Source organism: Dryocola clanedunensis subsp. sulfonylureivorans (assembly GCF_016756775.1).
In the GTDB taxonomy this organism is placed as follows: domain Bacteria; phylum Pseudomonadota; class Gammaproteobacteria; order Enterobacterales; family Enterobacteriaceae; genus Dryocola; species Dryocola clanedunensis.
Genome location: NZ_JAERMU010000002.1, coordinates 1 through 57,671, shown reverse-complemented (window position 1 = coordinate 57,671; position 57,671 = coordinate 1). Strand labels below are relative to the sequence as shown.

The following is a 57,671-nucleotide window of genomic DNA, read 5'->3' as shown; positions in this document are numbered from 1 at the left end:
CTGAAAAATATCGATCTGACCAGGGCGCTACAAAACTGGCTCGGGTGGTCACAGCGTCAACGTCTGGATACTGTGCTGCCAACTCATTACACTGTGCCGACCGGAAGCCAGATTGCCATTCGTTACGATGAAGATAATCCGCCCGCGCTGGCGGTACGAATGCAGGAAATGTTTGGCGAAGCGCAAACCCCCGTGATAGCTGAGGGGCGAGTGCCGTTGGTGCTTGAGCTGCTCTCTCCCGCGCAGCGTCCGCTGCAGGTCACGCGTGATTTGACCGCGTTCTGGAACGGCGCGTACCGGGAGGTGCAAAAAGAGATGAAAGGGCGCTATCCAAAGCATGTATGGCCGGATTCTCCGGGCGATGCGATGCCGACAAGGCGTACCAAAAAGTACCAGTGACTTTGAGAGATTTCTTCTTCCGCAAGTCGTGGAAGAAAGGAGAATCAGGCCGTGCGCCTTATATATGGTGGAGAAAGCAATGGCGGGGAATGACCGCGAACCTATCGGACGCAAAGGAAAACCTTCTCGTCCCGCGAAAGAAAAAGTGAGCCGTCGTCGACTCAGGGAAGATGAGTATGATGAGGACTACGACGATGATTATGAAGACGAGGAAGCTATGCCACCACGTAAAGGAAAGGGAGGCGGTAAAGGCCGTCCGCCACGGAAGAAGCATCGTTGGCTATGGTTCTTACTGAAACTGTTTGTCGTCTTTGTGGTGCTGTTTGTGATCTACGGGGTCTATCTCGACCAGAAGATCCGCACCCGCATCGATGGCAAAGTCTGGCAGCTCCCGGCGGCGGTATATGGCCGCATGGTGAACCTTGAGCCGGACATGCCGTACAGCAAGAAAGAGATGGTTAATCTGCTGGAGGCCACGCAGTACCGCCAGGTCACGCGTATGACGCGCCCGGGCGAGTTTACCGTGCAGGCCAACAGTATCGAAATGATCCGCCGACCGTTTGATTTCCCGGACAGTAAAGAAGGGCAGATCCGCGCGCGTCTGGTGTTTGACGGCGATCGTCTTGAGAAGATCCAGAACATGGATAACAACCGTAGCTTCGGTTTCTTCCGCCTGGATCCGCGCCTGATTACTATGCTCTCTTCGCCAAACGGCGAGCAGCGTCTGTTCGTGCCGCGCACGGGCTTCCCGGATTTGCTGGTCGATACGCTGATTGCAACGGAAGACCGTCACTTCTACGAGCACGATGGGATCAGCCTTTACTCTATCGGCCGCGCCATGCTGGCGAACCTGACGGCAGGCCGCACGGTACAGGGGGCGAGTACCCTGACGCAGCAGCTGGTGAAGAACCTGTTCCTCTCCAGCAAAAGAACCTACTGGCGCAAAGCGAACGAAGCGTACATGGCGCTGATCATGGATGCCCGCTACGGCAAGGATCGCATTCTTGAGCTGTATCTGAACGAAGTTTACCTCGGTCAGAGCGGCGATAACGAAATCCGCGGCTTCCCGCTGGCGAGCCTGTACTACTTTGGCCGTCCGGTAGAAGAGCTGAGCCTTGACCAGCAGGCGCTGCTGGTCGGCATGGTGAAAGGGGCATCGATCTACAACCCGTGGCGTAACCCGAAGCTGGCGCTTGAGCGTCGTAACCTGGTGCTGCGCCTGCTGCAAGAGCAGAAGGTTATCGATCAGGAGCTGTACGACATGCTCAGCGCTCGTCCTCTGGGCGTGCAGCCGCGCGGCGGGGTGATTTCACCGCAGCCTGCGTTTATGCAGATGGTGCGTAACGAGCTGCAGGCGAAGCTGGGCGATAAAGTGAAAGATCTCTCCGGCGTGAAGATCTTCACCACCTTCGATTCGGTCTCTCAGGATGCGGCGGAAAAAGCGGTGAGCGAAGGCGTACCGGTTCTGCGTGCCTCCCGTAAGCTGAAGGATCTGGAAGCGGCGATGGTTATCGTTGACCGCTATACCGGCGAAGTGCGTGCGATGGTCGGCGGGGCGGAAACGCAGTTCGCGGGCTTTAACCGCGCGATGCAGGCTCGTCGTTCTATCGGCTCGCTGGCGAAACCGGCGACCTATCTGACGGCGTTAAGCAACCCGGATACCTATCGTCTGAATACCTGGATTGCGGATGCGCCAATCTCCCTGCGCCAGCCAAACGGCCAGGTCTGGTCACCGCAGAATGACGATAAGCGCTTCAGCGGCCAGGTCATGCTGGTGGATGCCTTAGCCCGCTCGATGAACGTCCCAACGGTTAACCTGGGCCTGGCGATTGGCCTGCCAGCCATTACGGAAACCTGGACGAAACTCGGCGTGCCAAGAGACCAGCTGAACCCTGTCCCGGCAATGATCCTGGGGGCGCTGAACCTGACGCCCATTCAGGTTGCCCAGGCGTTCCAGACCATCGCCAGCGGCGGTAATCGTGCAACGCTTTCTGCACTGCGTTCTGTTATTGCCGAAGATGGCACGGTGCTCTATCAGAGCTTCCCGCAGGCGGAACAGGCCGTTCCTCCTCAGGCAGCGTATATGACGCTCTACACCATGCAGCAGGTAATGGCTCGTGGTACCGGGCGCGCGCTGGGCAGCAAGTATCCTAACCTGCATCTGGCCGGTAAAACGGGGACCACCAACAACAACGTGGATACCTGGTTTGCGGGCGTTGATGGTAAAGAAGTGACCATCACCTGGGTAGGACGCGACAACAACCAGCCAACGAAACTGTATGGCGCAAGCGGTGCAATGGCGCTTTACCAGCGCTATCTGGCAGCGCAAACGCCGATTCCGCTGACGTTAACGCCGCCGGAAGATATCGTCAGCATGGGTGTTGATGACGGGGGTAACTTCCAGTGCAGCGGCGGTCAGACCCGAATGCTGCCGGTCTGGACGACCAACCCGGACGCGCTTTGCCAGCAGAGTCTGCAAATGCAGCAGCAACAGCTGCAACAGCAGCAGATGAACAACCCGTTCGGGCAATCTTCTGGGCAGCCACAGCAGCAACAGCAACAGCAGCCTCAAAAGAAAGAAGAGAGTGACGGCGTTGCCGGCTGGATTAAGGACATGTTCGGCAGTAAATAACGCAGTCTGAAGTGACCTCAAAGCCCCTGCGATTCGCGGGGGCTTTTCTGTTTGTTATCCCCGCATAATTTCTCTGGTTAATAATTATTCCCTCAGTTACACAAGGGGTGTGATCCGCTTGCTATGGGCTTTCCGTTTCGTCTATTATTCTGCGGGCATAATAATAATTATCGTTTAGGTTATCATTCTTCACTTCATCAGAGATTATACAATGGCGCGTTCAATCAGCGGACAACCAGTTAATACCTCAATTTGTAAACTCGCACTGTTTGTCGCGGCTAGCCTGGGCGGCGTCAGCGTATCCAGCTTTGCGGCGGACGAGACGGCCAAAAAAGAAGACACCATCACGGTAATCGCTGCACCTGTCGCGCAGGAAGATCCGCTGGGTCCGGCTGCGACCGTGGCCGCTAAGCGCACCGTGACCGCCACCAAAACCGACACGCCAATTGAAAAGACGCCGCAGTCTATTTCTGTTGTGACGCGTGAAGAGATGGAAACCAAACAGCCACAGACGGTTAAAGACGCGTTGAGCTATACGCCAGGCGTGTTCTCTACTCGCGGTAGCTCCTCTGCCTACGACGTCGTCTCTATTCGTGGCTTTACGACCTCTTCGACTGTGAACACCAACCAGTATCTGGATGGGATGAAATTACAGGGCGATAACTATTCCGAAGCCTCCATGGATCCGTACTTCCTGGAGCGCGTCGAGCTGCTGCGCGGCCCCGTCTCTGTCCTTTATGGCAAGAGCAACCCTGGTGGCGTGGTCAGTATGGTCAGCAAGCGTCCTACGCTCGAACCGCTGAAAGAAATTCAGTTCAAAATGGGGACCGATAACCTGTGGCAGACGGGCTTTGATTTCAGCGATGCGCTGGATGACGACGGCGTCTACTCCTTCCGCCTGACCGGCCTTGCCCGCAGCGAGAACGAACAGCAGGATGGGGTGAAGTCCAACCGTTACGCTATCGCACCTTCTTTCAGCTGGCGTCCTGATGACAAAACGGATTTCACCTTCCTGAGCAACTTCCAGAGCGACCCGCATGCGGGTTACTACGGCTGGCTGCCGCGTGAAGGCACCGTGACGCACTATCAGGATGCAAACGGTAACAGCCACAAGTTGCCAACCGACTTCAACGAAGGCGAAGAAGATAACAAGCTGGCGCGCCGTCAGCAGATGGTGGGTTACAGCTTCGCCCACGAGTTTAACGACACCTGGACCGTACGCCAGAACCTGCGCTATACGCAGATTCATACGCTTTATGATTCCGTCTACGGCAACGGCTACATCGCGCCGGGCCAAATCAGCCGCGCTTATGTTCGCTCTGATGAAGACCTGAATAACTTCACGGTAGACACCCAGGCGCAGGCTAAGTTTGCCACTGGTGCGGTGGATCACACCCTGCTGACCGGCGTTGATTACATGCGTATGCGTAACGACATTGATGCGGATTACGGCACGGCCAGCCCGATTGATATGCAAAACCCGCAGTACGGGAACGCGAACGTTGCCATTACCTTCCCGTATGAAGTCCTCAACCGCCAGGAACAAACCGGTCTGTATGTTCAGGACCAGGCGGAGTGGAACAAATTCGTTCTGACGCTGGGCGGCCGTTATGACTTCGCGAAAACCTCAACGTTAACGCGCGCCAGCAATACCACCGCTGAAATCAACGACGAGCAGTTCACCTGGCGCGGCGGCCTGAACTACGTGTTCGACAACGGCATCGCGCCGTACATCAGCTACAGCGAATCTTTCGAGCCGGTGTCAGGCGCGACTAAACAGGGCCAGCCGTTTGATCCTTCAATGGGCAAACAGTACGAAGCAGGCGTGAAATATGTACCGAAAGACTTGCCTGTCGTGGTTACCGCAGCGGTGTACCAGCTGACGAAAGATAACAACCTGATGGCCGATCCAAGCGATAACGCTTTCAGCGTGCAGGGCGGTAAAATTCGTTCCCGTGGCTTCGAGCTGGAAGCGAAGGCGGCCGTTAACGCGAATATCAACGTGACCGCGGCATACAGCTTCACCGATGCTAAATACACCGACGATACCCTGTACGAAGGCAAACGACCTGCGGAAGTGCCGCGCAATATGGCCTCCCTGTGGGCTGACTATACCTTCCACGAAACGGCGCTTAGCGGCCTGACCTTCGGCGCCGGTGCTCGTTACGTCGGCTCAACCTCCAGCTTCTATACCACTGGCCCGCAAACCAACGAAGCCTTTAACGTAGGGAGCTATACCGTAGCGGATGCCATGGTCAAATACGATCTGGCACGCGTCGGTCTGCCAGGCTCGTCAGTTGGCGTTAACGTCAACAACCTGTTCGATCGTGAGTACGTCTCAAGCTGCTACCGCGATTACGCCTGCTACTGGGGCGCAGAGCGTCAGGTGGTTGCGACCGCAACATTCCGCTTCTAAATTGCACTCAGGATGCGGCGGTTCGCCGCATCCATCAACAAGTTGGGTTCCTATGCAGGACAAACACCCCCATCCCGATACGACGTTTAGCCTGACTGACGTGACTTTTCGTGTACCAGGCCGCACGCTGCTTCACCCGCTCACCTTTACCTTCCCGGAAGGAAAAGTGACGGGGCTGATTGGCCATAACGGTTCCGGTAAATCCACGCTGCTGAAAATGCTCGGGCGACACCAGAATCCGTCGGAAGGCGAGATCCGTCTGAATGCCCAGCCGCTGGACAGCTGGAGCAGCAAGGCGTTTGCTCGTCAGGTGGCCTACCTGCCGCAGCAGCTTCCTGCCGCAGAAGGCATGACGGTGCGCGAGCTGGTGGCGATTGGGCGTTATCCCTGGCACGGGGCGCTGGGCCGTTTCGGTTCTGCGGATCGTGAGCTTGTTGAAGAGGCCATTGCATTAGTGGGGCTAAAACCGTTTGCCCACCGCCTGGTGGACAGCCTGTCGGGCGGTGAGCGTCAGCGCGCATGGATTGCGATGCTGGTCGCCCAGGACAGCCGCTGCCTGCTGCTGGATGAACCGACCTCCGCGTTGGACATCGCCCATCAGGTTGATGTGCTGGCGCTGATTCATCGTCTTAGCCAGGAGCGCGGGCTGACGGTGATTGCCGTCCTGCACGATATCAACATGGCTGCCCGCTACTGCGACCATCTGGTGGCGCTGCGCGGTGGCGAAATGATTGCCCAGGGAAATCCGGCGCAGATAATGCAAAGCGAAACGCTGGAGCAAATCTACGGCATCCCGATGGGGATCCTGCCGCACCCGGCAGGGGCTGCACCGGTGAGCTTCGTTTACTGATGCCTGAACTTCTCAATCCCCCTGTCAGCCGTCGTCAGCTGCTGACTGCGCTGGCGCTTTCGCCGCTCCTGCTGAAGGCTGGTTTTGCCCAGGCGGCCCCGGTTGATGCCAGCCGCGTTGTTGCTCTCGAATGGTTGCCCACTGAACTCCTGCTGGCGCTAGGCGTCACGCCGATGGCGATAGCGGACAAGCTCAACTACCACGCCTGGGTTGGCGAGCCGAAATTGCCCGAGGGGGTCATTGATGTCGGGCTGCGTACGGAACCGAATCTCGAGCTGCTTACCCAGCTGAAACCTTCACTCATCATCTATTCCGCAGGCTACGGTCCGTCGCCCGATAAAATGGCCCGCATCGCGCCGGGAATGGGGTTTAACTTCAATGACGGAACGGGCAAGCCCCTGAGCGTGGCCCGCAAATCGCTGACTGAGCTCGGTGTGAAGCTGGGCAGGCCGCAGGCCGCAGCTGAACATCTGGCGAAGTTCGACCGTTTTATTGCCGATATGAAGCCGCGCTTTGCCGCACGGGGCGATACGCCGGTACTGCTGATGACGCTGCTCGACCCTCGACATGCGCTGGTGGTCGGCGAAAACAGCCTGTTCCAGGAAGTGATGGATCTGCTGGAGGTGAAAAACGCCTGGCACGGAGAAACCAATTTCTGGGGCACGGCGGTGGTCGGCATTGAGCGGCTTGCCGCCGTCAAAGATGCGGATGTCATCTGCTTCGATCACAACAACGATGCCGAAATGGCAAAAGTGATGGCGACGCAACTGTGGCAGGCGATGCCGTTCGTGCGACAGGATCGCTTCCAGCGGGTCCCTGCCGTATGGCTCTATGGCGCGACGATCTCCGCCATGAACTTCACGACAATGCTGGCAAAAGCCGTAGGGAGCGCAGCATGAGACGTCATCATGTTCTGTTTCCTTCCGCGCTGCTGGCTTTGCTTTTTGTCGCCGCCTTCTGGCTGACGCTGCATAACCTGGATACCCAGCTGCCTTCGACACAGTGGTCAAAAGCCTGGTGGCAGCCGAATATCGACGATATCAACCAGATGCTATTCCACTACAGTTCTCTGCCTCGTCTGGCGATTTCGCTGCTGGTAGGAGCCGGACTGGGGCTGGTGGGCGTATTGTTCCAGCAGGTGTTGCGTAACCCTCTTGCCGAACCGACGACCCTGGGCGTGGCGAGCGGGGCGCAGCTCGGTGTTACCGTAGCAACCCTCTGGGCTTTGCCGGGCGGATTCGAAACGCAGCAATTTGCGGCGCTGATTGGCGCAGGCGTCGTGGGTCTGCTGGTCTTTGGCGTGGCGTGGGGCAAACGTCTCTCTCCGGTCACGCTGATCCTCGCAGGGCTGGTGGTCAGCCTTTACTGCGGCGCGGTGAACCAGCTGCTGGCCATCTTCCACCACGATCAGCTGCAAAATATGTTCCTGTGGAGCACCGGGGCGCTGAACCAGACGGACTGGAGCATCGTTAACGGTCTGTGGCCGCGCCTGGTGGGCGGAATGCTGCTGACGCTCCTGCTGCTGCGTCCGCTTACGCTGATGGGGCTGGATGACGGCGTTGCCCGTAATCTGGGCCTGGCGCTCTCCCTGGTACGGCTTGCTACCTTAATTCTCGCCATCGCCCTGAGCGCGCTGCTAGTTAACGCTGTGGGCATCATTGGTTTTATCGGCCTGTTTGCACCTCTGCTGGCGAAGATGCTCGGCGCAAGGCGTCTGGTGGCCCGGCTTTTCCTGGCCCCGCTGATTGGCGCGCTGATCCTCTGGCTTTCGGATCAGGCTGTTATCTGGCTGACCGGCGCGTGGCGTGAAATCTCTACCGGCACGGTTACCGCCCTGATTGGCGCTCCACTGTTGCTGTGGCTGCTGCCGCGCCTGCGTACCGTCGGCACGCCTGCTTTGAATGCGGGGGATAACGTCCCGGCTGAACGCCAGCATGTTGGCTGGTGGGTTCTGGTTGCGGGCGGCCTGCTGGCGCTGGTTATCGTCACCGCACTGACCCTGGGGCGTGATGCCCACGGCTGGAACTGGGTGAACGGCGAAATGTTCCACGACCTGCTGCCGTGGCGCTGGCCGCGTATGCTGGCGGCGCTGACCGCCGGGATGATGCTGGCGGTAGCGGGCTGCGTAATACAGCGCCTGACGGGGAACGCGATGGCCAGCCCCGAAGTGCTGGGGATAAGCTCCGGCGCGGCGTTTGGCGTGGTCGTGATGCTGTTTATCGTACCGGGCAATGCGTTCGGCTGGCTGTTCCCGGCGGGTAGCCTGGGCGCGGCAATTACCCTGCTGGTGATTATGATTGCGGCGGGAAGAGGGGGCTTTTCACCGCAGCGTATGCTGCTGGCGGGGATGGCGCTCAGCACCGCGTTTACCATGCTGCTGATGCTGCTGATGGCAAGCGGCGACCCGCGCATGGCGGGGATCCTCACCTGGATTTCAGGTTCGACCTATAATGTCACGGGCGATCAGGCAGTGAAGACGCTGATCCTGATGGCCGTGCTGCTTGCGCTTACGCCGCTGTGCCGCCGCTGGCTGATGATTCTGCCGCTGGGTGGAGCAACCGCGCGTGCGGTGGGAATGGCGCTAACCCCGTCACGTTTCGTCCTGCTGCTGTTGGCGGCGACGCTGACCGCTGCCGCGACGCTGACCGTTGGGCCGTTGAGTTTTGTTGGCCTGATGGCTCCGCACATCGCCAGAATGCTGGGCTTCAGACGCGCAATGCCGCAGCTGATGTTGGCGGCGTTGATTGGAGGCATGCTGATGGTGGCGGCGGACTGGTGCGGAAGGATGGTGCTGTTCCCGGATCAAATCCCTGCCGGGCTGCTGGCGACCTTTATCGGCGCGCCTTACTTTGTTTACCTGCTGCGTAAGCAGAGCCGCTGATTCGGTGGATGACGCTTCGCTTATCCCCCCTACAGATAGGAGGGATAAGATTACGGGTTACAGCTTCGCAAACACCCGACGCGCAGCGTCGATGGTCTTCTGAATATCTTCCTTCGAGTGCGCAACCGACATAAAGCCCGCTTCAAACGCGGACGGTGCCAGGTACACGCCTTCTTCCAGCATCAGATGGAAGAACTTCTTAAAGCGCTCCACGTCGCAGCCCATCACGCCCTGATAGTTGGTCACGGTTGGCGCATCGGTAAAGAACAGGCCGAACATGCCGCCTACGTTGTTGACGACCAGTGGGATGTTCTCGGCCTTTGCTGCCTTCAGCAGGCCGCTTGAGAGCATCTCAGTCAGCTCGGTCAGCGTCTGGTGGATGCCCGGGCGGGAAACCTCGGTCAGACAGGCGAAACCTGCCGCCATGGCGATTGGGTTACCGGAAAGTGTACCCGCCTGGTAAACCGGCCCGGTTGGCGCCAGCGCCTCCATCACATCGCGACGGCCGCCGAAGGCACCCACCGGCATTCCGCCGCCGATGATTTTACCCAGGCAGGTCAGGTCGGGCTCAACGCCGTAGTAAGACTGCGCGCCAGCGAGCGCAACGCGGAAACCTGTCATGACTTCATCGATGATCAGCAGCGCACCGAACTCGTCGCACAGGGCGCGCAGGCCCGGCAGGAAGTCTGCGTTTGGTGGAATGCAGTTCATATTGCCGGCAACCGGCTCAACGATAATACAGGCCACATCCTGCGGGTACAGCTCAAACGCTTCGCGCACGGAGGCGAGGTCGTTATAGGTGCAGGTGAGGGTGTGTTTGGCGAAATCAGCCGGTACGCCCGGTGAATTCGGCTGGCCCAGGGTCAGCGCGCCGGAGCCGGCTTTCACCAGCAGGTGGTCGGCGTGACCGTGATAGCAGCCTTCGAATTTGATGATTTTATCGCGGCCGGTAAAGCCACGCGCCAGGCGAATGGCGCTCATGGTGGCTTCGGTTCCGGAGTTCACCATGCGCACCATGTCCATGGTCGGCACCAGTTCACACACCAGCTCCGCCATTTTCACTTCCATCTCGGTTGGCGCGCCGAAGCTCAGACCGCGTTCAACCGCTTCGATTACCGCGTGACGAATGGCCGGGTGATTGTGGCCCAGCACCATCGGCCCCCAGGAGCCCACGTAGTCAATATAGGCTTTGCCGTCAGCGTCATACAGGTAAGCCCCGTCGGCACGTTCAACAAACAGCGGAACACCGCCGACTCCGGTGAAAGCACGTACCGGCGAGTTCACCCCGCCAGGGATGACTTTGCGGGCGGCATCGTACAGGTTTTCTGACTTACTCATGAATCGGCTCCTGATTCGTGGAAATAGGGACAACGCGCTATTCTAAGGGAAACCTTCGTGGATATGAAAGTTTTGCCCGAGCGCCTTGAGCGAGTAGAATGCGCCTTCAATTTGTAATACTTCTAAATGATGATTCCAATGAACCCTTCCCATCCCTCTTTTGAAGCACAGGAAGTCGTGCGCTTGCGTAGAGGCGACATGGTACGTCGCCTGATTCGCCGGGACAAAACCCCGGTGGCAATTCTTTTTATGGCAGCGATCGTTGGAACCCTGGCAGGTCTGGTTGGCGTGGCGTTTGAAAAATCGGTGACCTGGGTACAGCAAAACCGCCTGGCGATGCTCGCACACGTGGCGGATTACTCTCTAATAGTCTGGCCGCTGGCGTTTATCAGCTCGGTGCTGCTGGCGATGCTCGGCTACTACCTCGTCAGACGTTTCGCTCCTGAAGCGGGCGGCTCCGGTATTCCTGAAATTGAAGGAGCGCTGGAGGAGCTGCGTCCAGTGCGCTGGTGGCGCGTGATTCCGGTGAAGTTTATCGGCGGCATGGGGACGCTCGGTGCGGGGATGGTTCTGGGCCGCGAAGGGCCGACGGTGCAGCTGGGCGGCAATATTGGGCGCATGGTACTTGACATCTTTCGGCTGCGTGGCGCGGAAGCCCGTCACTCTTTACTGGCAACGGGTGCGGCAGCGGGCCTGTCGGCGGCTTTTAATGCGCCGCTGGCGGGAATTCTGTTTATCATCGAAGAGATGCGCCCGCAGTTTCGCTACAACCTGATCTCCATTAAGGCCGTCTTTATCGGCGTGATAATGTCGAGCGTGGTGTTCCGTATCTTCAACGGTGAAAGTGCCGTGATTGAAGTGGGAAAATTATCGAACGCGCCCGTGAATACGCTCTGGCTGTACCTGATTCTGGGCATGGTTTTTGGCGTGGTCGGGGTGCTGTTTAACAAGATGATCTTTCGTACCCAGGACATGTTTCACCGTTTTCACGGCGGCGACATTAAAAAATGGGTGCTGATTGGCGGTCTGTTGGGCGGTGTTTGTGGCGTGCTGGGCCTTATTCAGCCGGCGGCGGCAGGCGGTGGTTTTAATCTCATCCCCATCGCGGCTGCCGGAAACTATACCGTGGGCATGCTGCTGTTTATTTTTATTGCCCGTGTGGTCACCACTCTGCTGTGCTTCTCTTCCGGTGCACCCGGCGGCATTTTTGCCCCAATGCTGGCGCTGGGCACTTTGCTTGGTACGGCGTTTGGGCTGGCCTGCGTGGACTGGTTCCCGGCTTATCATCTTGAAGTCGGCACTTTTGCCATTGCCGGCATGGGGGCGCTGTTTGCCGCCTCGGTGCGCGCCCCGCTGACCGGGATCGTGCTCGTGCTGGAAATGACGGACAATTATCAGCTCATTTTGCCAATGATCATTACCTGTCTTGGCGCGACACTGTTAGCCCAGTTCCTCGGCGGCAAACCGCTGTACTCTTCGATCCTTGAGCGAACGCTCGCGAAACAGGAAGCCGAACAGCAGGCAAAACAAGAGGCTGAGCCGCAGATAAAGGCCCAGCCATCCCCGAGCGGGGAGAATACTTGAACGATTTACCAGGGTATTAGATAATGGCCCTAAAGATCGGGTTAATCTTTGCCCGATTTCTTATTTCGTTGGGAGCAAAAAATGAGTGATGACGTAGCGCTGCCCCTGCAGTTTACTGAAGCCGCAGCCAGTAAAGTTAAAAGCCTGATCGCAGATGAAGATAACCCGAATCTGAAACTGCGCGTCTACATCACCGGTGGTGGGTGCAGCGGCTTCCAGTATGGTTTTACCTTTGACGACCAGATCAACGAAGGCGACATGACTATCGAGAAGCAGGGCGTTGCGCTGGTGGTTGACCCGATGAGTCTGCAATATCTGGTCGGTGGCGCGGTGGATTACACCGAAGGTCTGGAAGGTTCACGTTTTATCGTGAGCAACCCAAACGCCAAAAGCACCTGCGGGTGTGGTTCCTCTTTCAGCGTCTAATCGCTGCGGGAAAAGAAAAAACCGGGTTGATGAGCCCGGTTTTTTTATGCCTACGATTTGTCTTCCAGCGCAAAGGTTGGCAGTTTCAGGTGCCAGCGGATCGCCGCCAGGCGAATGAGCAGCGTGACCGTCATACCAATCATACTTGCCTGTTCCAGCGGCACCTTGAAGGTATAAAAGGCCGTGGCGTGCACAATACCGCCGACGATACAGGCGGTGGCGTAAATCTCGGTACGCAGAATCATGGGGATTTCACGAGCCAGCACGTCGCGGATAATCCCGCCGCCAACGCCCGTCAGCACGCCCATACAGATGGCAATCAGCGGGCTGGCGCCGGCCAGAAACGCTTTGTTTACGCCGATGCCGACAAATACTGCAAGACCGACGGCATCAAGTACCGGCAGGATCCACTTCGGCAGCCGGCGCGGCTGGCGTATCAGCAGGATGGTCAGCAAGCAGGTGACCATAGCCACGACAAGATCCGTTGGATCCTTGACCCAGAATACCGGGCCATTGGCCAGTGCCATATCGCGGATCGTCCCACCGCCCACGGCTGTGACTACACCCAGTACCAGCACGCCGAAGGGATCCATTCGCAGCTTTCCCGCCAGCAACACGCCGGAGATGGCAAACACCGCGGTGCCGATAATATCCAGCCAGTAGACCAGCATTGATTACCCTCGAATCATGACGTTAAATTTTTGCCAGCTCCGCACAGAGCTGTCTGGCGGCGAGGATAATACGCGGGCCTGAGCGGCTAAACCAGTCATCATTGATAGCAATAACCGGAATTTTTAGCTGGCTTTGCCAGAACCGTTCTACCGCTGGGATCTGGCTGCCGTTACCGGCGATGATAATAGCCTGAGGTTTGCGGACCAGAACCTGTTCGCGGCTTACCTGGGGCCACGGGACCCGGCTGTCAGCAAAGATATTCTGACCGCCACAAACTTCAACGATCTCGTTTTGAATCGAACCAGTGCCGGTGGTGAAAAGGGGATGTTGCCCAAACTGGAGAAACACTTTTTTCTTCGGGGCTTGCGCATACTGCGATTTTAGCTGGGTGAAGGCTGCGGCCAGTTTGTCGGCTGATTCTGTTGCCTTCGTTGGAGCGGGGCTGTATTGACCAAGCTCACGAAGCGCGGCGATAACGCCATCGACAGTTGTCGGATCCAACCAGACGATTTTTATCCCAAGCGCCGCCAGCTGATTAACCTGCCGCTCTGCGTTTCCGGCACGCCACGCCAGCACCACATCGGGTTTCAGCGCCACGATACGCTCCAGGTTCATCCCCTGCCAGTTCGCCACTTGTTCCAGCTTTTTCGCCTCGGGCGGATAGTCCGACCAGGCGCTGACCGCGACGGGAGTGATGCCTGCGGCAAAGGCCAGTTCGGTGTTACCAGGCGAAAGAGAGATGACCCGCGGCGCGGCAAACAGCAGCGCCGGGAGGCAGAACACAAGGGCGCAGAGGCTGCGCCAGAATGTCCAGTTAAGCACTAGCCAGCTTCTGTACAAGGTTTTCAACCATCAGCGTGGATTGCTTAGCGGCAACCGCGAGGAACTCGTCAAAACTCAGGTGAGACTGCTGGTCGGCAACATCGGAAATGGCGCGGACAACCACAAACGGCGTGCCGAAGTTGTGGCAAACGTGGGCAACTGCGGTCGCCTCCATTTCTACCGCCACGGCCTGCGGGAAATTGTGACGAATTTTCGCCAGCGCAACGGAACCGTTGATGAACGCATCGCCGCTGACAACCAGACCGCGCACCGCGTTCAGGTTCAGCTCGCTGATGCAGGCTTCCGCCGCGGCAATCAGTTTCGCATCGGCAGCAAAGCCAGCCGGGCAGCCGGGAAGTTGGCCATACTCGTAGCCGAAGGCGGTGACGTCGGCATCGTGGTAGCGAACTTCGTCAGAGACAACGATATCCCCCACCTTCAGCGTTGGAGCCAGACCACCAGCGGAACCGGTGTTGATCACGACGTCAGGTTTAAAATGCTCCAGCAGTAAGGTTGCGCCAAGAGCAGCCGCGACTTTACCGATGCCGGATTTCAATAACGCCACTTCCACGCCGTTCAGGGTGCCGGTGTAGATTTCACACCCGGCAAGCTTCAGCGTCTGACGGTTTTCGATTTTGTCACGCAGCAGCGTAACTTCTTCTTCCATTGCACCAATAATGCCTGCTTTCATAGAGATACTCGCTAATGTGATAGTTCAGGGGCATAGTCTATCATGGCAGGCAGGCAGGAATTAATCCGCTATTTACGCAGGAGTGGGAGAGGACATGAGTGAAATCGATTTCCGCAGGAAAATTAACTGGCACCGTCGCTTCCGCTCGCCTGAAGGCGTGAAGAACGAACACGAGATTTTACGTATTTTTGAAAGCGACCGCGGTCGTATCGTCAATTCCCCGGCCATTCGCCGCCTGCAACAGAAAACCCAGGTCTTCCCGCTGGAGCGCAATGCTGCGGTGCGCACTCGCCTGACGCATTCGCTTGAGGTCCAGCAGGTAGGACGATACATCGCCAAAGAGGTTCTCAGCCGCCTTAAAGAGCAGCAAAGCCTCGAAAAATATGGGCTGAGCGAGCTGACCGGGCCATTTGAAAGTATTGTCGAAATGGCCTGCCTGATGCATGACATCGGCAATCCACCGTTCGGCCATTTTGGCGAGTCGGCTATCAATGACTGGTTTCGCCAGCGCCTGTTTCCTGCCGACGCGGGCAGCCAGCCGCGCAGTGATGACCGCTGCCACGTTGACGCGTTACGTCTGCGGGAAGGAGAGGACAAGCTGAACGAGCTGCGTCGCAACGTGCGCCAGGATCTCTGTCAGTTTGAAGGTAATGCGCAGGGAATTCGACTGGTACACAGCCTGCTGCGTATGAATCTGACCTGGGCGCAGGTTGGCTGCATTCTGAAATATACCCGCCCGGCCTGGTTTATCGGCAAGCCGCCGGAAAGCCATGCCTACCTGATGAAGAAGCCCGGTTTTTATCTTTCGGAAGAGAATTATATCAAGCGCCTGCGTGCTGAACTTCAGCTGGGCGAATTCAGTCGCTTCCCGCTGACCTGGATTATGGAGGCGGCGGACGACATCTCTTACTGCGTGGCCGATCTTGAGGATGCGGTTGAGAAAAATATCTTCAGCGTTGAGCAGCTTTACCAGCACCTCTGCGATGCCTGGGGCGAGCACCAGCCGGACGATCTCTTCGAGAAGGTGGTGAATGAGGCGTGGCGTAAATCCGGCACCAATCAAATGCGTCGTAACACCGAAGATCAGTTCTTTATGTACCTTCGGGTCAATACTTTGAATCAGCTGGTGCCTTATGCTGCTCAGCGCTTTATCGACAATTTGCCGCAGATTTTCAGCGGCGAGTTCAACCATGCGCTGCTTGAGGATGACAGCCCCTTTGCCCGCTTGCTTGAACTCTATAAGCAGGTCGCGGTGCAGCATGTTTTCAACCATCCGGAAGTGGAACAGCTTGAACTACAGGGTTATCGGGTCATCAGCGGACTGCTTGAAATTTACAGTCCGTTGCTCAATATCACCGCTGAGGATTTTGCGGAGCTGGTGGAAAAAGAGAGCCTGCGTCGGTTGCCAATCGAAACGCGCCTGTACCATAAACTGTCAACGAAACATCGGCTTGCTTACATCGAAGCCGTAAGCAACTTAGCCTCCTCCAGCCCTGAATTTTCCGCGTGGGAGTTTTATTATCGCTGCCGTTTGATTCAGGACTATATCAGCGGGATGACTGATTTATACGCCTGGGATGAATACCGCCGATTAATGGCGGTGGAGTAACAAGTCGCTAAGTTTTGTAAAGACGATCAATATTTTTTTACTTTTTCCAGCGGGTTATCTGCGGAACTAAGCGTTAACAATGCCACTCTATATTGGCCTACACAGTAATTATGCGTGACTTATAAATTGAGATTGAAAAATATGAAAAAAACCACTTTAGCAATGAGTGCGCTGGCTTTAAGTCTGGGTCTGGCGCTGGCACCCGTATCTGCCTTCGCCGCCGAGACTGCTTCTGCGGCCCCGGCCGCCCAACCGCTGCCAAGTCTGGCTCCGATGCTGGAAAAGGTGATGCCTTCAGTGGTGAGCATTAACGTCGAAGGTAGTACGACGGTCAACACACCGCGTATGGGACGTAACTTCCAGCAGTTCTTCGGCGACAACTCGCCGTTCTGTCAGGAAGGTTCTCCGTTCCAGAGCTCTCCATTCTGTCAGGGCGGTGGACCAGGTGCTGGTGATGACGGCGGCGCGCAAAAACAGAAATTCGCAGCCCTGGGTTCCGGCGTCATTATTGATGCCGCTAAAGGCTACGTTGTGACCAACAACCACGTGGTGGACAACGCCACCAAAATTCAGGTCTCCCTGAGCGATGGCCGTAAATTTGACGCTAAGGTTGTGGGGAAAGATCCGCGTTCTGATATCGCACTGGTACAGCTTCAGGATCCAAAAAACCTGACGGCCATTAAAATGGCAGACTCTGACGCTCTGCGCGTAGGTGACTACACGGTGGCCATCGGTAACCCATATGGTCTGGGCGAGACGGTGACTTCCGGTATCGTTTCTGCGCTGGGTCGTAGCGGCCTGAACATCGAAAATTACGAAAACTTCATCCAGACGGATGCGGCGATCAACCGTGGTAACTCCGGTGGTGCGCTGGTTAATCTGAACGGCGAGCTGATCGGGATTAACACCGCAATCCTGGCGCCGGACGGTGGCAACATCGGTATCGGCTTTGCGATCCCAAGCAACATGGTGAAAAACCTGACCGCGCAGATCGTTGAGTTTGGCCAGGTGCGTCGTGGCGAGCTGGGCATTATGGGTACCGAACTGAACTCCGAACTGGCGAAAGCGATGAAGGTGGATGCTCAGCGCGGCGCGTTTGTCAGCCAGGTTATGGCGAACTCTTCCGCAGCGAAAGCTGGCGTGAAAGCCGGTGACGTCGTGGTCTCCATGAACGGTAAGCCAATCAGCAGCTTTGCGGCACTGCGCGCCGAAGTGGGTTCTATGCCTGTTGGCAGCAAAATTACCCTCGGCCTGCTGCGCGACGGCAAGCCTGTTTCTGTAAACCTGCAGCTGCAGCAGAGCAGCCAGACTCAGGTTGACTCTTCAACCATCTTTACCGGCATCGAAGGGGCTGAAATGAGCAACCGCAGCGGTAAAGGTGAGAAGGGCGTGGTTGTGAACTCCGTGAAGGGCAACACCCCGGCCGCGCGTATCGGGCTGAAAAAGGGCGACGTCATCATTGGTGTTAACCAGCAGGTGGTAAACAACATCGCTGAGCTGCGCAAAATTCTCGACACTAAACCATCGGTAATGGCGCTGAACATCCAGCGTGGTGATTCCACCATTTACCTGCTGATGCAGTAATCTGTTTCGGACTGAGTTAGTCCATGTAGCCAGGGGCCGCAATCGCGGCCCCTATTTTTTTGTGAGCTTTTCCACAACTCCACATACTCACCGGCTGCTTTGGGCGTTTGCACAATGCCCGGCGCTTTCATCTCGCCTATGCTGAGCCATTAGCACCACCAGGAGAGTGAAAAATGGCTGGCTGGCATCTTGATACCAAAATGGCGCAGGATATTGTGACGCGCACCATGGCCATCATCGATACCAATATCAACGTGATGGATGCCCGCGGACGGATCATTGGTAGCGGTGACAAAGAGCGTATTGGTGAACTGCACGAAGGCGCGCTGCTGGTGCTTTCGCAGGGGCGCGTGGTGGATATTGATGACGCTGTAGCCCGCCACCTGCATGGCGTCCGGCAGGGGATTAATCTGCCGCTGCGTATTGACGGCGAAATCGTCGGCGTTATCGGGCTGACGGGAGAGCCGGAGTCGCTGCGTAAGTATGGTGAGCTGGTTTGTATGACGGCGGAAATGATGCTGGAGCAGTCCCGCCTGATGCACCTGCTGGCCCAGGACAGCCGTCTGCGTGAAGAGCTGGTGATGAACCTGATTCAGGCGGAGGAGCACACCCCGGCGCTGACGGAATGGGCGCAGCGGCTGGGTATCGATCTTAACCAGCCTCGCGTTGTGGCCGTTGTTGAAGTGGACAGCGGTCAGCTCGGCGTGGACAGCGCAATGGAAGAGCTACAGCAGCTGCAAAACGCCCTGACGACGCCGGAACGCAATAACCTGATCGCTATCGTCTCGCTGACTGAGATGGTTGTCCTCAAGCCGGCACTCAACCAGTTTGGCCGTTGGGATGCAGAGGACCATCGTAAACGCGTAGAGCAGTTAATCAGCCGCATGAAAGAGAACGGCCAGCTCCGTTTCCGCGTTGCCCTCGGTAACTATTTTACCGGCCCCGGCAGCATTGCCCGTTCGTACCGAACCGCCCGCACCACCATGATGGTCGGCAAACAGCGTATGCCGGAAAACCGCAGCTTTTTCTATCAGGATTTGATGCTGCCGGTGCTGCTGGACAGCCTGCGAGGCGGCTGGCAGGCCAATGAACTGGCGCGCCCCCTGACTCGTCTTAAAGCAATGGATAACAACGGATTATTGCGCCGGACGCTCAGCGCCTGGTTCCGGCACAACGTTCAGCCTCTGGCGACCTCGAAAGCGCTATTTATTCACCGCAACACGCTGGAGTATCGGCTTAATCGTATTTCAGAGCTAACGGGGCTGGATCTGGGAAGCTTCGACGATCGTCTGCTGCTTTATGTGGCGTTACAGTTAGATGAGCAAAGATAAAAAGGGAGATGACGCTACCGCTTATCTCCCCTGGAGTTCAGGGTTTTGTCGAGTTGATAAGCGAAGCGTCATCGGGCACGGCGTCTTTATTTATTGCGGGTTAGCTTTTCCAGATCGGATTCAATTTCGCTGATCTTATTGGTTACGACCGATTCCAGATGACGCAGATCGTCGAGGATCTTACGCTTCAGATCCACCTCGGTGCGATCGCGTTTGCAGAGCTGATCTAACTCATCAATCACGTAGCGCAGGTTGGGGCTGATCTCCTGCACTTCTTTGTAACCCTGTCCTACGCCATCGGCGACGACGGTTTTGCGCTGGCGCGGGTATTTAAACTTCACGCTTTTGGCAAAGAACTCGCCCTTATCCTTCTGGAAATAGATTTTCAGGATATCGTTGTTGGCTTCCTGCCGGAGGCTGTAACGATCGATTTCATCAGGATTGGTAATACCCAGACTTTTCAGGTTATCGTACATAGCGTTACCTTTTCGATATCATTAACCTATAGATAATCAACGGAAAATTCCTTTCCCGCCACTCCCGGATGCAAAAAAGGCGGGTTACCCCGCCTTTTGAACATTTTTATTTAGTCGATGGTGCGCAGCAGCTCGTTGATACCCACTTTTCCGCGGGTTTTGGCGTCCACTTTTTTCACGATAACGGCGCAGTACAGGCTGTATTTGCCATCTTTCGACGGCAGGTTGCCGGAAACCACCACGGAGCCCGCTGGTACGCGGCCGTAATGGACTTCGCCTGTTTCGCGGTCGTAAATACGGGTGCTCTGACCGATGTAGACGCCCATAGAGATAACGGAACCTTCTTCTACGATAACGCCTTCCACAACTTCTGAACGCGCGCCGATGAAGCAGTTATCTTCAATAATAGTCGGGTTCGCCTGTAATGGCTCCAGAACGCCACCGATGCCCACGCCGCCGGACAGGTGAACGTTTTTACCGATCTGCGCGCAGGAGCCGACGGTGGCCCAGGTATCAACCATGGAGCCTTCGTCCACGTAGGCACCGATGTTCACGTAAGAAGGCATCAGTACGGTGTTACGGGCGATGAATGCACCCTGACGAACCGCCGCAGGTGGCACAACGCGGAAGCCTTCTTTCTGGAAGCGGGCTTCATCATAGTTGGAGAATTTCATCGGCACCTTGTCGAAATAGCGGCTTTCTGCGCCTTCCATGACCTGATTGTCATTAATGCGGAAAGAGAGCAGAACAGCCTTTTTCAGCCACTGATGGGTCACCCACTGGCCGTCGATTTTTTCCGCAACGCGAAGCGCGCCGCTGTCGAGCAGAGAGATAACCTGGTTTACCGCTTCACGTGTGACGGTGTCTACGTTTGCCGGAGTGATTTCGGCGCGACGCTCGAAAGCGGTTTCAATGACGTTTTGTAGCTGCTGCATAAATAAATTTCCTGATTGTGACAAAAATAACAGATTGTTATTTATCGTTTGGATTAAGGGCCGCTGTCAACCGTTGTTGCACCTCTTGTTGCAGCTCATTATTAAGGGCACGCCGGTCTGCGGTGGCAATTATAAATAAATCTTCTACTCGCTCGCCAATTGTTGTAATTCTCGCCCCGTGTAGCGAAATATCCAGATCGGAGAACACCTCACCCACCCGCGCCAACAGACCTGGCTGATCTAACGCAATCAGCTCAAGGAAGGTTCTTCTGTCGGTGTGCGTCGGCAGGAAGTTCACTTCGGTATCGACCGTAAAGTGGCGAAGTTTGGCCGACTGGCGGCGCGGCTGCGGCGGCTGCCAGCTGGTCTGGGTGATGGCCTGCTGAAGGCTGTGACGAATCAGTTCGTGCCGGTCGCCGGAGAGCGGGCTGCCGTCAGGCTCCAGCACGATAAAGGTATCCATTGCCATGCCGTCGCGCGTGGTAAAGATCTGCGCATCGTGAACGCTCAGATTTCGCCTGTCCAGCTCCGCGCAAACCGCGGCAAACAGATACGGGCGGTCCGGACTCCAGATGAAAATTTCCGTGCCGCCGCGTGTCGCCTGCGGGCTCAACAGAATCATCGGCTCGTTAAGGTCGTGTTTCAGCAAGTGCCGGGCGTGCCAGGCCAGCTGATTTGGCGTGTGGCGTACGAAGTAGTTTGCCCGACAGCGTCGCCAGATATGGTGTAGCGCTTCCTCGTTGATGTTGTCCATGCGCAGCAGGGCCAGCGCCTGAAGCTGGTGGTGGCGTACACGCTCACGCATATCCGGGCTGTTCTGCATTCCCCGACGAAGCTGCTTTTCGGTGGCGAAATAGAGCTCACGCAGCAGGCTCTGCTTCCAGCTGTTCCACAGGGTCTCGTTAGTCGCGCAGATGTCCGCCACGGTCAGGCAGACCAGATAGCGCAGGCGGTTCTCGGTTTGCACTTCTTCGGCAAACTGCTTGATGACCTCCGGATCCTGAATATCACGGCGCTGAGCGGTCACCGACATCAGCAGATGCTGGCGCACCAGCCAGGCCACAAGCTGTGTTTCTCTTGAGTTCAGGCCGTGCAACTCGGCAAATTTCAGTACGTCCTCCGCGCCCAGTACGGAGTGGTCACCGCCACGCCCTTTGGCAATGTCGTGGAAGAGGGCGGCAATCAGCAGCAGCTCCGGGTGAGCCAGACGTGGCCAGAGGTCAACGCAAAGCGGGTGCTTCTGGCGCGTCTCTTCTTTATCGAAACTTTCCAGCTTTTGCAGCACGCGGATGGTGTGTTCATCCACCGTGTAAGCATGGAACAGGTCAAACTGCATTTGCCCGACGATATGCGACCACTGCGGCATATAAGCCCACAGCACGCTGTGACGGTGCATGGGGAGCAGCGCACGGCTGACCGCGCCCGGATGGCGCAGAATGACCAGGAAAAGCTCACGTGCTTCTGGAATGTAGCAGAGCGGCTGTAGCAGGTGGCGTCGCGCGTGGCGCAGATGACGCAGGGTAGTGGAGTAGATGCCGGTAATGTCGCGGTTGCGAACCATCGTGTAGAACATGCGCAGAATCGCCTGCGGCTCGCGCATAAACAGCGTTTCGTCGCGCAGGTCGATTAGCGTGCCGCGCAGCTGGAAATCGTCGTCCAGCGGCCGGGGCTTTTCACTCGCATCCAGAGCGAGGATCGCCTCGTCGAATAGCTGGAGCAGCATCTGATTCAGTTCGCCCACGCGCCGGGTGACGCGATAGAAGTCCTTCATCATGTTCTCAACCGGCTCGTTACCCTCGCCGCTGTAGTTGAGACGCTGGGCGACGCTGAGCTGCCGGTCGAACAGCAGGCGGTTATCGTAGCGATTGACTTCCAGATGGAGGGCAAAGCGGATGCGCCACAGAATGTGCTGACATTCGTCCAGCTCGTTGCGTTCGGCCTCGGTTAAAAAGCCGAAGCCGACCATTTCGCTTAGTGACGTCGCACCGAAATGGCGGCGGGCGACCCATTGCAGCGTGTGCATGTCGCGCAGGCCGCCGGGGCTGCTTTTAATATCGGGCTCAAGGTTGTAGCTGGTGCCGTGGTAGCGCAGGTGACGTTCGTTTTGCTCATCTATTTTTGCCGCAAAGAACTTAGCCGAAGGCCAGAAGCCGTCGCTGAAGATGTGCTTTTGCAGCTCAAGAAACAGGGCGACGTCACCTATCAGCAGCCGCGATTCGATGAGGTTGGTGGCAACGGTTAAATCTGACAGCCCTTCAAGCAGACACTCTTCCAGAGTGCGCACGCTATGGCCAACTTCGAGCTTCACATCCCACAGCAGGGTGAGCAGCTCGCCGATTTTCTGAGACTGAGCGTCGGTTAAACGTTTGCGGCTCAGAATCAATAAATCGATATCCGAGAGAGGATGCAGCTCGCCGCGGCCGTAGCCGCCAACGGCGACAAGCGCTGCGTCCGGCAGCTCACCAAAGCCGTAAGAGAGCCACAGGCGCTGCAGGAGCTGATCGATAAATTCCGTACGGGCGTCAATCAGCCGCTCGGCGGAGATACCGTCGTCAAACGCCATACCCAGCCAGCGCTGAAAAGTTTCCATATGCGCTTTGATTTGCACACAGGTCAGCTCTGAGTCTGACCAGCTATTGGGGTAGTCCGGCTGCCCGGAAATCTCAGGTTCCGTTGTGTTGGCAAACTGCTCGGGTAAAGTTGGACTCATGCTTAGCCACCCATAAAAAAAGCCGGCGCAGGGCCGGCTTCGATTGCTGTCTTAGAGACAAATCATTCGTTATGCGAAATGACGTTCGGGATGGTGTCATCCTTGCGTAACGTAAGAATTTCGCAGCCGTTATCAGTCACCACAATAGTATGCTCGTATTGAGCAGACAAGCTGCGATCTTTGGTTTTCACCGTCCAGCCGTCTTTCATGGTGCGAATACGGTAATCGCCCGCGTTAACCATAGGTTCGATGGTGAACGTCATGCCCGCCTGTAGCACCACGCCGCCGTCATCCGCATCGTAATGCAGAACCTGTGGCTCTTCATGGAAGACGCGTCCAATGCCGTGACCGCAGTATTCGCGCACCACGGAGAAACCTTCCGCTTCTACAAATTTCTGGATTGCTGCGCCCAGGGTGCGCAGGCGGATGCCCGGCTTGACCATCTTCAGTGCCAGATACAGGCTTTCCTGGGTAATGCGGCACAGACGCTCGCCCAAAATAGTGGGTTTGCCGACGATGAACATCTTGGACGTATCGCCGTGGTACTCGTCTTTGATAACGGTGACGTCGATATTCACGATGTCGCCATCGCGCAATACTTTCGCGTCGTCAGGAATGCCGTGGCAAACCACTTCGTTAATAGAAATGCAGACGGATTTCGGGAAGCCGTGGTAGTTCAGACAGGCAGAGACAGCCTGCTGCTTATTAATAATGTAATCGCTACAGATGCGGTCGAGCTCGCCGGTCGTTACGCCAGGTTTAACGTGCTCTTCGATCATTTCCAGCACTTCAGCAGCCAGCGCGCCCGCAACGCGCATTTTTTCGATTTCTTCAGGTGTTTTAATAGAGATAGCCATAAATTCGGTCCGCAGGTGTCGATTTTTTCGACAATAATTGAGCAGGTGTACATCAATGTTATCAGGGCGTACAGACACTGCCAAATTGAGAATAGGAGGTCGCTGCATTAGCGAACAACTATTGGAGTCCGTCCAGGTTTTATGGTATAAAGCGCGCCGGACTTGTACTCCGATTTTCGGTGTACGGCCAACACTCTCACTTTGTGTAAATAACACACACGTATCGACACATATTCCGGGGTGCCCTTAGGGGTCGGTAATATGGGATACGTGGAGGCTTAACCCCAATTTACTTATAGAGGTTTTAATCATGGCAACTGTTTCCATGCGCGACATGCTCAAGGCTGGTGTTCACTTTGGTCACCAGACCCGTTACTGGAACCCGAAAATGAAGCCTTTCATCTTCGGCGCACGTAACAAAGTTCACATCATCAACCTTGAGAAAACTGTTCCAATGTTCAACGAAGCCCTGGCTGAGCTGAGCAAGATTTCTTCTCGTAAAGGCAAAATCCTTTTCGTTGGTACTAAGCGCGCTGCAAGCGAACCAGTAAAAGAAGCTGCTCTGAGCTGCGATCAGTTCTTCGTGAACCATCGCTGGTTGGGCGGTATGCTGACTAACTGGAAAACTGTTCGTCAGTCCATCAAACGTCTGAAAGATCTGGAAACTCAGTCTCAGGACGGTACCTTCGAAAAACTGACCAAGAAAGAAGCGCTGATGCGTACCCGTGAGCTGGAAAAGTTAGAAAACAGCCTGGGCGGTATCAAAGACATGGGCGGCCTGCCGGACGCGCTGTTCGTTATCGATGCCGATCACGAACACATTGCTATCAAAGAAGCGAACAACCTGGGTATCCCAGTATTCTCTATCGTTGATACCAACTCCGATCCAGATGGCGTTGATTTCGTAATCCCAGGTAACGACGACGCAATCCGCGCTGTTACCCTGTACCTGGGTGCTGTTGCAGCTACCGTGCGTGAAGGCCGTTCTCAGGATCTGGCTGCTCAGGCAGAAGAAAGCTTCGTAGAAGCTGAATAATAAGGTCGCTCTGCTGAGCCCTTATTAACCAGGTATTGCATAGTTTGGTTAGGGGGCCTGTCTCAGGCCCCCTTTTTATTTTGAGCCAGGGTTCGCCCACACGTGAACCAGGGCTTATCTCTCTTAACGAGATAACCGAGGATTAAAGAATGGCTGAAATTACCGCTGCTCTGGTAAAAGAACTGCGTGAGCGTACTGGCGCAGGCATGATGGATTGCAAAAAAGCCCTGACTGAAGCTAACGGCGACATCGAGCTGGCAATCGAAAACATGCGTAAATCTGGCGCGATCAAAGCGGCTAAGAAAGCAGGCAACGTAGCTGCTGACGGCGTGATCAAAACCAAAATCGAAGGCAACTACGGTGTGATTCTGGAAGTTAACTGCCAGACTGACTTCGTGGCTAAAGATGCTGGTTTCCAGGCGTTCGCTGACAAAGTGCTGGATGCTGCTCTGGCTGGCAAAATCACTGACGTTGAAGTTCTGAAAGCGCAGTTCGAAGAAGAGCGCGTTGCACTGGTTGCTAAAATCGGTGAGAACATCAACATCCGTCGTGTTGCTTCCCTTGAAGGCGATGTGCTGGGTTCTTACCTGCACGGCGCACGCATCGGTGTTCTGATCGCAGCTACTGGCGCAGACGAAGAGCTGGTTAAGCAGATTGCTATGCACGTTGCAGCAAGCAAGCCTGAATTCGTTAAGCCAGAAGACGTGTCTGCTGAAGTTGTTGAGAAAGAGTACCAGGTTCAGCTCGACATCGCGATGCAGTCCGGCAAGCCAAAAGAAATCGCAGAGAAGATGGTTGAAGGCCGCATGAAGAAATTCACCGGCGAAGTTTCTCTGACTGGCCAGCCTTTCGTTATTGACCCAAGCAAAACTGTTGGTCAGTTCCTGAAAGAGCACAATGCTGACGTGACTAACTTCATCCGCTTTGAAGTGGGCGAAGGCATCCAGAAAGTTGAGACTGACTTCGCAGCAGAAGTTGCTGCAATGTCCAAGCAGTCTTAATTAAAAAAGGAGCCGCCAGTTGGCGGTTCCTTTTTATCCAGCCTTAAATATCAGTCTGATCTGATACAGTTCTTGCTGATATGCGACACAATGTCGCCAGATTTATCCATCCCCATTCGTTGACTGTTCTCAGGAAAGAAACATGGCTACCAATGCAAAACCCGTCTATAAACGCATCCTACTTAAACTGAGTGGCGAGGCCCTGCAGGGCACCGAAGGTTTCGGTATCGATGCGAGCATACTGGACCGTATGGCTCAGGAAATTAAAGAGCTGGTTGAACTGGGTATTCAGGTCGGGGTGGTAATCGGTGGTGGCAACTTATTCCGCGGCGCGGGCCTGGCGAAAGCCGGCATGAACCGTGTTGTGGGCGACCACATGGGCATGCTGGCGACCGTAATGAACGGTCTTGCGATGCGTGACGCGCTTCATCGCGCCTATGTGAACGCCCGCCTGATGTCCGCTATTCCATTGAATGGCGTATGTGATAACTACAGCTGGGCCGAAGCCATCAGCCTGCTGCGTAACAACCGTGTAGTTATCCTGGCTGCGGGTACGGGTAACCCGTTCTTCACCACCGACTCCGCCGCTTGCCTGCGTGGTATCGAAATTGAAGCGGATGTGGTGCTGAAAGCCACGAAAGTCGATGGCGTGTTTACTGCCGACCCGGTTAAAGATCCAACCGCGACTCTTTATGAGCAGCTGACCTATACGGAAGTGCTGGATAAAGAGCTGAAAGTGATGGACCTGGCTGCCTTTACGCTTGCGCGTGACCACAAATTACCGATTCGTGTTTTCAACATGAACAAACCAGGCGCACTGCGCCGCGTGGTAATGGGTGAAAAAGAAGGCACTCTGATCACTGAATAATTTCAGTGCTGGCCTATTCAGGGTAAGATTCATTTTTCTACCTGTCTTAACAGACCCGGCAGCCCCAATAGGGCGCCATGAATAAACAGGGCTATACTTAGCACGCAGCAAAACAATGCGAGCGCCGTGTGGTCTGCCCAAATACCTGCTTTCAAGGATTCGTAACGTGATAAGCGATATCAGAAAAGACGCTGAAGTACGTATGGAAAAATGCGTAGAAGCTTTCAAAAACCAGATCGGTAAAATCCGTACTGGCCGTGCCTCCCCCTCCCTGCTGGACGGGATTGTTGTTGAGTATTACGGTACCCCAACCCCGCTGCGCCAGCTGGCAAGCGTGACGGTTGAAGATTCCCGTACTCTGAAAATCAACGTTTTCGACCGCTCTTTGAGCCCGGCCGTTGAGAAAGCCATTATGGCTTCCGACCTCGGTCTGAACCCAAGCTCTGCGGGCACCGATATCCGTGTGCCGCTGCCAGCGCTGACGGAAGAGCGTCGTAAAGACCTGATCAAAATTGTGCGTGGCGAAGCCGAAGGCGCACGCGTTGCTGTCCGTAACGTTCGTCGTGACGCAAATGACAAAGTGAAAGCTCTGCTGAAAGAGAAAGAGATCAGTGAAGATGACGATCGTCGTTCTCAGGATGACGTTCAGAAGCTGACTGATGCAGCCATCAAGAAAGTCGATGCGACACTGGCTGAGAAAGAAGCCGAGCTGATGCAGTTCTAATCTGTCTTATGACGGATCCAACGCCGTATACAGACCGTGATTAACGTCACGGGTTTTGTTTACGGCGTTTTGCTTTCAGCGTAAAGGCGTAGACTTATCTGCCCGACCCTTCCCACTACAATTCAGAGTCCCTCATGAAGCAGCTGACCATTCTCGGTTCCACCGGTTCTATCGGCACCAGTACCCTAAGCGTTGTTCGTCATAATCCTCAACAGTTCTCCGTAAAGGCTCTGGTGGCCGGGAAGAACGTTGCGCGCATGGCGGAACAGTGCCTTGAGTTTCGACCGGCCTGGGCGGTGATGGACGATGAGGCTTCGGCTCGCGAGCTGAAAGGTATTTTGCAACAACAAGGCTGCAAGACCGAAGTATTGTCAGGGCAGCAGGCTGCCTGCGACATGGCCGCGCTGGATGACGTCGATCAGGTGATGGCGGCGATTGTCGGTGCAGCAGGGCTGCTTCCTACGCTTGCGGCTATCGCTGCGGGCAAACAGGTCTTGTTGGCGAATAAAGAGTCGCTAGTCACCTGCGGTCGTCTCTTCATGGAAGCAGTGCAGCGTAGCGGTGCGCAGTTATTACCGATCGACAGTGAACATAACGCAATTTTTCAGAGTTTACCGGAAACAATCCAGCAGAACCTGGGATACGCTGAACTCGAAGATAATGGCGTATCGTCGATTATCCTCACCGGGTCTGGTGGCCCATTTCGTGAAACGCCGATTGGCGAGCTGGCGGCAATGTCGCCGGATCAGGCTTGCAGCCATCCGAACTGGTCGATGGGCCGTAAAATTTCCGTCGACTCCGCCACCATGATGAACAAAGGTCTTGAGTACATTGAAGCTCGTTGGTTATTCAACGCCAGCGCGAAACAGATGGAAGTGCTGATCCACCCGCAGTCCGTTATCCACTCGATGGTGCGCTATCGCGATGGCAGCGTGCTGGCACAGCTTGGCGCACCGGATATGCGAACGCCTATCGCCCATGCGATGGCATTTCCGGAACGGGTTGTCTCAGGCGTAGCGCCGCTGGATTTCTGTAAAATTGGCACCTTTACCTTTATGGAGCCAGATTATCACCGCTACCCTTGCCTGAAACTGGCCATCGAGGCCTTTGAGCAAGGACAGGCAGCAACAACGGTATTAAATGCAGCGAATGAAATTGTGGTGGATGCCTTCCTGCATCATCGTCTGTGTTTTACGGATATTGCTGCGCTTAACCGAGCGGTGCTGGAGCAGGTCGATCTGACCGAGCCAAAAAGTGTCGACGAGGTACAGGCGGTGGACGCAACGGCACGAGACGTGGCCAGAAAACTGGTGACGCGTGTCGCTAACCGATGATTATTCAATCGGCTGGCTTGCCGTTATTTGTTAGCGTTGTGCTTCAGTGATATAGTCTGCGCCACCTTTCCATCGCTTAAGGCGGACGGAAAGGTGGTAAGCCGTGTCAAAGCACGGCTTTTTTGTGCGAAGACTGAAGTCATTCTCAAGTACCGCTAAATTCTTTTCAGGGAATTATTACGCGTTATGCTGTCTGTAAACCAACAATTAAGCGAAACCGAATCCGCGCATGGCGCACGCCATGTTGCCATTATTATGGATGGCAATGGTCGTTGGGCTAAACGACAGGGGAAAATGAGAGTCTTTGGTCATAAAGCGGGAGCGAAATCCGTCCGCCGTGCCGTCAGTTTTGCGGCAAATAACGGCATTGAGGCGCTCACGCTTTATGCCTTCAGCAGTGAAAACTGGAATCGTCCGGCGCAGGAAGTGACTGCTCTGATGGAGTTGTTTGTATGGGCTTTAGACAGTGAAGTCAAAAGCTTACATCGCCACAACGTTCGTCTTCGGGTGATTGGTGATACCAGCCGATTTAACGCTCGTTTGCAAGAGCGGATTAACAAAGCTGAGACGATGACCAGTGCGAATACAGGTTTAACGCTCAATATCGCTGCGAATTATGGCGGCCGTTGGGATATTATTCAGGGCGTTCGGCAACTTGCCGAACAGGTGCGCGATGGCGCTCTGCGTCCGGACGAGATTGATGAAGAGATGCTGAGCAAGCAAATCTGCATGAATGAACTGGCCCCTGTAGATTTAGTAATTAGGACGGGTGGGGAGCATCGCATTAGTAACTTTCTGATTTGGCAGATTGCCTATGCAGAGCTTTACTTTACAGATGTTCTTTGGCCTGATTTCGATGAACAAGACTTTGAAGGTGCGCTAAATGCTTTTGCGAATCGAGAGCGTCGTTTTGGTGGCACAGCACCTGGTGGCGAATAAGCCTGTTGGGGGTCACTTTTGCTGAAGTATCGCCTGATTTCCGCGTTTATTTTGATACCAGTCGTGATTGCCGCGCTGTTCTTGCTGCCGCCGGTCGGTTTTGCCATCACTACCCTGGTGGTATGTATGTTGGCCGCCTGGGAGTGGGGACAACTGGCTGGGTTTAAAGCGCGCTCGCAGCGAGTCTGGCTGGCAGTGCTTTGCGGACTGTTGCTGGCGACGATGCTTATCGCTCTGCCGGAGTATCGTCGCTCGGTGCATATCCCAATAATTGAATACTCATTATGGGCATCTCTGGTATGGTGGATTGCGGCGCTGGTATTAGTGCTGTTTTACCCGGCTTCAGCGGCAATGTGGCGACATTCAAAGACGCTGCGGCTGCTCTTTGGTCTGCTGACTATCGTGCCGTTCTTCTGGGGTATGATTGTACTGCGTAACTGGCACTATGATAGCAACCACTACACGGGTGCGTTATGGTTGCTGTACGTCATGATCCTCGTCTGGGGAGCAGATTCCGGTGCTTACCTGTTTGGTAAAATGTTCGGCAAGCACAAACTTGCGCCGAAGGTTTCTCCCGGTAAGACCTGGCAAGGGTTTATTGGTGGTCTGTTTACCTCGGCCATCATCTCCGTGATGTTTGGTCTGTGGGCGAATCTGGAAGTGACTCCAGCCATTCTACTGGTGTGTTCGGTTGTTGCTGCCCTGGCCTCCGTGCTGGGTGATTTAACTGAAAGTATGTTTAAGCGTGAAGCAGGGATTAAAGATAGCGGTCACATGATTCCCGGACATGGTGGTATTCTGGATCGCATCGACAGTCTGACAGCGGCAGTGCCGGTGTTTGCCTGTCTGCTTTTGTTAGTTTTCAGGACGATTTAACGGAAGGTTTTATGCTGAGCATACTCTGGAATCTGGCAGCATTTATCGTTGCACTGGGTGTTTTGATTACCGTGCACGAGTTTGGCCATTTCTGGGTTGCCCGTCGCTGTGGTGTGCGCGTAGAGCGCTTTTCCATTGGATTTGGTAAAGCACTCTGGCGCCGTTCCGATCGCCACGGCACTGAATTTGTCATCGCCCTCATCCCCCTGGGCGGCTATGTCAAAATGCTTGATGAGCGCGTAGAGCCGGTGAGTCCGGAGCTGCGACATTACGCCTTCAACAATAAAACTGTCTCGCAGCGAGCGGCGATTATTGCCGCCGGTCCGATTGCCAACTTCATCTTTGCCGTGTTTGCATACTGGCTGGTGTTTATCATCGGTGTTCCCGGTGTACGTCCGGTTATTGGCGAAATAACACCCAATTCGATAGCGGCGATAGCACAAATTGCACCAGGCACGGAACTTAAAGCGATTGATGGTATCGAAACGCCTGATTGGGATGCAGTTCGTCTTGCGCTGGTAGCGAAGATTGGCGATGAAAGTTCTCGCGTCACTTTGGCACCTTTCGGGACGAATATGACCAGTGAGAAAACGCTCGATTTACGTCACTGGCAGTTTGAGCCTGACAAAGAAGATCCCATTGTTTCGATAGGTATCAGACCGAAGGGTCCACAGGTCGAAACGGTGCTGGAAGCAGTACAACCTGAATCAGCAGCCAGTAAGGCGGGTTTGCAAGCCGGGGACAGGATCGTTAAAGTCAACGGTGCGCTTATCAATCAGTGGACACAGTTTGTCACTCTGGTTCGTGATAACCCGGCCAGTCCGCTGGCTGTTGAAGTTGAAAGACAGGGACGGTCCTTGTCTTTAACGCTGATACCGGATACAAAACCGGGTAAAGCAAAGGCCGAAGGGTTTGCGGGTGTGGTACCTAAGGTTATCCCGCTGCCAGATGAGTATAAGACAGTGCGCCAGTATGGGCCGTTTGTTGCAGTAGCAGAAGCCACGGATAAAACGTGGCACCTGATGAAGCTGACGGTCAACATGCTGGGGAAATTAATAACCGGTGACGTAAAACTGAATAACCTCAGTGGGCCAATCTCCATAGCTCAAGGGGCAGGTATGTCGGCGGAATTCGGGTTGATTTACTACCTGATGTTCCTGGCGTTGATTAGCGTCAATCTGGGCATCATCAATCTGTTTCCGCTCCCCGTTCTGGACGGCGGGCATCTGCTCTTTTTGGCGATTGAAAAACTGAAGGGCGGACCGGTTTCCGAGCGAGTTCAAGACTTTAGTTACCGCATCGGCTCGATCTTGCTGGTGCTGTTGATGGGGCTTGCACTTTTCAATGATTTCTCTCGGATTTAGAGAGAATTAGGTTAGGAAGAACGCATAACAACGATGGCGATGAAAAAGTTGCTCATAGCGTCGCTGCTGTTTAGCAGCGCCACCGTATACGGTGCAGACGGGTTCGTAGTGAAGGACATTCATTTCGAAGGCCTGCAGCGAGTCGCCGTCGGTGCGGCCCTCCTCAGCATGCCGGTTCGCGTAGGCGACACTGTCTCTGACGAGGATATCAGTAATACTATCCGCTCACTGTTTGCTACCGGGAACTTCGAAGATGTTCGCGTGTTGCGTGACGGTCAAACGCTGGTCGTTCAGGTAAAAGAACGACCAACCATTGCGAGTATTACCTTCTCTGGAAACAAGTCCGTGAAGGACGACATGCTTAAGCAGAACCTTGAGGCTTCTGGCGTGCGTGTCGGTGAATCACTGGACAGAACCACCCTTGCCGATATCGAGAAAGGGCTGGAAGATTTTTACTACAGCGTTGGTAAGTACAGTGCCAGCGTTAAAGCCGTGGTCACGCCGCTGCCGCGTAACCGTGTCGATCTGAAACTGGTATTCCAGGAAGGCGTTTCCGCGAAAATCCAGCAGATCAACATCGTTGGCAACCATGCGTTTTCCACCGACGAACTCATCTCACACTTCCAGCTGCGCGATGAAGTGCCATGGTGGAACGTGGTGGGCGATCGTAAATACCAGAAGCAGAAACTGGCGGGTGACCTTGAAACCTTGCGCAGTTACTACCTGGATCGCGGCTATGCACGCTTTAACATCGACTCCACGCAGGTCAGCCTGACGCCGGACAAGAAAAGCATCTACGTGACGATCAACATCACCGAAGGCGAGCAATACAAAATTGCTGGCGTATCGGTGAACGGTAATCTTGCCGGGCACTCCGCTGAAATCGACAGCCTGACCAAGATGAAACCGGGTGAGCTTTACAACGGCACCAAAGTCACCAAGATGGAAGACGACATCAAGAAACTGTTGGGTCGTTACGGCTACGCCTATCCACGCGTGCAGACTCAGCCTGAAATCAACGATACAGATAAGACCGTTAAGCTGCATGTCAGCGTTGATTCCGGCAACCGTTACTACGTGCGTAAAATTCGCTTCGAAGGCAACGACACCAGTAAAGACTCCGTTCTGCGTCGCGAAATGCGTCAGATGGAAGGGGCCTGGCTGGGCAGCGATATGGTTGATGCGGGTAAAGAGCGTCTGAACCGTCTCGGCTATTTCGAAACCGTCGATGTCGACACCCAGCGCGTTTCCGGTAGCCCGGATCAGGTGGACGTTGTTTACAAGGTGAAAGAACGTAACACCGGTAGCTTCAACTTTGGTGTCGGTTACGGCACGGAAAGTGGTATCAGCTTCCAGGTGGGTGTACAGCAGGATAACTGGTTAGGTACCGGTTACTCCGTTGGCATCAACGGGACCAAAAACGACTACCAGACCTATGCTGAATTGTCCGTTACAGATCCGTACTTCACCGTCGATGGCGTCAGCCTCGGTGGTCGTATCTTCTATAACGACTTTAAAGCTGATGATGCCGATCTGTCTGACTATACCAACAAAAGTTATGGTGTAGACGGCACGCTGGGCTTCCCGGTCAACGAATACAACTCACTGCGTCTGGGTCTGGGCTACGTGCACAATGACCTGTCCAACATGCAGCCGCAGGTTGCGATGTGGCGTTACCTTGATTCTGTGGGGCAGAGCACGTCGAAAACCTCTGACGACAACAGCTTTGCGGCAGATGACTTCACGCTGAACTATGGTTGGACGTACAACAAACTGGACCGCGGATACTTCCCGACCCAGGGTTCACGCGTCAACCTTAATGGTAAGGTGACCGTACCGGGCTCCGATAACGAGTTCTATAAAGTCACGCTGGACACGGCGAGCTACTTCCCAATCAACGATGACCACACGTGGGTCGTCCTGGGTCGTACACGTTGGGGTTACGGTGACGGAATCGGTGGTAAAGAGCTGCCATTCTATGAAAACTTCTATGCCGGTGGTTCCAGCACGGTTCGTGGTTTCCAGTCCAACAACATCGGTCCAAAAGCGGTCTACTATGGCGGCAACGACACGGATAACTGCTATAAGACTTCTTCGAAAGAGGTCTGTGATTCCGACGATGCGGTGGGCGGTAACGCCATGGGTGTGGCAAGCCTTGAGCTGATCACCCCTACGCCATTCCTGAGCGAGAAGTACGCGAACTCGGTTCGTACTTCCCTGTTCGTGGATGCGGGTACCGTGTGGGATACCAACTGGGAAAACACCGCGGAGACGAAAGCAGCTGGCGTGCCGGATTACGGTGACCCAAGCAACATTCGTATGTCCGCAGGTTTAGCATTGCAATGGATGTCACCATTAGGACCGCTGGTCTTCTCTTATGCCCAGCCGTTCAAGAAATACGATGGCGACAAAGCGGAACAGTTCCAGTTTAACATTGGTAAAACCTGGTAATTGTTCGGCGCGAAGGAATGCGATACGCAGTGACGCGCTGATACAGTCGGGTATATCCCGACTGGTACACGCAAAAACAGTGCTCTCGGGCACATATGGGATGGTAAGGAGTTTATTGTGAAAAAGTGGTTATTTGCTGCAGGTCTTGGCCTCGCGATGGCGGCATCAGCCAGCGTTCAGGCTGCTGAAAGTATCGCCGTTGTTAACATGGGCAACCTGTTCCAACAAGTTGCAAAAAACACGGGCGTGACCAAAACTCTGGAAAACGAGTTCAAAGGCCGTGCCTCTGAACTTCAGGGAATGGAAAACAGCCTGCAATCCAAAATGCAACGTCTGCAGCGCGATGGCTCCACCATGAAAGCCAGCGATCGTAGCAAACTGGAAAAAGACGTGATGGCTCAGCGCCAGGCGTTCTCCACAAAAGCGCAGGCTTTTGAACAGGATCGTCAACGTCGCTCTGCTGAAGAGCGCGGCAAACTGGTTACTCGTATCCAGGGCGCTGTGAAGAAAGTTGCTGACGACAAAGGCTATGACGTTGTGCTGGACACCAGCACCGTGGCGTATGCTGGTAGCGACGTGAAAGACATCACTGCAGATGTACTGAAACAGGTTAAATAAGTAATGTCTTCAATTCGACTGGCTGAATTAGCCCAGCAGTTGGATGCAGAATTGCACGGTGATGGCGATTTCGTCATCACCGGCGTTGCATCTATGCAAACGGCCCAGGCAGGCCACATCACGTTCATCGTTAACCCTCGTTATCATGAGCAGCTGGCCACTTGCCAGGCTTCTGCCGTCGTGATGACTGAAGCCGACCTGCCTTTCGCGAAAGGTGCGGCCCTGGTAGTGAAGAATCCCTACCTGACCTACGCCCGTATGGCGCAAATTTTAGACTCCACGCCGCAGCCGGCACAAAACATCGCGCCGAGCGCGGTGATTGATGCAACTGCGACATTGGGGAACAACGTAGCGATTGGCGCGAATGCCGTTATCGAATCTGGCGTTGTGCTGGGTGATAACGTGGTTATCGGCCCTGGCTGCTTTGTGGGTAAAAATACCCAAATCGGTGCCGGAAGCCGCCTGTGGGCGAACGTTTCCGTTTACCATGAAATTCAGATCGGTGAGCAATGCCTTATCCAGTCGAGCACGGTTATCGGTGCTGACGGGTTTGGCTATGCTAACGATCGCGGCAACTGGGTGAAGATCCCCCAGCTGGGCCGAGTGATCATTGGCGACCGTGTAGAAATCGGTGCCTGTACGACCATCGACCGTGGTGCGCTGGATGACACGATTATTGGCAATGGTGTTATCATTGATAACCAGTGCCAGATTGCACATAACGTTGTGATTGGCGACAATACTGCCGTTGCGGGTGGCGTCATCATGGCCGGTAGCCTCAAAATCGGGCGCTACTGCATGATTGGCGGGGCAAGTGTCATCAACGGGCATATGGAGATCTGCGATAAGGTCACCGTAACAGGAATGGGCATGGTTATGCGCCCAATCAAGGAGCCCGGCGTCTATTCTTCGGGCATCCCGCTGCAGCCGAATAAAGCGTGGCGTAAAACCGCTGCGCTGGTGATGAATATCGATGAGATGAGCAAACGCTTAAAAACCATCGAGCGTAAGGTCAATCAACAAGACTGAACATCGCCAGCCCAAGACGTAGAGTATTTCTGATTTGCGGCCTGCAAGCTATCTGCTGATAGCCGCAGGCCGTGTTATTATTGTCATTTAGTACATTTGGACAGGAAGAGTATTTTGACTACCGACACTCATACTCTGCACATTGAAGAGATTTTAGAGCTTCTGCCGCACCGTTTTCCATTCTTACTGGTTGATCGTGTGCTGGATTTTGAAGAAGGTCGTTTTCTGCGCGCAGTAAAAAATGTCTCCGTAAACGAGCCGTTTTTCCAGGGCCACTTCCCTGGCAAACCCATTTTTCCGGGCGTTTTGATCCTTGAAGCGATGGCGCAGGCCACCGGTATCCTGGCGTTTAAAAGCGTAGGCAAACTGGAGCCTGGCGAACTGTATTACTTTGCGGGTATCGACGAAGCGCGCTTCAAGCGTCCCGTTGTGCCTGGTGATCAGATGATCATGGAAGTAACTTTCGAGAAAACCCGCCGTGGTCTGACGCGCTTCAAAGGCGTGGCAACCGTTGACGGTAAAATTGTCTGCGAAGCAACCATGATGTGTGCCCGCAGCCGGGAGAGCTGATACGTGATTGATAAATCCGCCTTTATTCATCCATCCTCCATTGTGGAAGAGGGTGCCGTCATTGGTGCCAACGTTCACATTGGCCCGTTTTGTGTGGTGGGTCCGCATGTTGAGATCGGTGAGGGTACCGTACTGAAGTCTCACGTCGTGGTGAATGGTCATACGACCATTGGCCGTGATAACGAGATTTATCAGTTCGCCTCCATTGGTGAAGTTAACCAGGACCTTAAATATGCTGGTGAGCCGACCCGCGTGGAAATTGGCGATCGCAACCGCATTCGCGAAAGCGTCACCATCCACCGTGGTACAGAGCAGGGCGGTGGATTGACGAAGGTGGGCAGCGATAACCTGCTGATGATCAACGCCCACGTGGCGCATGACTGCACCGTAGGTAACCGCTGTATCCTCGCAAATAACGCCACGCTTGCTGGTCATGTTTCCGTCGATGATTTTGCGATCATCGGTGGTATGACGGCAATACACCAGTTCTGCATCATTGGGGCGCACGTGATGGTTGGCGGCTGCTCCGGTGTGGCACAGGATGTTCCACCGTACGTTATCGCGCAGGGCAACCACGCAACACCGTTTGGCGTGAATCTCGAAGGGTTGAAGCGCCGCGGCTTCAGCAAAGAAGCGCTGCACGCTATCCGCAACGCTTACAAGCTGCTGTACCGCAGCGGCAAAACCCTCGACGAGGCAAAGCCGGAAATTGCTGAAATTGCAAAACAGCATCCGGAAGTGAACGCATTTGTTGAATTCTTTGCCCGCTCCACGCGCGGCCTGATTCGCTAAATGAAGCCTGGTCGTCCCTTAACGATTGCCCTGGTCGCCGGAGAAACTTCCGGCGATATTCTTGGTGCAGGTCTGATTCGCGCGCTGAAAGCTCGCCACCCGGACGCCCGCTTTGTGGGTGTTGCCGGGCCGCTGATGCAGGCCGAAGGCTGCGAAGCATGGTATGAGATGGAAGAGCTGGCGGTGATGGGCATAGTAGAAGTGCTCGGTCGTCTGCGTCGTCTGTTAACCATCCGCGCCGATCTTACCCGCCGTTTTACCGAGCTTGCGCCGGATGTCTTCGTTGGCATCGACGCGCCTGATTTTAATATCACGCTCGAAGGTAATCTCAAGAAGCAGGGCATTCGTACGATTCATTACGTCAGTCCGTCCGTCTGGGCCTGGCGACAAAAACGTGTTTTCAAAATTGGCAGAGCCACCGATCTGGTGCTCGCTTTTCTGCCTTTCGAAAAAGCGTTTTACGATCGTTTCAACGTTCCGTGTCGTTTTATCGGCCATACCATGGCGGATGCCATGCCGCTGGACCCTGATAAAAATGCGGCGCGAGCCACGCTTGGCATCTCCCCTGACGTGAAGTGTCTGGCCCTGTTGCCCGGCAGCCGCGGGGCAGAGGTCGAGATGCTGAGCGCAGATTTCCTGCGCACGGCACAGCTGCTGCGTAAGCGCTTCCCGGATCTCGAAATTGTGGTTCCGTTGGTTAACGCTAAACGACGCGAGCAGTTCGAACGCATCAAAGCAGAAATTGCTCCTGAGCTTCATGCTCATCTGCTGGACGGCATGGGCCGCGAGGCGATGGTCGCCAGCGATGCGGCACTGCTGGCCTCTGGCACGGCCGCGCTGGAATGCATGCTGGCGAAATGTCCGATGGTGGTTGGCTATCGCATGAAGCCGTTCACCTTCTGGCTGGCAAAGCGGCTGGTGAAAACCGATTACGTCTCGCTGCCTAATCTTCTGGCCGGACGTGAGCTGGTAAAAGAGCTGCTCCAGGAGGAGTGCGAGCCGGTGAAACTTGCCGCTGCCCTTGAGCCGCTGCTGGAAGATGGGGCGCAGAGCCACCAGATGCACGATACCTTCCGCCATCTGCACGAGCAAATTCGCTGTAACGCAGACGTTCAGGCGGCAGACGCCGTGCTGGAGTTAGCAAAATGATAGAATTCATCTATCCACACACGCAGCTGGTTGCGGGTGTGGATGAAGTGGGCCGTGGCCCGCTGGTCGGCGCTGTCGTTACGGCTGCCGTCATTCTCGACCCGGCAAAGCCTATTGTCGGTCTGGCCGATTCCAAAAAGCTCTCTGAAAAGCGTCGCAACGCCCTGTATGAGGAAATCATCGAAAAGGCACTGTGCTGGAGTCTGGGCCGCGCCGAGCCGGAAGAGATTGATAAGCTGAATATTTTGCATGCCACCATGCTGGCGATGCAGCGCGCAGTGGCCGGCCTGGCCGTTGTGCCGGAATATGTACTGATCGACGGCAACCGCTGCCCTGCGTTACCGATGCCCTCTTTAGCGGTGGTCAAAGGCGACAGTCGGGTGGCAGAAATCAGCGCCGCTTCCATCCTTGCCAAAGTGACGCGAGATCGTGAAATGGCGGTGCTGGATATGAGTTTCCCGCAGTACGGATTTGCGCAGCATAAAGGCTACCCAACTGCTTTCCATCTCGAGAAGCTGGCAGAGCATGGTGCCACCGAGCATCATCGCCGCAGCTTTGCCCCGGTCAAACGCGCCCTCGGGCTTGCGTCCTGACCTGCGGGTTTCTGGCACACACTTAATCGGAATGAGAAATGGCTGAACCACGTTTCGTACACCTGCGGGTGCACAGTGACTACTCCATGATCGATGGTCTGGCAAAAATCGGCCCGCTGGTCAAAAAAGCCGCGGCGCTGAACATGCCTGCGCTGGCGATCACCGATTTTACCAACCTGTGTGGCCTGGTTAAGTTCTATGGCGGAGCGCACGGTGCGGGGATCAAACCGATCATCGGCGCGGACTTTAACGTCGCCAACGAACTGCTGGGCGATGAACTCAGCCACCTGACCGTGCTTGCGGCCAACAACGTTGGCTATCAGAACCTGACCCTTTTAATTTCAAAGGCCTACCAGCGCGGATACGGCGCGGCCGGTCCGATTATCGACCGCGGCTGGCTTGCTGAACTGAACGAAGGGTTGATCCTGATTTCCGGCGGTCGGATGGGGGATATTGGCAAAAACTTGTTGCGTGGTAACGATACCCAGGTCGATCAGTGCCTGGCGTTCTACCAGCAGTATTTTGCCGATCGCTTCTACCTTGAGCTGATCCGCACTGGCCGTGCCGATGAAGAGAACTATCTGCACGCTGCCGTCGCGCTTGCCGAAGAGCGCGGCCTGCCGGTGGTGGCAACAAACGACGTGCGGTTTATCGATGCGACCGACTTCGACGCCCATGAGATCCGCGTTGCGATCCATGATGGCTTCACCCTCGACGATCCTAAGCGTCCGCGCAACTACTCCACGCAGCAATACATGCGCAGCGAAGAAGAGATGTGCGAGCTGTTCTCGGACATCCCGGAAGCGTTAGAAAACAGCGTGGAAATTGCCCGCCGCTGTAACGTTACCGTCAGGCTCGGCGAATACTTCCTGCCGCAGTTCCCTACGGGCGAGATGACCACCGAAGATTTCCTCGTCGTGAAATCCAAAGAAGGTCTGGAGGAGCGCCTCGAGTTTCTGTTCCCGGACCCGGAAGTGCGTGCTGAAAAACGCCCGCCTTATGATGAGCGTCTGGATATCGAACTCCAGGTTATCAACCAGATGGGCTTCCCGGGCTACTTCCTGATCGTTATGGAATTCATCCAGTGGTCGAAGGATAACGGCGTGCCCGTAGGTCCTGGCCGTGGTTCCGGTGCGGGGTCGCTTGTCGCCTACGCACTGAAAATCACCGATCTCGATCCGCTGGAATTTGACCTGCTGTTCGAACGCTTCCTGAACCCTGAGCGCGTCTCGATGCCCGACTTCGATATCGACTTCTGCATGGAGAAGCGCGATCGGGTTATCGATCACGTGGCCGAAATGTACGGCCGCGACGCGGTATCGCAGATCATCACCTTCGGCACCATGGCGGCGAAAGCGGTTATTCGCGATGTTGGCCGTGTGCTCGGTCATCCGTACGGGTTTGTCGATCGAATCTCTAAGCTGATCCCACCTGATCCGGGTATGACGCTGGCGAAGGCTTTTGAAGCCGAACCGCAGCTGCCGCAAATCTACGAAGCAGACGAAGAAGTTAAAGCGCTGATCGACATGGCGCGCAAGCTCGAAGGCGTCACGCGTAACGCCGGTAAACACGCCGGTGGCGTGGTTATCGCACCAACGAAAATTACCGATTTTGCGCCGCTATACTGCGACGACCAGGGGCAAAACCCGGTCACCCAGTTCGATAAAAACGATGTGGAATACGCGGGTCTGGTGAAGTTCGACTTCCTCGGCTTGCGTACGCTGACCATCATCGACTGGGCGCTGAAGATGATTAACCCGCGCCGGGAAAAGCAGGGGCTGGAACCGATTGATATCGCCGCCATCCCGCTCGAAGATAAGAAAAGCTTCGATATGCTACAGCGCTCGGAGACCACCGCGGTCTTCCAGCTTGAATCCCGCGGCATGAAAGATTTGATTAAGCGCCTGCAGCCCGACTGCTTCGAAGATATGATAGCCCTGGTGGCCCTGTTCCGTCCGGGCCCGCTGCAGTCCGGCATGGTTGATAACTTTATTGACCGTAAGCACGGTCGCGAAGCCATCTCCTATCCTGATATTCAGTGGCAGCATGAAAGCCTGAAGCCGGTACTTGAGCCGACCTATGGCATCATCCTGTATCAGGAACAGGTCATGCAGATTGCCCAGGTTCTTTCGGGTTATACCCTCGGCGGCGCGGATATGCTGCGTCGTGCAATGGGTAAAAAGAAACCCGAAGAGATGGCCAAGCAGCGTTCCAGTTTTGAAGACGGAGCGAAAGAGAACGGCATCGACGGCGAGCTGGCGATTAAGATCTTCGATCTGGTAGAGAAATTCGCAGGTTACGGCTTTAACAAATCTCACTCCGCCGCCTACGCGCTGGTTTCGTACCAGACGTTATGGCTGAAAGCACACTACCCGGCTGAGTTTATGGCGGCGGTAATGACCGCCGATATGGACAACACCGAGAAGGTTGTGGGCCTGGTGGATGAGTGCTGGCGCATGGGGCTGAAAATTCTGCCGCCGGATATTAACTCCGGGCAGTACCATTTCCACGTCAACGACGAAGGCGAGATTGTTTACGGTATCGGCGCTATTAAAGGCGTGGGCGAAGGCCCTATCGAAGCGATTATTGAAGCGCGTAACGAAGGCGGCTACTTCCGGGAGCTGTTCGATCTTTGCGCCCGTACGGATACCAAAAAGCTCAACCGCCGGGTGCTGGAAAAACTGATTATGTCCGGGGCGTTTGACCGCCTGGGACCGCACCGCGCCGCGCTGATGAACGCGTTAGGCGATGCACTGAAAGCCGCCGATCAGCATGCGAAAGCAGAGGCTATCGGCCAGGCGGATATGTTTGGTGTACTGGCCGATGAACCTGAGGTCGTAGAGCAATCTTACGCCAGCGTCATTCCGTGGCCGGAACACACGGTACTGGATGGTGAAAGGGAAACCCTGGGGCTGTATCTGACCGGGCACCCCATCAATCAGTACCTGAAAGAAATTGAGCGCTATGTCGGTGGCATGCGCCTGAAAGAGATGCACCCGACAGAACGTGGTAAAATGACCACGGCTGCGGGTCTGGTGATTGCCTCCAGGGTCATGGTGACCAAAAGAGGCAATCGTATTGGCATCTGTACTCTCGACGATCGTTCTGGTCGTCTGGAAGTGATGTTATTCACAGATGCGTTAGAAAAGTACCAGCATCTGCTGGAAAAAGACCGTATCCTGATCGTCAGCGGACAGGTCAGCTTTGATGACTTCAGCGGCGGCCTTAAAATGACCGCTCGTGAATTGATGGACATCGACGAGGCTCGTGAAAAGTATGCGCGCGGGCTTGCTATCTCGCTGACGGACAGGCAAATTGATGACCAGCTTTTAAACCGTCTCCGTCAGTCTCTGGAACCCCACCGTTCGGGGACAATTCCAGTACATCTCTACTATCAGAGGGCGGATGCACGAGCACGTTTGCGTTTTGGCGCGGCGTGGCGTGTTTCCCCCAGCGATCGTTTACTCAACGATCTCAGAACGCTGGTAGGTTCGGAGCAGGTGGAACTGGAGTTTGACTAATACAGGAATACTATGAGTCTGAATTTCCTTGATTTCGAACAGCCGATTGCAGAGCTGGAAGCGAAAATCGATTCCCTGACCGCCGTTAGCCGTCAGGATGAAAAATTGGATATTAATCTGGATGAAGAAGTGCAGCGTCTGCGTGAAAAAAGCGTAGAGCTCACCCGTAAGATCTTCGCCGATTTAGGAGCATGGCAAATTGCTCAACTGGCGCGCCATCCACAGCGCCCGTACACCTTCGACTACCTTCGTCTGGCTTTTGATGAGTTTGACGAGCTGGCGGGTGACCGTGCTTATGCCGACGATAAAGCCATTGTCGGCGGTATCGCACGTCTTGATGGCCGTCCGGTGATGATCATCGGCCACCAGAAAGGGCGTGAAACCAAAGAAAAAATTCGCCGCAACTTCGGGATGCCAGCACCAGAAGGCTACCGTAAAGCACTGCGCCTGATGGAGATGGCTGAGCGTTTCAATATGCCCATCATCACCTTCATCGACACCCCTGGGGCCTACCCTGGTGTGGGTGCCGAAGAGCGCGGTCAGTCGGAGGCCATCGCACGTAACCTGCGTGAAATGTCCCGCCTGAAGGTGCCGGTCATTTGTACGGTGATTGGTGAAGGCGGTTCCGGTGGTGCGCTGGCAATCGGCGTGGGCGATAAAGTGAATATGTTGCAGTACAGCACCTATTCCGTTATCTCCCCGGAAGGCTGCGCCTCTATTCTGTGGAAAAGTGCCGATAAAGCGCCGCTGGCCGCAGAAGCGATGGGCATTATTGCCCCGCGCCTGAAAGAGCTGAAGCTGGTCGATACCGTGATCCCTGAGCCTCTGGGCGGCGCGCATCGTAACCCGCAGGCGATGGCCGCATCTTTGAAGGCGCAGCTGCTGGCAGATCTTGCCGACCTGGACGTGCTGAACAAAGACGAGCTGCTTAACCGTCGTTATCAGCGTCTGATGAGCTACGGCTACGCCTGATCTCTTCAGCCAGATTGACGTTAAGGGCCGGATTTTCCGGCCCTTTTTGCGTTTTAAGAATCAATGAAAAACGCATTGCGCTATGCTTACCAGAGACTTTTTCCAGGAGGTAAGCTGTGAATATCATCGCCATTATGGGACCCCAGGGCGTTTTTTATAAAGACGAGCCGATCAAAGAGCTGCACAAGGAGCTTGAGAAGCAAGGCTTTCAACCCATCTATCCCACCAACAGCACCGACCTGCTTAAACTCATTGAACACAATCCTCGCGTCTGCGGCGTGATCTTTGACTGGGACGAGTACAGCCTCGACCTGTGCAGCGACATCAATCTGCTGAACGAATACCTGCCGCTGTACGCGTTTATCAATACCCACTCTTCACTGGACGTCAGCGTTAACGAAATGCGCATGGCGCTGTGGTTCTTCGAATATGCCCTCAGCGCGGCGGAAGATATTGCTCAGCGCATTAAGCAGTACACCAACGAGTATCTCGACAACATCACTCCGCCGCTGACCAAAGCTTTATTCACCTATGTGAAAGAGGGCAAATACACTTTCTGCACGCCCGGCCACATGGCGGGGACGGCGTACCAGAAAAGCCCGGTTGGCTGCCTGTTCTATGATTTCTTTGGCGGCAACACGCTAAAGGCGGACGTCTCGATTTCCGTCACCGAGCTGGGGTCTCTGCTCGACCATACTGGCCCACACCTGGAAGCAGAAGAGTATATTGCCCGTACCTTTGGCGCGGAGCAGAGCTACATGGTGACCAACGGGACTTCTACCTCAAACAAAATTGTCGGGATGTACGCCGCACCGTCAGGCAGCACCGTATTAATCGACCGTAACTGCCATAAATCCCTCACGCATCTGCTGATGATGACGGATCTGGTGCCCATCTGGCTGAAACCGACGCGTAACGCGCTGGGGATTCTGGGCGGGATACCGAAGCGCGAATTTGAACGTGAAAGTATCGAGGCGAAAGTCGCCGCTACGCCGGATGCCCAGTGGCCCGTGCATGCGGTCATTACCAACTCGACCTACGACGGCCTGCTCTACAACACCGAATTTATCAAGCAAACGCTGGACGTTCCCTCCATCCACTTCGACTCCGCCTGGGTGCCTTACACTAACTTTCACCCGATTTATCAGGGAAAAAGCGGCATGAGCGGCGACCGGGTGCCGGGGAAAGTGATTTACGAGACGCAGTCCACCCATAAACTTCTGGCGGCGCTATCGCAGGCCTCGCTAATCCACATCAAAGGGGATTACGACGAGGACACGTTCAACGAAGCTTATATGATGCATACCACGACTTCGCCGAGCTACCCAATCGTGGCCTCGATTGAAACCGCGGCCGCCATGCTGCGTGGCAACCCGGGTAAGCGTCTTATTAACCGCTCCGTAGAGCGCGCACTGCATTTTCGTCGTGAAGTGCAGCGGCTACGCGAGGAGTCCGAAGACTGGTTCTTTGATATCTGGCAGCCGGAACACGTGGATGAAGCGGCATGCTGGCCCATCTCCCCGGGCGAAGAAGACTGGCATGGTTTTAAAGATGCCGATGCTGACCATATGTACCTCGACCCGATTAAAGTCACGATTCTGACGCCGGGCATGAGCGAGCTGGGTGCAATGGCTGATGAAGGGATCCCCGCCGCGCTGGTAGCGAAGTTCCTGGACGAGCGTGGCGTGGTGGTCGAGAAAACCGGGCCGTATAATCTGCTGTTCCTGTTCAGTATCGGCATCGACAAAACCAAGGCGCTCAGCCTGCTGCGTGGCCTGACGGAATTCAAACGATCCTACGATCTCAACCTACGAGTCAAAAACATGCTGCCGGATCTCTACGCGGAAGATCCTGATTTCTATCGCAACATGCGCATTCAGGATCTGGCACAGGGGATCCATAAGCTCATCAAGCAGCATAACCTGCCAGACCTGATGCTGCGGGCGTTTGACGGTCTGCCAGAGATGAAGCTGACGCCGCACGAGGCCTACCAGCAGCAGGTTAAAGGTAATGTGGAAACCGTGGAGATCGAACAGCTGATTAACCGGGTCTCTGCCAACATGATCCTGCCGTATCCACCGGGCGTGCCGGTTGTGATGCCGGGGGAGATGATCACTAACGAAAGCCGCGCGGTGCTCGACTTCCTGCTGATGCTTTGCTCCGTTGGCGAACACTATCCTGGCTTCGAAACCGACATTCATGGCGCGAAGCTGGGAGAAGATGGCATCTACCGTGTACGAGTCTTAAAAAATTCTTAGCCTCTTGATTTGCCGGGGTGCGGTGGTAACGTGCCCCCAAAAGACAAAGGAGCATCTATGCTGGGTATAAAGCAGGTTCATCACATCGCTATCATCGCCTCGGACTATCAGCTCAGTAAACAGTTTTACTGCGATATCCTCGGGTTCACGTTACAGGCTGAAGCTTACCGGGAAGCAAGAGACTCCTGGAAGGGCGACCTTGCGCTGAACGGCCAGTACGTCATTGAGCTGTTCTCTTTCCCATCCCCACCGGCGCGGCCAAGCCGCCCGGAAGCCTGCGGTTTGCGCCATCTGGCGTTCAGCGTTGAGGATCTCGATCGGGCCGTTGAACATCTCGAAAAACATGGCGTGCTCTGTGAGCCGGTTCGTATCGATCCGTTCACCGACCGGCGCTTTACCTTCTTTGCCGACCCCGACGGCCTGCCGCTGGAACTTTACCAGCAGTAACGCTTGCCTCTCTCGCCTTTGCCCGGTAACGTGCCGGGCAAACCCTTACGTAAATTGCTGACTATGGATCTGCGTCCGTTACTTTCATCACTTCATCCGCACCGCAATTTGCTGGTGGCGTTTAGCGGTGGGCTGGACTCCACCGTTCTGCTGCATCAGTTGGTCACACTTCGCGACATCCTCGTAGCTGAACTCAATCTGCGCGCTATGCATGTCCATCATGGGCTCAGCCCGAACGCGGATGAATGGGTACAGCATTGTCAGCGGCTGTGCGCGAATTGGGATGTCCCGCTGGAGGTGGCTCATGTGCAGCTTGCGGATGACGGACAGGGGACAGAAGCTCAGGCTCGTGCGGCACGCTATCAGGCGTTCTCGGGAGCGTTGCTGCCGGGGGAAGTTTTGCTGACAGCGCAGCACCAGGACGATCAGTGCGAAACGTTTCTGCTGGCGCTTAAGCGCGGCAGTGGCCCGGCGGGGCTTGCGGCGATGCCTGCGGAACTCGATTTTTCCGGCACGACTTTGCTGCGCCCCTTGCTCGGGCAGAGCAGGGCGGAGCTGGAAAGATGGGCGGAAGCTCATCAGCTGACGTGGATCGAAGACGAAAGCAATCAGGATGATGCCTATGACAGAAATTTCCTGCGTTTGCGCGTCCTGCCGGTACTCCAGCAGCGCTGGCCACACTTTTCCCGCAGCGTTGTGCGCAGCGCAGAACTTTGCGGAGAGCAGGAGGCGTTGCTTGATGAGCTGCTTGCGGAACAGCTCTCGTCCCTGATGCTTTCGGACGGCGGTCTGCTCGTTGCGCCACTCGCCAGCCTTAGCGACATTCGCCGCGCGGCGCTCATACGGCGCTGGTTTGCGTTTCATCGGGCAGCAATGCCTTCTCGTGCTGCGTTACAACGAGTGTGGGACGAAATAGCGCTAAGCCGCGAGGATGCCAATCCGCGTTTAAGACTGGGCGAGCACGAGGTGCGTCGTTTTCAGGGAGCGCTATACTGGGTGCCGTTGGTCGACGGGCAGGGGGATACGGTATTGAACTGGAAAGCTCCATTTGCACCGTTAGTGCTTCCCGCAGGTCTAGGTACGCTAAATATTGGTGAGACAGGGCAGGCTGTTCGCGCGCCCCTTGCTGATGAGCCTGTTAGCGTGAGATTTAGAGCGAGCGGCAATCTGCATATCGTCGGGCGCGAGCGGGGTAGAACTTTGAAGAAAATCTGGCAGGAGCTACAAATTCCCTCCTGGCAGCGCGATACCACGCCGCTGATTTTTTACGGTGAGCAGCTCATCGCCGCTCCGGGGATATTTGTCACCCGTGAAGGGCAGGCAACGGAACAACCATGCTGGCGTATAGACTGGCAAAAGGAGAAGCAGCAATGAAAAAAGTAATGGTGCTGGTCGGGCTGATGATGTGCAGTTTGCCTGCCCTGGCGAACGGCGATGCGCAGGCCGGCGAGCAGAAAGCAGCAATGTGCGTGGCGTGTCATGGCGCAACGGGCAAAGTTTCCGTCCCGATGTATCCCAATCTGGCCGGGCAAAATGAAAAGTATCTTGAGCACTCGCTTCAGGCTTATAAGAAGGGCGAGCGCAGCGGCGGACAGGCGGAAATTATGAAGGCCTATGTCAGCGGCTTATCCGATGAGGATATCAGCAACCTGGCAGCCTACTATTCTTCGATGAAACCATAAAAAACGGGCAGCCATAAGGCTGCCCGCTTCGTATATAGCGTTAAATATTTTACTCTTCGCTCACCACGACGGTCCCTATTTGTGGGTGACTGAAGCTGGCAATCTTATCGAGGCGAACTTCAAGCGTGCTACCCGCATCATCGATAATCAGATATTCGACGTTTTTACGAGACACCAGGTCGCTTGCTTTCACTTTCAACACTTCCCCGCTTTTTAACTCCAGCGTCAATAATAAATTCTGCTGGCAGGCGAGCTCGAGATTGTCATAGTCATCACAATTGATGGGTTGATAGGCATCATTCAAAGACATAATCGCTCACCAGTAAGTTCGCGGCAGCATACGCCGCCTGTTCCCTGATTGATTCTGGCTGTGCTTCATTACAGGCCACTTCATTCAGCACCTTCAGGACGCAACCTAGCGCATCCGGAATGTAACCTAAATCACCGCTCGCGATTTCCGCGTAGCGTTGTCGAACGAGTTCACAATACTTTTCCACATGCCCTCCTGTCAGAGTCTCGACTTCAGACTTACTCGTGGATGCAACTTAAGCCTACGAGGATAAACTCTGTTTAGCAAGGTGACTATACCACAGGGATGAAACCGATATCAGTCGAGCATATCTTCAGCAGGGGTAATAGATAACAGCGTTTTATCGTGCTTTTCGTTACAATGAGCGCCAAATTAGTGTGGAGAAGTGTGATGGCGTTAAAAGCGACAATTTATAAAGCGTTGGTCAACGTGGCCGACCTCGATCGCAACAAGTTCATGGATAGCAACCTGACGCTGGCGCGCCATCCTTCTGAAACCCAGGAACGCATGATGCTGCGCCTGCTGGCGTGGATCAAATACGCCGATGAGCGTCTGGTTTTCTCCCGCGGCCTGAGTGCGGAAGAAGAACCGGAAATCTGGCTGCGAAATGACCATATGGGTATCGACCTGTGGATTGAGCTAGGCCTGCCGGACGAGCGGCGGGTGAAAAAAGCCTGTAGCCAGTCGGCTGAAGTGGCGCTTTTTACCTACAATAGCCGTGCTGCTGAAATCTGGTGGCAGCAAAACCAGAACAAACTAAGCCAGTTCAAAAACCTGAGCATCTGGTATCTGGACGACGAACAGCTCGCTCAGCTTAGCGCATTCGGCACCCGCAGCATGAATCTGCAGGCAACAATTCAGGACGGGGCAATCTGGTTGTCCGACGCAGAAAATAACGTCGAAATCCACTTCATCCCGTGGCTTCGTCACTAATGATCAGTATTTCACGATCGGTAGAAATACCCGATCAGGAAGTGACGATCACGGCGATCCGCGCGCAGGGGGCCGGGGGGCAGCATGTGAATAAGACCTCAACAGCGATTCATCTGCGTTTTGACATTCGCACCTCCAGCCTGCCTGAGTATTATAAAGAGCGGCTGCTTGCGGCCAGCCACCATTTGATTACGCCGGACGGCGTGGTGGTAATAAAAGCCCAGGAATACCGCAGCCAGGAGATGAACCGTGAGGCCGCCGTTGCCCGGCTAGTCTCCTTGATAAAAGAATTAACCGCGGAGCAGAAAAGCCGCAGGGCGACCAGGCCAACCAGGGCCTCTAAGGAACGCAGGCTGGCGTCAAAGTCGCAGAAGTCGACGACTAAATCGTTACGCGGTAAAGTCCGCCGCCCCGAGTGACAGGGGCCGTCAGGTCATCAGCATAAGGAACAGACGATGAATAAATTACTCTTATCCGCAGTGGCTGCCTTTAGCCTCTTTGCGCTGTTTGGTTGTCATAACCGGGCAGAAGTACAGACGTTGCAGCCAACCCAGGCCGCTGAACTCAAACCAATGCAGCAAAGCTATAAAGGCTTGCTGCCGTGCGCGGACTGCGAAGGTATCGAAACTTCATTGTTCCTCGAAAAAGACGGAACCTGGGTTATGAACCAACGATATCAAGGCGCGGCTTCTCCATCAGTCTTTGCTTCTTACGGAAGCTGGGCGCGTACGGCGGATAAACTTGTGCTGACCGAAAGTGACGGTGAGAAACTTTATTTCCGTCCAAAAGGTGAGGCGCTGGAGATGCTGGACCGTGAAGGCAATCCGATTGCATCTCAGCTCAATTACACGCTGCAACCAACAAGCGATGCCCTGCCTGCCACGCCGATGGCGATGAAAGGTATGTATAAATACATGGCAGATGCGGCTATCTTCCAGGACTGCGCAACCGGCCGAACGTTTGCGGTAACCAGTAATGCTGCGCTGGAACGTGGTTATGCTGCCGCCCGTGGCAAAGATATGCAGCCGGTACTGCTGAAAATTGAAGCGCACTTTACGCTTGAGGCCAATCCGGACAGCGGAGAACTGCAAAAAACGCTGGTGGCGGATAAATCCGCGAAGTTTGAAGCTGGAAAAGACTGTTCAAATTGAGGATAAAGAGTGGAAGCTCAGTTTTTGTGGCGTCGGATGACGCTTTGCTTATCCGACCTACGATAAAGAGAGAAACTCAGGTTTTGTAGGGTGGATAAGCGTAAGCGCCATCCACCGCTGAATCAGGCCCTGCATAGCAGGGCCTTTTATGTGAAGAGAGCGTTAGCGCTGGATCTGGCCCAGCAGGAAATCAATGATTTCGCCGGTCTTAATCATCTGCTTCTCGCCCACGCGGCGATTTTTGTATTCCACTTCTTCGCTGTCGAGGTTACGGTCGCCGATAACCACGGTATGCGGAACGCCAATCAACTCCATATCCGCAAACATCACGCCCGGACGCTCTTTGCGATCGTCCATCAGCACGTCAATGCCTTTGGCGCGCAGGGTCGCGTACAGCTCTTCCGCCAGCTCTTTCACGCGGAAAGATTTATGCATGTTCATTGGCAGAATGGCCACCTGGAACGGTGCAATCGCGTCCGGCCACAGAATACCGCGTTCGTCGTTGTTCTGCTCAATGGCCGCAGCCACAACGCGCGTCACGCCGATACCATAGCAGCCCATGGTCAGCGTCTGGTTACGACCATCTTCGCCCTGCACGGAAGCTTTCATTGATTCAGAGTATTTGGTGCCGAGCTGGAAGATATGGCCCACTTCGATACCGCGTTTAATCAGCAGCGTGCCTTTACCATCCGGGCTTGGATCGCCTTCCACCACGTTACGGATGTCCGCCACTTCTGGCAGGGCGACGTCGCGCTCCCAGTTAATGCCGACAAAGTGCTTACCGTCGATGTTTGCGCCAGCGGCGAAATCGCTCATCGCGGCAACGGTGCGGTCAATCACGACCGGGATGGGCAGACCTACCGGGCCGAGAGAACCTGGGCCTGCATTGGCTGCGGCACGAATTTCTGCTTCGGTCGCGAAGGTCAGCGGGCTGGCAACCTGCGGCAGCTTTTCTGCCTTCACTTCGTTCAATTCGTGATCGCCACGAACCAAAAGCGCAACCAGCGGGTAGGCGCTGCCTTCAGTTGCTTTCACCATCAGAGTCTTGACGGTTTTCTCAACCGGCAGGTTGAACTGCTCGACCAGCTCAGCGATGGTTTTTGCATTCGGGGTATCGATCTGCGTCATTTCCACAGTCGGTGCCGCACGGCCAGCCGCCGGAGCAACAGCTTCAGCAAACTCGATGTTCGCCGCGAAGTCAGATTCGGTAGAGAAGATAACGTCATCTTCGCCGCTCTGTGCCAGCACCTGGAACTCATGGGAAGCGCTGCCGCCGATAGAGCCGGTGTCGGCTTCAACAGCACGGAAATCCAGACCCATACGGGTGAAGATTTTGCTGTAAGCCTGATACATCGCGTCGTAAGTTTCCTGCAAAGATTCCTGCGTGGTATGGAACGAGTAAGCATCTTTCATCAGGAATTCGCGGGAGCGCATCACGCCGAAACGTGGGCGAACTTCATCGCGGAATTTGGTCTGGATCTGGAAGAAGTTCAGCGGCAGCTGTTTGTAAGAGCTCAGCTCGTTGCGGATCAGGTCAGTGATCACTTCTTCATGGGTTGGACCGAGCACAAATGGACGATCGCCGCGATCGACAAAGCGCAGCAGTTCCGGGCCGTACTGCTCCCAGCGTCCGCTCTCCTGCCATAAATCTGCGGGCTGAACAACGGGCATACATAGCTCGATGGCACCGGCGTTGTTCATCTCTTCACGCACGATGTTCTCGACTTTCTTCAGAACGCGCAAACCTGTCGGCAGCCAGGTGTATAAACCGGAGGCCAGTTTGCGGATCATCCCGGCGCGCAGCATCAACTGATGGCTGATGACTTCGGCGTCGGCAGGTGTCTCCTTTAACGTGGAGAGCAGATATTGGCTAGTACGCATGTTGTTACGGTTCCATTTGAACGACGGATAACCGGCTGCATGAGCAGCCTGCTTCAAAAAAAGTGGTTTAGTTTACCAGTGTGGCGGGGATGTCTAAAGAGAGGGGCGATAAATTAGCGTGCTTCAACGGCAAACACTTCAGAACCCTGCTCTGTTACGCGCCAGCGCACGTTAAAATCAAGTAGCGCAACGGCATAACTTTTACCCACGTCTTCTCCCTTACGATAAGCTGGACGAGGGTCCTGCGCCAGTACCTGAGAGATAAAACGCGCAATATTAGGGTAACGTTTGTCGTGCTTTGCCAGCAGCTGTTCTACTTCAGCCGTGAAATAAACCGGCATCTCTGCTTCAGGGGCGTTTTGCGCGTATCCCGCAATGGCATTCGGCAAGGCTTCTGCAAATGGCAGGTAGGGCTTGATATCGATAATGGGCGTACCGTCCACCAAATCAAGGCTGCCCAACTGCAAAATAACCTGATCTTTCTGACAGCGAATACCCTTGAGCTCAACCAACGACATGCCGACTGGATTTGGGCGGAAGGTTGAACGGGTTGCAAACACGCCCATACGGGTATTGCCACCCAGGCGAGGAGGGCGCACGGTGGGACGCCAGCCGCCATCCATGGTTTGATGGAACACGAAAAGTAGCCACAGGTGGCTAAATCCTTCCAGACCTCGTACGGCATCTGCCTGGTTGTAAGGCGATTGCAGATGCAACTCGCCGCAGCCATCCGCTACCAGACCGGGCTGGCGCGGAACGGCAAACTTCTCTTTATAAGGCGAGCGGATGACACCAATTTGCTCAAAGCTAAATACTGTCATTTAGCCGATACGTTCAGGGCAGAACCTACGCAAACGGCCTGACGGTAGCAGCCTGGCGTGCCGCTGGTGACTTCACAGCTGTGCAACAGAACGGCGTTAGCCTTCATTTTAGAGGCATTAATCTGCAGACGTTTACGCGCGGTGGGTATATTTGGCGGGGAATCCTGATTTGTTGCCTGGCAGGAGTCACCGCTGACTTCACCCAGGTCACGGAATGGTTTGCCGACCAGTTCTTCTGCGTTGGTATAGATTTTTACCGGAGCCGGGCGTGGGGCTTTAGGTTTAGCAGGTTCAACTTTGGCCGGAGTTGCAGTGCTTTGTACAGGTTCAACGGGGGATCTGTCTAATACAGAACAGCCGCTCAGCAGGACTGCTACTAAACAGATCGGTAAAGCACGCATAATTTTTCCTCAATGAATGAAAACCGCGATTATTGAAGCAATCTCTCGCACAAATAACAAGACGGGCATGAGCCCGTCTTAGATTATTTACGCAAAAAAGGCAGAAAGGAAACTTACCAGCCTTTCACCGCGCCGCCGTTGAAGACTTTATTTGCCGCTTCGTAAACTTCGTCAGACTGGTATGCCTGCACAAATTTCTTCACGTTTTCTGCGTCTTTGTTGTCTTCACGAGCAACGATCAGGTTAACGTACGGAGAGTCTTTATCTTCTACGAAGATGCCGTCTTTCGCAGGCGTCAGGCCAATCTGGCTTGCATAGGTGGTGTTGATAACGGCCAGAGCAATTTGCGCGTCATCCAGGGAACGTGGCAGCTGCGGTGCTTCCAGTTCAACCAGCTTCAGGTTTTTAGGGTTCTCGGTCACATCCAGAACGGTTGGCAGCAGGCCAACACCATCTTTCAGTTTGATCAGACCTTGTTTCTGCAGCAGCAACAGGGAACGGCCAAGGTTAGTTGGGTCGTTAGGCAGTGCAATCTGCGCGCCCGGCTGCAGCTCATCCAGAGATTTGATTTTCTTAGAGTAGCCGGCGATTGGATAAACGAAGGTGCTGCCCACGGAAACCAGCTTGTAGCCACGATCTTTAATCTGCTGATCCAGGTAAGGTTTGTGCTGGAAGGCATTGGCATCGATATCGCCTTTGCTCAACGCTTCATTTGGCAGTACGTAGTCGTTAAAGGTAACCAGCTCAACATCCAGGCCGTATTTCTCTTTCGCGACTTTCTGAGCGACTTCAGCTACCTGCTGCTCAGCCCCGACAATAACGCCGACTTTGATATGGTTCGGATCTTTTTCGTCCTGGCCACAACCCACCAGAGCCAACGAACCAATCAAAGCACCAACAGCTGCAAAGGTTTTAAATTTAAAAGACATATCCCTTCCTTACTTGAGTAAAAAACGATGTTGTGTTGAACGTCTTATTTGTGAGTAACGACCCGGACGATACGATCGCCAGATAGCTGAATTAAATACACCAATACCACCAATAACACTAATACCGTATTCATTACGGTGGCGTTATAACCGATATAACCGTATTGATAGCCAATCTGACCTAAACCGCCGGCACCAACGGCACCGCCCATTGCGGAATAGCCAACCAATGTGATGAGCGTAATAGTGGCAGCGTTCACCAGACCAGGCATCGCTTCCGGCAGCAGAACCTTACGGATAATCTGCATAGGTGTTGCTCCCATCGCGCGGGAGGCTTCGATAAGGCCTGACGGGATCTCCAGCAGCGCGTTTTCCACCATACGGGCGATAAACGGTGCGGCACCTACGGTTAACGGCACGATAGCGGCCTGTAGGCCAATGGAGGTTCCGACGATAGCTCGGGTAAATGGAATCATCCACACCAGTAAGATAATGAAAGGGATCGAACGGAAAATATTCACCAGCGCAGACATGCTGCGGTAGAGCTTAGCGTTGGCGCTAATCTGGCCCGGGCGAGTGATATACAGCAGCACGCCAACCGGCAGGCCGATAACAAAGCCGAAAAACCCGGATACGAACGTCATCGCCAGCGTTTCATAAACGCCTTTTAACAGCAACCACATCATTGGCTCAGACATAACCCAGCACCTCTACTTTTACATGTTGTTCTTTCAGCCAGGCAATAGCGGCTTCCGTGTCGTTTTGCGCACCGTGCATTTCGCAAAGCATGATGCCGAACTTCACGCCACCGGCGTAATCCATCTGCGCGCTGATGATGTTGCTGTTCACATTAAAGGTGCGGGCCGTCTCTGAAAGCAGAGGAGCATCTACTGACTGACCTGTAAACTCCATACGCAGTAAAGGCACAACGTCATCGCGCTTTTCTGCGCTCAGACGTCTGGCGTAGTCTTCAGGGATATCCAGATGCAACGTGGACTGAATAAACTGCTGGGCAAGCGGGGTTTTTGGATGAGAGAACACTTCGCTCACCGTATCCTGCTCAATCAGCTCGCCGTCGCTGATGACCGCAACGCAATCACAAATGCGCTTCACGACGTCCATCTCGTGGGTAATTAACAGAATCGTTAATCCAAGACGACGATTAATATCTTTCAGCAATTCAAGAATTGAACGGGTGGTTGCAGGATCCAGCGCGCTGGTGGCTTCATCACACAGCAGAACCTTAGGGTTGCTCGCCAGCGCACGGGCGATTGCAACTCGCTGCTTCTGGCCGCCAGAAAGATTGGCAGGGTAGACGTCATGCTTTTCACTTAAGCCGACAAGATCCAGAAGTTCGCTGACGCGACGCTTAATCTCTTCACGCGGCATATTGTCCAGCTCCAGCGGCAAAGCCACGTTGCCGAACACGGTGCGTGATGACAGTAAATTAAAGTGCTGGAAAATCATGCCAATCTGGCGACGCGCTTTAGACAATTGACCTTCAGACAGCGCAGTCAGCTCCTGACCATCAACAAGAACGGAACCCTCGGTTGGACGTTCAAGCAGGTTCACACACCGGATCAGGGTACTTTTACCCGCGCCGGATGCGCCAATCACGCCATAAATTTGCCCGGCAGGAACGTGCAGGCTGACGTTGTTCAACGCCTGTATGCTGCGATTCCCCTGCTGGAACACTTTGGTGATGTTTGAAAGTTTAATCATTAGGTTATTTATTATCGTATATGGGTTAGCCGTGGCATTTTCTTCTGCCGATGGCGGGTGATGACCGTCATCGATATGGATGTTAAGGCATCCAGACGTCTAAATCAATCGGGGCGTGATGCTCTCTTGTCCTCAACTCCCTAAATCATGCGATACTAGACGCAATTATTCAGTTTCAGGAGTTACCCCGTGGCACAGTCCGTTCCCGCTATTTTTCTCGACCGTGATGGCACTATTAATGTCGATCACGGCTACGTGCATGAAGTTGACCAGTTTGAATTCATCGATGGTGTCATTGATGCGATGCGTGAATTAAAAGAGATGGGCTATGCGCTGGTGCTGGTTACTAACCAGTCGGGCATCGCACGCGGTATGTTTACAGAAGACGATTTCGAAAACCTGACCGAGTGGATGGACTGGTCTCTGGCCGATCGAGGTGTTGATCTCGATGGCATCTACTATTGTCCGCACCATCCGGAAGCAGTAGTAGAAGAGTTCCGTCAGACCTGTGACTGCCGCAAGCCGCAGCCGGGTATGTTACTGACGGCCAGCGAGTATCTGAACATCGATATGGCTTCTTCTTATATGGTTGGTGACAAACTGGAAGATATGCAGGCGGCCGCAGCGGCACAGGTAGGGACTAAAGTGCTGGTACGTACCGGTAAACCCGTAACAGAAGAAGGCGAAGCAGCAGCGGATTTAGTCATTAATAGCCTTGCCGACCTGCCGGAAGCCATCAAATCGCGCTAAAAACCAACGTAACGATTAAAAAATACCCGGTTGAATATTATTTTGAAAATAGGGGTTGTCAGCCTCCGAAAAATCCCTATACTGCGCCTCCACTGACACGGCACAACGGCTTACAAACCGGCCCGTCAGTCAGACGAAAGCGAAAATAAACGCTTGACTCTGAAAGAGGAAAGCGTAGTATACGCCACCTCGAGTTAGCAAGCGAAAGCGCGTAACTCACTGCTCTTTAACAATTTATCAGACAATCTGTGTGGGCACTCGCAGGATTGATATCTCAAGCATCTTCGGATGCAAAAAAATATCAAGTCTTGAAGAGTGACCAGGCAGTAATTCATT

The 57,671-nt window shown here is 54.7% G+C and carries 52 protein-coding genes (1 of these 52 running past the window's edge); 36 read left to right on the top strand and 16 right to left on the bottom strand.

What is annotated here, in order from left to right:
* The 6 genes from hrpB to fhuB form a co-directional block, all read left to right on the top strand.
* Positions 1 to 399, top strand: partial view of an ATP-dependent helicase HrpB gene (hrpB, locus tag HYQ67_RS02120; RefSeq protein WP_202301132.1) — the end only. 2,034 nt of this gene lie to the left of the window's left edge; only the last 399 of its 2,433 coding nucleotides appear in the window; the start codon falls outside the window, past its left edge; the stop codon is at positions 397 to 399.
* A gap of 79 nt (positions 400 to 478) precedes the next feature.
* The gene (mrcB, locus tag HYQ67_RS02115) at positions 479 to 3,031 is read left to right on the top strand and encodes a bifunctional glycosyl transferase/transpeptidase (protein WP_202301131.1); all 2,553 of its coding nucleotides are present in this window, start codon (positions 479 to 481) and stop codon (positions 3,029 to 3,031) included.
* 211 nt (positions 3,032 to 3,242) lie between these two features.
* Complete coding sequence (gene fhuA, locus HYQ67_RS02110) at positions 3,243 to 5,447, top strand: ferrichrome porin FhuA (protein ID WP_202301130.1); 2,205 nt, start codon at positions 3,243 to 3,245, stop codon at positions 5,445 to 5,447.
* Positions 5,448 to 5,499: 52 nt separating this feature from the next.
* Positions 5,500 to 6,297: a Fe3+-hydroxamate ABC transporter ATP-binding protein FhuC gene (gene fhuC / locus HYQ67_RS02105; protein WP_202301129.1), complete on the top strand. Its 798-nt coding sequence runs from the start codon at positions 5,500 to 5,502 to the stop codon at positions 6,295 to 6,297.
* On the top strand, positions 6,297 to 7,196 hold the full coding sequence (gene fhuD / locus HYQ67_RS02100; protein ID WP_202301128.1) for a Fe(3+)-hydroxamate ABC transporter substrate-binding protein FhuD: 900 nt from the start codon (positions 6,297 to 6,299) through the stop codon (positions 7,194 to 7,196). The genes fhuC and fhuD overlap by 1 nt, the downstream gene beginning before the upstream one ends.
* A complete protein-coding gene (gene fhuB / locus HYQ67_RS02095) occupies positions 7,193 to 9,178 on the top strand; it encodes a Fe(3+)-hydroxamate ABC transporter permease FhuB (protein WP_202301127.1) in 1,986 nt (661 codons plus the stop codon). Before fhuD ends, fhuB begins: the two co-directional genes overlap by 4 nt.
* A gap of 57 nt (positions 9,179 to 9,235) precedes the next feature.
* On the opposite strand, the gene hemL is transcribed toward fhuB, so the two are convergent.
* On the bottom strand, positions 9,236 to 10,516 hold the full coding sequence (gene hemL / locus HYQ67_RS02090) for a glutamate-1-semialdehyde 2,1-aminomutase (RefSeq protein WP_202301126.1): 1,281 nt from the start codon (positions 10,514 to 10,516) through the stop codon (positions 9,236 to 9,238).
* Between the two features lie 138 nt (positions 10,517 to 10,654).
* Here hemL and clcA point away from each other — a divergent pair, with 138 nt between their 5' ends.
* Positions 10,655 to 12,100, top strand: a complete 1,446-nt coding sequence (gene clcA / locus HYQ67_RS02085; RefSeq protein WP_202301125.1) for a H(+)/Cl(-) exchange transporter ClcA — start codon at positions 10,655 to 10,657, stop codon at positions 12,098 to 12,100.
* Between the two features lie 81 nt (positions 12,101 to 12,181).
* The gene (erpA, locus tag HYQ67_RS02080) at positions 12,182 to 12,526 is read left to right on the top strand and encodes an iron-sulfur cluster insertion protein ErpA (RefSeq protein ID WP_202301124.1); all 345 of its coding nucleotides are present in this window, start codon (positions 12,182 to 12,184) and stop codon (positions 12,524 to 12,526) included.
* Between the two features lie 50 nt (positions 12,527 to 12,576).
* Here the strand turns inward: erpA and HYQ67_RS02075 are convergent, their stop codons facing one another.
* The 3 genes from HYQ67_RS02075 to mtnN are packed head-to-tail and all read right to left on the bottom strand — an operon-like array spanning position 12,577 to position 14,711.
* The gene (locus HYQ67_RS02075) at positions 12,577 to 13,197 is read right to left on the bottom strand and encodes a TRIC cation channel family protein (RefSeq protein WP_202301122.1); all 621 of its coding nucleotides are present in this window, start codon (positions 13,195 to 13,197) and stop codon (positions 12,577 to 12,579) included.
* A 22-nt stretch (positions 13,198 to 13,219) separates the two neighbouring features.
* On the bottom strand, positions 13,220 to 14,020 hold the full coding sequence (gene btuF / locus HYQ67_RS02070; protein ID WP_202301121.1) for a vitamin B12 ABC transporter substrate-binding protein BtuF: 801 nt from the start codon (positions 14,018 to 14,020) through the stop codon (positions 13,220 to 13,222).
* On the bottom strand, positions 14,013 to 14,711 hold the full coding sequence (gene mtnN / locus HYQ67_RS02065; RefSeq protein WP_202301120.1) for a 5'-methylthioadenosine/S-adenosylhomocysteine nucleosidase: 699 nt from the start codon (positions 14,709 to 14,711) through the stop codon (positions 14,013 to 14,015). The genes btuF and mtnN overlap by 8 nt, the downstream gene beginning before the upstream one ends.
* Positions 14,712 to 14,805: 94 nt before the next feature.
* On the opposite strand from mtnN, the gene dgt reads away from it, so the two are divergent.
* The 3 genes from dgt (at position 14,806) to HYQ67_RS02050 (ending at position 19,235) form a co-directional block, all read left to right on the top strand.
* On the top strand, positions 14,806 to 16,320 hold the full coding sequence (dgt, locus tag HYQ67_RS02060) for a dGTPase (RefSeq protein ID WP_202301119.1): 1,515 nt from the start codon (positions 14,806 to 14,808) through the stop codon (positions 16,318 to 16,320).
* Between the two features lie 141 nt (positions 16,321 to 16,461).
* Positions 16,462 to 17,904 (top strand): serine endoprotease DegP, encoded by a 1,443-nt coding sequence (gene degP / locus HYQ67_RS02055; RefSeq protein ID WP_202301118.1) that lies wholly within the window; start codon positions 16,462 to 16,464, stop codon positions 17,902 to 17,904.
* 173 nt (positions 17,905 to 18,077) lie between these two features.
* Positions 18,078 to 19,235 (top strand): CdaR family transcriptional regulator, encoded by a 1,158-nt coding sequence (locus HYQ67_RS02050; protein WP_202301117.1) that lies wholly within the window; start codon positions 18,078 to 18,080, stop codon positions 19,233 to 19,235.
* Positions 19,236 to 19,321: 86 nt separating this feature from the next.
* Here the strand turns inward: HYQ67_RS02050 and HYQ67_RS02045 are convergent, their stop codons facing one another.
* The 4 genes from HYQ67_RS02045 to map all read right to left on the bottom strand — a co-directional run bounded on the left by HYQ67_RS02045 (position 19,322) and on the right by map (position 24,213).
* Positions 19,322 to 19,711, bottom strand: a complete 390-nt coding sequence (locus HYQ67_RS02045; RefSeq protein ID WP_202301116.1) for a DUF3461 family protein — start codon at positions 19,709 to 19,711, stop codon at positions 19,322 to 19,324.
* 110 nt (positions 19,712 to 19,821) lie between these two features.
* The gene (gene dapD / locus HYQ67_RS02040; RefSeq protein WP_202301115.1) at positions 19,822 to 20,646 is read right to left on the bottom strand and encodes a 2,3,4,5-tetrahydropyridine-2,6-dicarboxylate N-succinyltransferase; all 825 of its coding nucleotides are present in this window, start codon (positions 20,644 to 20,646) and stop codon (positions 19,822 to 19,824) included.
* A gap of 37 nt (positions 20,647 to 20,683) precedes the next feature.
* Positions 20,684 to 23,356: a bifunctional uridylyltransferase/uridylyl-removing protein GlnD gene (glnD, locus tag HYQ67_RS02035; RefSeq protein WP_202301113.1), complete on the bottom strand. Its 2,673-nt coding sequence runs from the start codon at positions 23,354 to 23,356 to the stop codon at positions 20,684 to 20,686.
* A 62-nt stretch (positions 23,357 to 23,418) separates the two neighbouring features.
* Positions 23,419 to 24,213 carry a type I methionyl aminopeptidase gene (map, locus tag HYQ67_RS02030; RefSeq protein ID WP_202301111.1) on the bottom strand — a complete coding sequence of 265 codons (795 nt, stop codon included), beginning with the start codon at positions 24,211 to 24,213 and terminating at the stop codon, positions 23,419 to 23,421.
* 310 nt (positions 24,214 to 24,523) lie between these two features.
* Here map and rpsB point away from each other — a divergent pair, with 310 nt between their 5' ends.
* The 21 genes from rpsB (at position 24,524) to HYQ67_RS01925 (ending at position 48,437) form a co-directional block, all read left to right on the top strand.
* Complete coding sequence (gene rpsB, locus HYQ67_RS02025) at positions 24,524 to 25,249, top strand: 30S ribosomal protein S2 (protein ID WP_202301109.1); 726 nt, start codon at positions 24,524 to 24,526, stop codon at positions 25,247 to 25,249.
* A 149-nt stretch (positions 25,250 to 25,398) separates the two neighbouring features.
* Positions 25,399 to 26,250, top strand: coding sequence for a translation elongation factor Ts (gene tsf, locus HYQ67_RS02020; RefSeq protein WP_202301107.1), 852 nt, complete (start codon positions 25,399 to 25,401; stop codon positions 26,248 to 26,250).
* Between the two features lie 142 nt (positions 26,251 to 26,392).
* Complete coding sequence (gene pyrH / locus HYQ67_RS02015) at positions 26,393 to 27,118, top strand: UMP kinase (protein WP_034460858.1); 726 nt, start codon at positions 26,393 to 26,395, stop codon at positions 27,116 to 27,118.
* Positions 27,119 to 27,284: 166 nt separating this feature from the next.
* Entirely contained in the window at positions 27,285 to 27,842 is a 558-nt protein-coding gene (gene frr, locus HYQ67_RS02010) for a ribosome recycling factor (RefSeq protein WP_202301105.1), read from the top strand.
* Between the two features lie 134 nt (positions 27,843 to 27,976).
* Entirely contained in the window at positions 27,977 to 29,176 is a 1,200-nt protein-coding gene (ispC, locus tag HYQ67_RS02005) for a 1-deoxy-D-xylulose-5-phosphate reductoisomerase (protein WP_202301103.1), read from the top strand.
* 186 nt (positions 29,177 to 29,362) lie between these two features.
* Positions 29,363 to 30,115 carry a (2E,6E)-farnesyl-diphosphate-specific ditrans,polycis-undecaprenyl-diphosphate synthase gene (gene ispU / locus HYQ67_RS02000; RefSeq protein ID WP_202301102.1) on the top strand — a complete coding sequence of 251 codons (753 nt, stop codon included), beginning with the start codon at positions 29,363 to 29,365 and terminating at the stop codon, positions 30,113 to 30,115.
* A gap of 18 nt (positions 30,116 to 30,133) precedes the next feature.
* Entirely contained in the window at positions 30,134 to 30,991 is an 858-nt protein-coding gene (cdsA, locus tag HYQ67_RS01995; protein WP_202301101.1) for a phosphatidate cytidylyltransferase, read from the top strand.
* Between the two features lie 11 nt (positions 30,992 to 31,002).
* Positions 31,003 to 32,355, top strand: a complete 1,353-nt coding sequence (gene rseP, locus HYQ67_RS01990) for a sigma E protease regulator RseP (protein WP_202301100.1) — start codon at positions 31,003 to 31,005, stop codon at positions 32,353 to 32,355.
* Between the two features lie 33 nt (positions 32,356 to 32,388).
* Complete coding sequence (gene bamA / locus HYQ67_RS01985) at positions 32,389 to 34,806, top strand: outer membrane protein assembly factor BamA (protein ID WP_202301099.1); 2,418 nt, start codon at positions 32,389 to 32,391, stop codon at positions 34,804 to 34,806.
* 117 nt (positions 34,807 to 34,923) lie between these two features.
* A complete protein-coding gene (gene skp / locus HYQ67_RS01980; protein WP_202301098.1) occupies positions 34,924 to 35,424 on the top strand; it encodes a molecular chaperone Skp in 501 nt (166 codons plus the stop codon).
* 3 nt (positions 35,425 to 35,427) lie between these two features.
* Positions 35,428 to 36,453 carry a UDP-3-O-(3-hydroxymyristoyl)glucosamine N-acyltransferase gene (lpxD, locus tag HYQ67_RS01975; RefSeq protein ID WP_202301097.1) on the top strand — a complete coding sequence of 342 codons (1,026 nt, stop codon included), beginning with the start codon at positions 35,428 to 35,430 and terminating at the stop codon, positions 36,451 to 36,453.
* 114 nt (positions 36,454 to 36,567) lie between these two features.
* Positions 36,568 to 37,023 carry a 3-hydroxyacyl-ACP dehydratase FabZ gene (gene fabZ / locus HYQ67_RS01970; protein ID WP_202301096.1) on the top strand — a complete coding sequence of 152 codons (456 nt, stop codon included), beginning with the start codon at positions 36,568 to 36,570 and terminating at the stop codon, positions 37,021 to 37,023.
* 3 nt (positions 37,024 to 37,026) lie between these two features.
* Entirely contained in the window at positions 37,027 to 37,815 is a 789-nt protein-coding gene (lpxA, locus tag HYQ67_RS01965) for an acyl-ACP--UDP-N-acetylglucosamine O-acyltransferase (RefSeq protein WP_202301095.1), read from the top strand.
* Complete coding sequence (gene lpxB / locus HYQ67_RS01960; RefSeq protein WP_202301093.1) at positions 37,816 to 38,964, top strand: lipid-A-disaccharide synthase; 1,149 nt, start codon at positions 37,816 to 37,818, stop codon at positions 38,962 to 38,964.
* On the top strand, positions 38,961 to 39,557 hold the full coding sequence (rnhB, locus tag HYQ67_RS01955; protein ID WP_202301091.1) for a ribonuclease HII: 597 nt from the start codon (positions 38,961 to 38,963) through the stop codon (positions 39,555 to 39,557). Before lpxB ends, rnhB begins: the two co-directional genes overlap by 4 nt.
* A 38-nt stretch (positions 39,558 to 39,595) precedes the next feature.
* Positions 39,596 to 43,078: a DNA polymerase III subunit alpha gene (gene dnaE, locus HYQ67_RS01950; RefSeq protein ID WP_202301090.1), complete on the top strand. Its 3,483-nt coding sequence runs from the start codon at positions 39,596 to 39,598 to the stop codon at positions 43,076 to 43,078.
* Positions 43,079 to 43,090: 12 nt separating this feature from the next.
* A complete protein-coding gene (gene accA / locus HYQ67_RS01945; protein WP_202301089.1) occupies positions 43,091 to 44,050 on the top strand; it encodes an acetyl-CoA carboxylase carboxyl transferase subunit alpha in 960 nt (319 codons plus the stop codon).
* Between the two features lie 116 nt (positions 44,051 to 44,166).
* Positions 44,167 to 46,308: a lysine decarboxylase LdcC gene (locus tag HYQ67_RS01940; RefSeq protein ID WP_202301088.1), complete on the top strand. Its 2,142-nt coding sequence runs from the start codon at positions 44,167 to 44,169 to the stop codon at positions 46,306 to 46,308.
* Between the two features lie 57 nt (positions 46,309 to 46,365).
* Positions 46,366 to 46,755, top strand: a complete 390-nt coding sequence (locus HYQ67_RS01935; RefSeq protein WP_202301087.1) for a VOC family protein — start codon at positions 46,366 to 46,368, stop codon at positions 46,753 to 46,755.
* Positions 46,756 to 46,818: 63 nt separating this feature from the next.
* Positions 46,819 to 48,129, top strand: a complete 1,311-nt coding sequence (gene tilS / locus HYQ67_RS01930; RefSeq protein ID WP_202301510.1) for a tRNA lysidine(34) synthetase TilS — start codon at positions 46,819 to 46,821, stop codon at positions 48,127 to 48,129.
* A complete protein-coding gene (locus tag HYQ67_RS01925) occupies positions 48,126 to 48,437 on the top strand; it encodes a c-type cytochrome (RefSeq protein ID WP_202301086.1) in 312 nt (103 codons plus the stop codon). Before tilS ends, HYQ67_RS01925 begins: the two co-directional genes overlap by 4 nt.
* Positions 48,438 to 48,486: 49 nt before the next feature.
* On the opposite strand, the gene rof is transcribed toward HYQ67_RS01925, so the two are convergent.
* The gene (gene rof / locus HYQ67_RS01920) at positions 48,487 to 48,747 is read right to left on the bottom strand and encodes a Rho-binding antiterminator (protein ID WP_202301085.1); all 261 of its coding nucleotides are present in this window, start codon (positions 48,745 to 48,747) and stop codon (positions 48,487 to 48,489) included.
* Positions 48,734 to 48,934 carry a YaeP family protein gene (locus tag HYQ67_RS01915; RefSeq protein WP_202301084.1) on the bottom strand — a complete coding sequence of 67 codons (201 nt, stop codon included), beginning with the start codon at positions 48,932 to 48,934 and terminating at the stop codon, positions 48,734 to 48,736. The genes rof and HYQ67_RS01915 overlap by 14 nt, the downstream gene beginning before the upstream one ends.
* Positions 48,935 to 49,137: 203 nt before the next feature.
* On the opposite strand from HYQ67_RS01915, the gene HYQ67_RS01910 reads away from it, so the two are divergent.
* From HYQ67_RS01910 to nlpE, 3 genes are read left to right on the top strand one after another with little or no spacing between them, the layout of a single operon-like run.
* Entirely contained in the window at positions 49,138 to 49,680 is a 543-nt protein-coding gene (locus HYQ67_RS01910; RefSeq protein ID WP_202301083.1) for a YaeQ family protein, read from the top strand.
* Complete coding sequence (gene arfB, locus HYQ67_RS01905; protein WP_202301082.1) at positions 49,680 to 50,099, top strand: alternative ribosome rescue aminoacyl-tRNA hydrolase ArfB; 420 nt, start codon at positions 49,680 to 49,682, stop codon at positions 50,097 to 50,099. The genes HYQ67_RS01910 and arfB overlap by 1 nt, the downstream gene beginning before the upstream one ends.
* Positions 50,100 to 50,135: 36 nt before the next feature.
* Positions 50,136 to 50,831 carry an envelope stress response activation lipoprotein NlpE gene (gene nlpE, locus HYQ67_RS01900; RefSeq protein WP_202301080.1) on the top strand — a complete coding sequence of 232 codons (696 nt, stop codon included), beginning with the start codon at positions 50,136 to 50,138 and terminating at the stop codon, positions 50,829 to 50,831.
* Positions 50,832 to 50,993: 162 nt separating this feature from the next.
* Here nlpE and proS read toward each other — a convergent pair whose 3' ends face one another.
* The 6 genes from proS to metN form a co-directional block, all read right to left on the bottom strand.
* Entirely contained in the window at positions 50,994 to 52,712 is a 1,719-nt protein-coding gene (proS, locus tag HYQ67_RS01895; RefSeq protein WP_202301078.1) for a proline--tRNA ligase, read from the bottom strand.
* A gap of 113 nt (positions 52,713 to 52,825) precedes the next feature.
* Positions 52,826 to 53,533: a tRNA (N6-threonylcarbamoyladenosine(37)-N6)-methyltransferase TrmO gene (tsaA, locus tag HYQ67_RS01890; RefSeq protein ID WP_202301076.1), complete on the bottom strand. Its 708-nt coding sequence runs from the start codon at positions 53,531 to 53,533 to the stop codon at positions 52,826 to 52,828.
* Entirely contained in the window at positions 53,530 to 53,934 is a 405-nt protein-coding gene (gene rcsF, locus HYQ67_RS01885) for an Rcs stress response system protein RcsF (protein ID WP_202301075.1), read from the bottom strand. The genes tsaA and rcsF overlap by 4 nt, the downstream gene beginning before the upstream one ends.
* Positions 53,935 to 54,047: 113 nt before the next feature.
* A complete protein-coding gene (metQ, locus tag HYQ67_RS01880; RefSeq protein ID WP_202301074.1) occupies positions 54,048 to 54,863 on the bottom strand; it encodes a methionine ABC transporter substrate-binding lipoprotein MetQ in 816 nt (271 codons plus the stop codon).
* Between the two features lie 44 nt (positions 54,864 to 54,907).
* The gene (locus tag HYQ67_RS01875; protein WP_202301073.1) at positions 54,908 to 55,561 is read right to left on the bottom strand and encodes a methionine ABC transporter permease MetI; all 654 of its coding nucleotides are present in this window, start codon (positions 55,559 to 55,561) and stop codon (positions 54,908 to 54,910) included.
* A complete protein-coding gene (gene metN / locus HYQ67_RS01870; protein ID WP_202301072.1) occupies positions 55,554 to 56,585 on the bottom strand; it encodes a methionine ABC transporter ATP-binding protein MetN in 1,032 nt (343 codons plus the stop codon). Before metN ends, HYQ67_RS01875 begins: the two co-directional genes overlap by 8 nt.
* Before the next feature lie 189 nt (positions 56,586 to 56,774).
* Here metN and gmhB point away from each other — a divergent pair, with 189 nt between their 5' ends.
* Positions 56,775 to 57,335: a D-glycero-beta-D-manno-heptose 1,7-bisphosphate 7-phosphatase gene (gmhB, locus tag HYQ67_RS01865; protein ID WP_202301071.1), complete on the top strand. Its 561-nt coding sequence runs from the start codon at positions 56,775 to 56,777 to the stop codon at positions 57,333 to 57,335.
* Positions 57,336 to 57,671: the final 336 nt, after the last annotated feature.

Coding starts and splice junctions, on each gene's coding strand:
- clcA (WP_202301125.1), top strand. CDS start 10,655: ATGAACCCTTCCCATCCCTCTTTTGAAGCACAGGAAGTCGTGCGCTTG.
- fhuB (WP_202301127.1), top strand. CDS start 7,193: ATGAGACGTCATCATGTTCTGTTTCCTTCCGCGCTGCTGGCTTTGCTT.
- ispC (WP_202301103.1), top strand. CDS start 27,977: ATGAAGCAGCTGACCATTCTCGGTTCCACCGGTTCTATCGGCACCAGT.
- tsf (WP_202301107.1), top strand. CDS start 25,399: ATGGCTGAAATTACCGCTGCTCTGGTAAAAGAACTGCGTGAGCGTACT.
- lpxB (WP_202301093.1), top strand. CDS start 37,816: ATGAAGCCTGGTCGTCCCTTAACGATTGCCCTGGTCGCCGGAGAAACT.
- HYQ67_RS01925 (WP_202301086.1), top strand. CDS start 48,126: ATGAAAAAAGTAATGGTGCTGGTCGGGCTGATGATGTGCAGTTTGCCT.
- mrcB (WP_202301131.1), top strand. CDS start 479: ATGGCGGGGAATGACCGCGAACCTATCGGACGCAAAGGAAAACCTTCT.
- HYQ67_RS01910 (WP_202301083.1), top strand. CDS start 49,138: ATGGCGTTAAAAGCGACAATTTATAAAGCGTTGGTCAACGTGGCCGAC.
- tsaA (WP_202301076.1), bottom strand. CDS start 53,533: ATGACAGTATTTAGCTTTGAGCAAATTGGTGTCATCCGCTCGCCTTAT.
- HYQ67_RS01935 (WP_202301087.1), top strand. CDS start 46,366: ATGCTGGGTATAAAGCAGGTTCATCACATCGCTATCATCGCCTCGGAC.
- HYQ67_RS02075 (WP_202301122.1), bottom strand. CDS start 13,197: ATGCTGGTCTACTGGCTGGATATTATCGGCACCGCGGTGTTTGCCATC.
- accA (WP_202301089.1), top strand. CDS start 43,091: ATGAGTCTGAATTTCCTTGATTTCGAACAGCCGATTGCAGAGCTGGAA.
- HYQ67_RS01875 (WP_202301073.1), bottom strand. CDS start 55,561: ATGTCTGAGCCAATGATGTGGTTGCTGTTAAAAGGCGTTTATGAAACG.
- metQ (WP_202301074.1), bottom strand. CDS start 54,863: ATGTCTTTTAAATTTAAAACCTTTGCAGCTGTTGGTGCTTTGATTGGT.
- dapD (WP_202301115.1), bottom strand. CDS start 20,646: ATGCAGCAGCTACAAAACGTCATTGAAACCGCTTTCGAGCGTCGCGCC.
- HYQ67_RS02050 (WP_202301117.1), top strand. CDS start 18,078: ATGGCTGGCTGGCATCTTGATACCAAAATGGCGCAGGATATTGTGACG.
- proS (WP_202301078.1), bottom strand. CDS start 52,712: ATGCGTACTAGCCAATATCTGCTCTCCACGTTAAAGGAGACACCTGCC.
- glnD (WP_202301113.1), bottom strand. CDS start 23,356: ATGAGTCCAACTTTACCCGAGCAGTTTGCCAACACAACGGAACCTGAG.
- dnaE (WP_202301090.1), top strand. CDS start 39,596: ATGGCTGAACCACGTTTCGTACACCTGCGGGTGCACAGTGACTACTCC.
- map (WP_202301111.1), bottom strand. CDS start 24,213: ATGGCTATCTCTATTAAAACACCTGAAGAAATCGAAAAAATGCGCGTT.
- degP (WP_202301118.1), top strand. CDS start 16,462: ATGAAAAAAACCACTTTAGCAATGAGTGCGCTGGCTTTAAGTCTGGGT.
- fhuD (WP_202301128.1), top strand. CDS start 6,297: ATGCCTGAACTTCTCAATCCCCCTGTCAGCCGTCGTCAGCTGCTGACT.
- rseP (WP_202301100.1), top strand. CDS start 31,003: ATGCTGAGCATACTCTGGAATCTGGCAGCATTTATCGTTGCACTGGGT.
- rcsF (WP_202301075.1), bottom strand. CDS start 53,934: ATGCGTGCTTTACCGATCTGTTTAGTAGCAGTCCTGCTGAGCGGCTGT.
- nlpE (WP_202301080.1), top strand. CDS start 50,136: ATGAATAAATTACTCTTATCCGCAGTGGCTGCCTTTAGCCTCTTTGCG.
- HYQ67_RS02045 (WP_202301116.1), bottom strand. CDS start 19,711: ATGTACGATAACCTGAAAAGTCTGGGTATTACCAATCCTGATGAAATC.
- rpsB (WP_202301109.1), top strand. CDS start 24,524: ATGGCAACTGTTTCCATGCGCGACATGCTCAAGGCTGGTGTTCACTTT.
- rof (WP_202301085.1), bottom strand. CDS start 48,747: ATGTCTTTGAATGATGCCTATCAACCCATCAATTGTGATGACTATGAC.
- pyrH (WP_034460858.1), top strand. CDS start 26,393: ATGGCTACCAATGCAAAACCCGTCTATAAACGCATCCTACTTAAACTG.
- metN (WP_202301072.1), bottom strand. CDS start 56,585: ATGATTAAACTTTCAAACATCACCAAAGTGTTCCAGCAGGGGAATCGC.
- erpA (WP_202301124.1), top strand. CDS start 12,182: ATGAGTGATGACGTAGCGCTGCCCCTGCAGTTTACTGAAGCCGCAGCC.
- lpxD (WP_202301097.1), top strand. CDS start 35,428: ATGTCTTCAATTCGACTGGCTGAATTAGCCCAGCAGTTGGATGCAGAA.
- ispU (WP_202301102.1), top strand. CDS start 29,363: ATGCTGTCTGTAAACCAACAATTAAGCGAAACCGAATCCGCGCATGGC.
- fhuC (WP_202301129.1), top strand. CDS start 5,500: ATGCAGGACAAACACCCCCATCCCGATACGACGTTTAGCCTGACTGAC.
- tilS (WP_202301510.1), top strand. CDS start 46,819: ATGGATCTGCGTCCGTTACTTTCATCACTTCATCCGCACCGCAATTTG.
- rnhB (WP_202301091.1), top strand. CDS start 38,961: ATGATAGAATTCATCTATCCACACACGCAGCTGGTTGCGGGTGTGGAT.
- hemL (WP_202301126.1), bottom strand. CDS start 10,516: ATGAGTAAGTCAGAAAACCTGTACGATGCCGCCCGCAAAGTCATCCCT.
- bamA (WP_202301099.1), top strand. CDS start 32,389: ATGGCGATGAAAAAGTTGCTCATAGCGTCGCTGCTGTTTAGCAGCGCC.
- fhuA (WP_202301130.1), top strand. CDS start 3,243: ATGGCGCGTTCAATCAGCGGACAACCAGTTAATACCTCAATTTGTAAA.
- mtnN (WP_202301120.1), bottom strand. CDS start 14,711: ATGAAAGCAGGCATTATTGGTGCAATGGAAGAAGAAGTTACGCTGCTG.
- arfB (WP_202301082.1), top strand. CDS start 49,680: ATGATCAGTATTTCACGATCGGTAGAAATACCCGATCAGGAAGTGACG.
- dgt (WP_202301119.1), top strand. CDS start 14,806: ATGAGTGAAATCGATTTCCGCAGGAAAATTAACTGGCACCGTCGCTTC.